The organism is Gaoshiqia sediminis, from assembly GCF_025907915.1.
Lineage (GTDB): Bacteria > Bacteroidota > Bacteroidia > Bacteroidales > Prolixibacteraceae > Gaoshiqia > Gaoshiqia sediminis.
Map to the genome: position 1 here is coordinate 287,962 of NZ_JAPAAF010000001.1, position 57,671 is coordinate 345,632.

The 57,671-nt window shown below is 45.1% G+C and carries 41 protein-coding genes and 1 tRNA gene (2 of these 42 only partly in view); 23 read left to right on the forward strand and 19 right to left on the reverse strand.

The window, feature by feature from the left end:
- The 12 genes from N2K84_RS01205 to N2K84_RS01260 all read left to right on the forward strand — a co-directional run.
- A protein-coding gene (locus N2K84_RS01205) for a TonB-dependent receptor (protein ID WP_282589930.1) crosses the window boundary here: on the forward strand, positions 1-2,054 show its 3' portion. 1,198 nt of this gene lie to the left of the window's left edge; only the last 2,054 of its 3,252 coding nucleotides appear in the window; the start codon falls outside the window, past its left edge; it ends in the stop codon at positions 2,052-2,054.
- 31 nt (positions 2,055-2,085) lie between these two features.
- A complete protein-coding gene (locus N2K84_RS01210) occupies positions 2,086-3,660 on the forward strand; it encodes a RagB/SusD family nutrient uptake outer membrane protein (RefSeq protein WP_282589931.1) in 1,575 nt (524 codons plus the stop codon).
- A gap of 106 nt (positions 3,661-3,766) precedes the next feature.
- Positions 3,767-5,065: a TolB family protein gene (locus N2K84_RS01215; protein WP_282589932.1), complete on the forward strand. Its 1,299-nt coding sequence runs from the start codon at positions 3,767-3,769 to the stop codon at positions 5,063-5,065.
- Positions 5,066-5,109: 44 nt separating this feature from the next.
- Complete coding sequence (locus N2K84_RS01220) at positions 5,110-7,821, forward strand: exo-rhamnogalacturonan lyase family protein (protein ID WP_282589933.1); 2,712 nt, start codon at positions 5,110-5,112, stop codon at positions 7,819-7,821.
- 50 nt (positions 7,822-7,871) lie between these two features.
- Positions 7,872-10,031 carry a glycoside hydrolase family 65 protein gene (locus N2K84_RS01225; RefSeq protein WP_282589934.1) on the forward strand — a complete coding sequence of 720 codons (2,160 nt, stop codon included), beginning with the start codon at positions 7,872-7,874 and terminating at the stop codon, positions 10,029-10,031.
- Positions 10,032-10,066: 35 nt separating this feature from the next.
- Positions 10,067-10,798: a DUF6250 domain-containing protein gene (locus N2K84_RS01230; protein ID WP_282589935.1), complete on the forward strand. Its 732-nt coding sequence runs from the start codon at positions 10,067-10,069 to the stop codon at positions 10,796-10,798.
- Between the two features lie 149 nt (positions 10,799-10,947).
- Positions 10,948-12,252, forward strand: coding sequence for a glycoside hydrolase family 28 protein (locus N2K84_RS01235; protein ID WP_282589936.1), 1,305 nt, complete (start codon positions 10,948-10,950; stop codon positions 12,250-12,252).
- 38 nt (positions 12,253-12,290) lie between these two features.
- Positions 12,291-13,700 (forward strand): glycoside hydrolase family 88/105 protein, encoded by a 1,410-nt coding sequence (locus N2K84_RS01240; RefSeq protein WP_282589937.1) that lies wholly within the window; start codon positions 12,291-12,293, stop codon positions 13,698-13,700.
- A gap of 126 nt (positions 13,701-13,826) precedes the next feature.
- Entirely contained in the window at positions 13,827-14,894 is a 1,068-nt protein-coding gene (locus N2K84_RS01245) for a PKD domain-containing protein (RefSeq protein ID WP_282589938.1), read from the forward strand.
- Between the two features lie 77 nt (positions 14,895-14,971).
- Complete coding sequence (locus N2K84_RS01250) at positions 14,972-16,759, forward strand: alpha-L-rhamnosidase-related protein (RefSeq protein WP_282589939.1); 1,788 nt, start codon at positions 14,972-14,974, stop codon at positions 16,757-16,759.
- Positions 16,760-16,766: 7 nt separating this feature from the next.
- A complete protein-coding gene (locus tag N2K84_RS01255) occupies positions 16,767-18,155 on the forward strand; it encodes an alpha/beta hydrolase family protein (RefSeq protein ID WP_282589940.1) in 1,389 nt (462 codons plus the stop codon).
- 81 nt (positions 18,156-18,236) lie between these two features.
- Positions 18,237-18,671, forward strand: a complete 435-nt coding sequence (locus N2K84_RS01260) for a hypothetical protein (RefSeq protein ID WP_282589944.1) — start codon at positions 18,237-18,239, stop codon at positions 18,669-18,671.
- Between the two features lie 190 nt (positions 18,672-18,861).
- Here the strand turns inward: N2K84_RS01260 and N2K84_RS01265 are convergent, their stop codons facing one another.
- Entirely contained in the window at positions 18,862-21,282 is a 2,421-nt protein-coding gene (locus N2K84_RS01265; RefSeq protein ID WP_282589945.1) for an alpha-ketoacid dehydrogenase subunit alpha/beta, read from the reverse strand.
- A 284-nt stretch (positions 21,283-21,566) separates the two neighbouring features.
- On the opposite strand from N2K84_RS01265, the gene folE reads away from it, so the two are divergent.
- The 4 genes from folE to N2K84_RS01285 all read left to right on the forward strand — a co-directional run bounded on the left by folE (position 21,567) and on the right by N2K84_RS01285 (position 27,006).
- Complete coding sequence (folE, locus tag N2K84_RS01270) at positions 21,567-22,298, forward strand: GTP cyclohydrolase I FolE (RefSeq protein WP_282589946.1); 732 nt, start codon at positions 21,567-21,569, stop codon at positions 22,296-22,298.
- Between the two features lie 362 nt (positions 22,299-22,660).
- On the forward strand, positions 22,661-24,007 hold the full coding sequence (purB, locus tag N2K84_RS01275; RefSeq protein WP_282589947.1) for an adenylosuccinate lyase: 1,347 nt from the start codon (positions 22,661-22,663) through the stop codon (positions 24,005-24,007).
- Positions 24,008-24,029: 22 nt separating this feature from the next.
- Complete coding sequence (locus tag N2K84_RS01280; protein WP_282589948.1) at positions 24,030-25,853, forward strand: ABC transporter ATP-binding protein; 1,824 nt, start codon at positions 24,030-24,032, stop codon at positions 25,851-25,853.
- 325 nt (positions 25,854-26,178) lie between these two features.
- A complete protein-coding gene (locus N2K84_RS01285) occupies positions 26,179-27,006 on the forward strand; it encodes an alpha/beta hydrolase (RefSeq protein WP_282589949.1) in 828 nt (275 codons plus the stop codon).
- Positions 27,007-27,278: 272 nt separating this feature from the next.
- On the opposite strand, the gene htpG is transcribed toward N2K84_RS01285, so the two are convergent.
- The gene (gene htpG / locus N2K84_RS01290; RefSeq protein WP_282589950.1) at positions 27,279-29,336 is read right to left on the reverse strand and encodes a molecular chaperone HtpG; all 2,058 of its coding nucleotides are present in this window, start codon (positions 29,334-29,336) and stop codon (positions 27,279-27,281) included.
- Positions 29,337-29,484: 148 nt separating this feature from the next.
- On the opposite strand from htpG, the gene N2K84_RS01295 reads away from it, so the two are divergent.
- Positions 29,485-31,005 carry an aminotransferase class V-fold PLP-dependent enzyme gene (locus N2K84_RS01295; RefSeq protein WP_282589951.1) on the forward strand — a complete coding sequence of 507 codons (1,521 nt, stop codon included), beginning with the start codon at positions 29,485-29,487 and terminating at the stop codon, positions 31,003-31,005.
- Positions 31,006-31,017: 12 nt separating this feature from the next.
- Here N2K84_RS01295 and N2K84_RS01300 read toward each other — a convergent pair whose 3' ends face one another.
- The gene (locus N2K84_RS01300) at positions 31,018-31,629 is read right to left on the reverse strand and encodes a hypothetical protein (RefSeq protein ID WP_282589953.1); all 612 of its coding nucleotides are present in this window, start codon (positions 31,627-31,629) and stop codon (positions 31,018-31,020) included.
- A gap of 165 nt (positions 31,630-31,794) precedes the next feature.
- Between N2K84_RS01300 and N2K84_RS01305 the strand changes: the two genes are divergently transcribed.
- Both N2K84_RS01305 and N2K84_RS01310 read left to right on the forward strand, forming a co-directional pair.
- Positions 31,795-32,142: a hypothetical protein gene (locus N2K84_RS01305; protein ID WP_282589954.1), complete on the forward strand. Its 348-nt coding sequence runs from the start codon at positions 31,795-31,797 to the stop codon at positions 32,140-32,142.
- A gap of 212 nt (positions 32,143-32,354) precedes the next feature.
- Positions 32,355-34,349 carry an ATP-binding protein gene (locus tag N2K84_RS01310; protein WP_282589955.1) on the forward strand — a complete coding sequence of 665 codons (1,995 nt, stop codon included), beginning with the start codon at positions 32,355-32,357 and terminating at the stop codon, positions 34,347-34,349.
- A 30-nt stretch (positions 34,350-34,379) separates the two neighbouring features.
- Here N2K84_RS01310 and N2K84_RS01315 read toward each other — a convergent pair whose 3' ends face one another.
- From N2K84_RS01315 to N2K84_RS01325, 3 genes are all read right to left on the reverse strand, one after another.
- Positions 34,380-36,311, reverse strand: coding sequence for a dipeptidyl-peptidase 3 family protein (locus tag N2K84_RS01315; RefSeq protein ID WP_282589956.1), 1,932 nt, complete (start codon positions 36,309-36,311; stop codon positions 34,380-34,382).
- Positions 36,308-36,991 carry a TrmH family RNA methyltransferase gene (locus N2K84_RS01320; protein ID WP_282589957.1) on the reverse strand — a complete coding sequence of 228 codons (684 nt, stop codon included), beginning with the start codon at positions 36,989-36,991 and terminating at the stop codon, positions 36,308-36,310. The genes N2K84_RS01315 and N2K84_RS01320 overlap by 4 nt, the downstream gene beginning before the upstream one ends.
- A gap of 86 nt (positions 36,992-37,077) precedes the next feature.
- A complete protein-coding gene (locus N2K84_RS01325; protein ID WP_282589958.1) occupies positions 37,078-37,347 on the reverse strand; it encodes an HU family DNA-binding protein in 270 nt (89 codons plus the stop codon).
- Between the two features lie 274 nt (positions 37,348-37,621).
- On the opposite strand from N2K84_RS01325, the gene N2K84_RS01330 reads away from it, so the two are divergent.
- The 4 genes from N2K84_RS01330 (at position 37,622) to N2K84_RS20510 (ending at position 38,918) form a co-directional block, all read left to right on the forward strand.
- A tRNA-Ser gene (locus N2K84_RS01330) sits at positions 37,622-37,706 on the forward strand.
- Positions 37,707-37,907: 201 nt separating this feature from the next.
- A complete protein-coding gene (locus N2K84_RS20505) occupies positions 37,908-38,276 on the forward strand; it encodes an ISAon1 family transposase N-terminal region protein (RefSeq protein ID WP_428221977.1) in 369 nt (122 codons plus the stop codon).
- Complete coding sequence (locus N2K84_RS01335) at positions 38,219-38,800, forward strand: ISAon1 family transposase (protein WP_282590043.1); 582 nt, start codon at positions 38,219-38,221, stop codon at positions 38,798-38,800. The genes N2K84_RS20505 and N2K84_RS01335 overlap by 58 nt, the downstream gene beginning before the upstream one ends.
- The gene (locus N2K84_RS20510) at positions 38,754-38,918 is read left to right on the forward strand and encodes a transposase (protein ID WP_428221976.1); all 165 of its coding nucleotides are present in this window, start codon (positions 38,754-38,756) and stop codon (positions 38,916-38,918) included. The genes N2K84_RS01335 and N2K84_RS20510 overlap by 47 nt, the downstream gene beginning before the upstream one ends.
- A 491-nt stretch (positions 38,919-39,409) precedes the next feature.
- Here N2K84_RS20510 and drmB read toward each other — a convergent pair whose 3' ends face one another.
- The 13 genes from drmB to N2K84_RS01400 all read right to left on the reverse strand — a co-directional run.
- Complete coding sequence (drmB, locus tag N2K84_RS01340) at positions 39,410-41,623, reverse strand: DUF1998 domain-containing protein (protein WP_282589959.1); 2,214 nt, start codon at positions 41,621-41,623, stop codon at positions 39,410-39,412.
- A 1-nt stretch (position 41,624) separates the two neighbouring features.
- Positions 41,625-45,812, reverse strand: coding sequence for a helicase-related protein (locus N2K84_RS01345; protein WP_282589960.1), 4,188 nt, complete (start codon positions 45,810-45,812; stop codon positions 41,625-41,627).
- Positions 45,809-48,307 (reverse strand): hypothetical protein, encoded by a 2,499-nt coding sequence (locus N2K84_RS01350; RefSeq protein WP_282589961.1) that lies wholly within the window; start codon positions 48,305-48,307, stop codon positions 45,809-45,811. The genes N2K84_RS01345 and N2K84_RS01350 overlap by 4 nt, the downstream gene beginning before the upstream one ends.
- Positions 48,300-50,060 (reverse strand): nuclease-related domain-containing DEAD/DEAH box helicase, encoded by a 1,761-nt coding sequence (locus N2K84_RS01355; RefSeq protein WP_282589962.1) that lies wholly within the window; start codon positions 50,058-50,060, stop codon positions 48,300-48,302. The genes N2K84_RS01350 and N2K84_RS01355 overlap by 8 nt, the downstream gene beginning before the upstream one ends.
- 2 nt (positions 50,061-50,062) lie before the next feature.
- On the reverse strand, positions 50,063-51,772 hold the full coding sequence (locus N2K84_RS01360) for a DNA cytosine methyltransferase (protein ID WP_282589963.1): 1,710 nt from the start codon (positions 51,770-51,772) through the stop codon (positions 50,063-50,065).
- Between the two features lie 56 nt (positions 51,773-51,828).
- Positions 51,829-52,233 carry a very short patch repair endonuclease gene (locus N2K84_RS01365; protein WP_282589964.1) on the reverse strand — a complete coding sequence of 135 codons (405 nt, stop codon included), beginning with the start codon at positions 52,231-52,233 and terminating at the stop codon, positions 51,829-51,831.
- Between the two features lie 13 nt (positions 52,234-52,246).
- On the reverse strand, positions 52,247-53,050 hold the full coding sequence (locus N2K84_RS01370) for a nucleotidyl transferase AbiEii/AbiGii toxin family protein (protein WP_282589965.1): 804 nt from the start codon (positions 53,048-53,050) through the stop codon (positions 52,247-52,249).
- A complete protein-coding gene (locus N2K84_RS01375) occupies positions 53,047-53,844 on the reverse strand; it encodes a type IV toxin-antitoxin system AbiEi family antitoxin domain-containing protein (protein WP_282589966.1) in 798 nt (265 codons plus the stop codon). The genes N2K84_RS01370 and N2K84_RS01375 overlap by 4 nt, the downstream gene beginning before the upstream one ends.
- 150 nt (positions 53,845-53,994) lie before the next feature.
- Positions 53,995-54,912 (reverse strand): relaxase/mobilization nuclease domain-containing protein, encoded by a 918-nt coding sequence (locus N2K84_RS01380; protein ID WP_282589967.1) that lies wholly within the window; start codon positions 54,910-54,912, stop codon positions 53,995-53,997.
- 30 nt (positions 54,913-54,942) lie between these two features.
- Entirely contained in the window at positions 54,943-55,341 is a 399-nt protein-coding gene (locus N2K84_RS01385) for a plasmid mobilization protein (RefSeq protein WP_282589968.1), read from the reverse strand.
- 228 nt (positions 55,342-55,569) lie between these two features.
- The gene (locus N2K84_RS01390) at positions 55,570-56,250 is read right to left on the reverse strand and encodes a DUF3945 domain-containing protein (RefSeq protein WP_282589969.1); all 681 of its coding nucleotides are present in this window, start codon (positions 56,248-56,250) and stop codon (positions 55,570-55,572) included.
- 18 nt (positions 56,251-56,268) lie between these two features.
- Positions 56,269-56,796: a PH domain-containing protein gene (locus N2K84_RS01395; RefSeq protein WP_282589970.1), complete on the reverse strand. Its 528-nt coding sequence runs from the start codon at positions 56,794-56,796 to the stop codon at positions 56,269-56,271.
- Positions 56,793-57,671: the 3' portion of a YWFCY domain-containing protein gene (locus N2K84_RS01400; protein ID WP_282589971.1), read on the reverse strand. 1,194 nt of this gene lie beyond the right edge of the window; 879 of the gene's 2,073 nt are visible here — the last part of the coding sequence; its start codon lies off the right edge, out of view — the gene reads right to left on this strand; it ends in the stop codon at positions 56,793-56,795. The genes N2K84_RS01395 and N2K84_RS01400 overlap by 4 nt, the downstream gene beginning before the upstream one ends.

Below are 57,671 nucleotides of genomic sequence, written 5' to 3' on the forward strand. Positions count from 1 at the left end.
TCAGCCAGAACCACAACCTGGCTTTTGGCGGCGGATCGGCTAACAGCAACTATCGTGCTTCGATGGGGTACAGTAGCCAGGAAGGTATTATTCTTTCGTCGAAACTGGAAAAATACACCACCCGCCTGAATGCCAATCACAAGGCCTTCGATGGAAAACTGAACATAGCCGTTAACCTGACTTATGCGAAGATTGACAATGATGATGTCCCTGTGTCGTCGAACGTAGCCAACGAAGGGGGTAATATTTTGAAAGATGCTTTGCGCTGGGCGCCAACATTGCCGGTATATAATGCCGATGGCAGTTATTACCAGTTGGGCGAACTGCGGGTAAACCCGGTTTCGTGGAAAGAGGTGACCGATGAGAGCCATACAGATAACTTTATTGGTAGCGCTTCCTTCTCCTACAAGATTATCGATCCGCTTAGTGTATCGGTCAATGTTGGGCACACCGATGAAGCGATGGAACGGTACATTCATATCCCATCTACCCATCCGGTAGCTGCCGCCGAAAAAGGACGGGCTTCCATCAGTAAGCTGAAAAACTACAGCTCGACTATGGAAACCAACTTGAATTATTCGAAAGACTTTAACGAAAATACCAGTTTCAGCGCTTTGGTGGGGTACTCGTTCTACCGGTATGTAACCCAAAATACGTTTACACTGGCCAACAAGTTTGTTTCGGATGCGACCACCTGGAACCTGATGCAATCGGGAAATATTCTGTCCAACACATCTTATAAAAGTGCGAATCGGCTAAGTTCGGTTTACGGAAGGATGAACCTGAAACTAAAAGATCGCTACCTGTTTACCTTTACCTTGAGGAATGACGGATCGAGCCGGTTTGGCGATAATTATCGCTGGGGTTTGTTCCCCTCGGGAGCTTTTGCCTGGAATATTGCTGATGAGCCATTCTTCAACAACACGAAAGTGACTAACCTGAAATTGCGTTTGGGATTTGGGGTTACCGGTAACCAGGAAATCCCGAATAACCTGTACCGTGAGCAATTAACCGTTAGCGGTTCGTCGGTTTATGTATTGGGGGGCGTTGCAATTCCGAGTGTTCTGCCCAGTAATTATGCCAACCCCGATTTGAAATGGGAAGAAACAACCCAGCTTAATTTGGGGTTAGATTGGGAGTTGCTTGATGGCCGTTTCTCGGGTACCATCGATCTGTATAAGAAAAATACCAATGATTTGTTGCTGCAGTTCTCCACTGTCGCACCATCGGTGGTGAACAGCCAGTGGGCCAATGTGGGTGAAGTTGAAAATAAAGGCTTTGAGTTTGCGCTGAATGGTACGTTAATCAGCAAGAATGATTTTCAGTGGAAGGCGAGCCTAAACTTTGCACGGAACGTTAACGAAGTCATCTCATTATCCAATTCTCAATTCTCGAGAGAGGTGATCGATACGGCTCCGGCTTCCGGCTTGCTGAACCACGACGGCAGCGCACAAATTATCAAACCCGGACTTCCGCTCGGTACTTTTTACGGTCCCAAGTTCTTAGGGCTGGATGAAAACGGTATGGAGATATTGATGGACGAAGACGGTGTTGCCGGGCCGGACGATGTGGTGATCGGCAATGCTAATCCTGACTTCACTTTCGGCTTTTCAAGTTCGGTATTTTGGAAACGTTTTGATGCTTCTGTGTCATTCCGCGGTGTAGTTGGCAATGACATTTTCAACAATACCGCAGCCGAATTTTCATACACTAAACCCACCCCGGGTGTCAATGTGTTGAAATATGCCGTTGAGAGTGGCGTTTCTCACGAACAAGGTGCACAGTACTCATCCCGTTGGATTGAAGACGGTAGCTACCTGCGCCTCGATAATTTGAGTGTTGGTTATACCTTCAATACCAATAAGATCTCTTTCTTATCCAAAGCCCGTGTATATGTTTCCGGACAGAATCTGTTTGTCATTTCCAATTATTCTGGCTTTGACCCGGAAGTGCGCACCAATACCAACCGTGGCGGAACAGCCCCAATCGGGATTGATTACCTGGTGTATCCACGGCCACAAGTATTCATGCTTGGTGCAAATATTACGTTCTAGATAAGATGTCAACTTTTAACAATAATACGATATGAAGAGAATGATAAAAACATATAAAACATATCTGGCGCTTTTATTGGCTTTGTCGATAAACCTGATGCCCGGTTGTACGCTGGATGAAGATGTTTATTCGGAATATGTGGCCGAAACTTATTACCAGGGCGAGGCCCAGGTACTTTCTTCCCTGTCGGGGATTTACCGGAACTTTGCGACCATTACCGGCATGGGTACTGAATACCGGATTATGGAAATGTCAGCCGACCAGGTGTTGGTGACCGGAAAAATCCAGGGCTGGTGGTCGGGTGATGCCTTTGAGCAAATTACCGAGCATAAATGGGATGCCGACCATTCTTATTTGTCCTCAGCCTGGAACTCGTTTTTTGGGACCGTCGGGCGGACCAATGCGTTGTTGGCTTCGTTGGAGAACTCAGGTATTGAGGGGTTGGAAGGCCCCAAAGCTGAATTACGTGCTCTGCGTGCATATGCCTATTTCTTCTTGATGGACTTGTTTGGCAATGTGCCGGTTTTCACCGGTGCAAAAGTGGATGCCAACGATTTGCCTCAGCAGAGTACGCGGGCTGAAGTCTTCGATTTTATTGTCGCAGAATTGGAAGCAGCTGCACCGGACCTACCGTCGCAGGCAAATGTCGGAAACGAGTATTACGGTCGTATTACTCGCGAAGCTGTCTATGGGTTGCTGGCAACGGTTTACATAAATGCCGAAGTTTACACCGGAACGGCTTATCATGACGAAGTAATCTCGTATTGCGATCAGGTAATTGCTTCCGGAGCTTTTGAATTGCTGGATAATTACTTCGATAACTTCGTTTACAATAATGAAGGAAATGCCGAATTCATTTTTGGCGGAGTTTATACCCCAACCATTGCCGGTGGAGTGGGCCATCCGCTGGTGCAGAAAGTGTTGCCGGGTATCAGTGGTGGCTTGTTCGGCTTGCCCTACACGCCTCAAAACGGTTTCCAAACCCGCGAGTCGGTTATGAATTTGTTTGAGGATCAGGATGTACGTATGAAAATGTTTTTTGGGCATGGGCCACTGATTGATCCGCGTAATGGCCAGGTAGTAATGGTGGAACGCGTTGTGCCGGATGGAAACTCGGCCCTGTACGTTGACGGAAAATCGACTCAAGGCCCGGTGCCGTACGAAATCATTCCGGCAACCGGTATTCGCAGTCAGCCGATGAATGCCGGTATCAAATGGATCAAATGGGGTATTGACCCAAATACCAATGGGGGAAATGCCGGCAACGACATCGCCTTCCTGCGCTATGCCGAAATATTTTTGTTGAAGGCCGAAGCTTATGCTCGCAAAGGACAGTTCGACTTAGCTTTGCCCTTAGTCAACCTCATTCGCGAACGCAGCAATGCCAGTACGCTTAGCGCTGTTACATTGGAGGACATTTTGGACGAACGTGGGCGGGAGCTGACTTTTGAAATGTCGCGCCGCCGCGATCTGATTCGCTTTGGTAAGTTCACCTCGGCCTGGGAGTTTAAAGCCGTTTCGGAAAGCTTCCGTAACCTGTATCCCATTCCGCAAACAGCACTTGATGCCAACCCGAACCTGACTCAAAACATGGGTTATAATTAATCAGCGCATTTTTATCATAGGCATTCCAATCCGGCTTTCTTTTGAACAGCCGGATTGGTTACCTCTTTTTTGTTTGTTATCTTTCCCTAACTTAAACCGATTTCTTATGAATTACAATTTCAAATACCGCCTTGCGTTTCCTCTAAACCTTTCGTTTCTGAAGCGTTTTTTTCTGCTAATTATTGCTTTTTCGGTGGGTAGTTCGATGGGCTTTGCCCAAATCCTCGAAGGAGTGGATTACAGTCATTTACGGCAGGTGTATCACACCTTTGATATGGCTGGTGAAGATGTGTTCGGGCAGCGTTTCCCGGCCGAGAATTACACCTTTGTTGATCCGGTTACCGGGGTGACGGTGAATGCGCTGACAACTTCGCGGCACAGCAGTTCCAAAATGTACCAAACTCATCCGCAATGGACCCCGGATGGAAAATATGTTGTTTTCACCTCCAATCGTACCGCGCGGCAAGAACGCGGTGGCGGACAGGCCTACGCGCTGTCGATGGAAAATTTCGAGATTGTCCAGATTACGACCGGCGATCGCGGGCACAACCTGCATCTGGGATGGCATAAGAATTCGGCTTATTTGCTGCGGGAAAATCAGGTCGTGGAATTGAAGCTCGATGCGCTGCTTCGCGACAGTGAAAAGGGGCAAGTAGGCGAGCCGGATGATTATGAAGTGATTTTGGGTAGCATTCCCGACTCGATACGTCCTTCCGGATTGGGCCTGGATGCCAATGAGAAACGTATTTTCTTCTCCTCCCGGCTGGAAAAAGATTTATCGGCTATTTACAGTTTCGACTTCGAAACCGGTAAAACAACCCAATTACTGGAAGTCCCCATTTGGATTGGCCATTTGCAAGCCAATCCGTATGTGTCGGGCGAGATGATGTATTGCTGGGAAACGGGTGGCGATTCACCGCAACGGATGTGGTACCTTTCGGTTGATGCCGATGGAACGGTCACCAATCGTTCGGTTTATCAGGAGCGTGATAATGACTGGGTAACCCACGAAGTGTTTATGGGGCCCGACCGGATTCTTTTTCATTTGATGGGTCATCTCGATCGCTTGCAGGTCAATCAAACCGGTTTGTACTCGCTGAATGTACGGACCAAAGAATTGACCTTTCACGGGCAAACCGGAGGTGGCGGGTACTGGCACTGCAATGCTTCGCCCGATCAAAAATACATTGTGGCAGATACCTTCGACGGCAAACTCTATCGGATCAGCGCGACCAATCCTGAGGAGGTGGTTTTGCTCACGCAGGGGCACCGGCTGCAAAGTATCAGTCCGTTTACCAAAGAAGCGCATTTGCACCCTTCATTGAGCCCCGATGGAAAGTGGGTGTTGATTAATTCGAGCCTGCTTACCGATAGCGATATCATGCTGATTCCTTTGTTGCCCTAGCCGTATGTTTTTTTTACTGACTCACCGACTAAAAAACCATTAAAATGAACGATTCAACAGAACATTCTTCAGGACCACATTATTCCTGGCGCTGCGTGCCGGTCATTTTGTTGTTTACGCTGCTGGCTATTTCATCAGTCAAGGCTCAAGGCCAATCCATTCAGCTTAATTGGATGGGGAATCATGCTCCTCAAATTTCTACGGGGATAAGCTGGGGGGTACCTTTTGCTGAAGGAGAAGTTCAACCATCACAATTCTTTCTTCTGCGCGATAGTATCGGAGAATCTTTGCCGCTGCAAAGCTGGCCGCTGGCCTACTGGCCTGATGGTTCCTTGAAGTGGGTCGGGCTCAGTACGGTGGTTGATGCCGGTTCGGCCAATGCCTTCACACTGGAAGCTGTGGAAAAAGCTCAGCCACTTGTCGCAGGCAAAACGCTTGTGGTAGAGGAACAGGATGAATTTGTTCGGGTGAATACCGTTGGGTTGCAATGCGTCCTTCCGCGTTCCGGAAATAAACTGATCGGCTCAATGCATGTGGCCGGGAAGGAGGTATCTGCGGGAGGTGAATTGGTGTGCCTGCTGCAACAGGGTCCCGCTGCAGATGATGGGCAACAGCCTTTTATTGAAAGATTTTTGGGAAATATCGACAAGCTTACCGTGGAACAAGCCGGTCCGGTTCGGGCTGTCGTTAAAGTGGAAGGGCACCACCAATCAGTGTCGGGCAACCGGAGCTGGCTTCCGTTTGTGGTGCGCCTGTATTTTTATGCCGGACAGCAAACCGTGAAAATGGTTCACACCATCATGTATGACGGCGATCAGGAGCAGGATTTTATTCGCGGCCTCGGAGTAAGTTTTGAGGTGCCTTTGGATGAACAGCTGTACAACCGGCACGTTCGTTTTGCCGGTGAGGAAGGGCGCTTGTGGGATGAGCCGGTACAGCCGCTCACCGGGCGGGTTCCTTTGTCACGCGCCGAGAATTATTACGAAAAACAACTTCGGGGTGAGCGTATCCCGGAAAAGGAATCCTTTGCCGAAAATCAACAATTCCTGCTGCATCATTGGGCATCGTGGGGCGATTTCAAACTCAACCAGCTGAATTCTGACGGTTTTACCGTGCAAAAGCGTACCAACCAGGTGAGCGCCTGGATTGATGCAGGTGCCGGAAAGCGTTCGCAAGGAATGGCTTTCGCGGGTGATGTGTCTGGTGGGTTGGCTGTTTGCATGCGCGACTTCTGGCAATCGTACCCGTCATCCATCGAAGTGAAAAATGCCCGCAGCGATACAGCCAAGCTGCTGGCCTGGATGTGGTCGCCCGATGCACCAGCCATGGATATGCGGCATTACGATACCATCCCCTGGGGGCATAACCTGGATGCCAGTTACGAAGATGTACAGCCGGGTTTCAGCACGGCTACCGGTGTTGGTCGAACAACGGAGCTCTTGTTGTTTGCAAGCCCCGATATTCCTTCATTCGAAACACTGAACGAAATCGCCCGGCAGGCCAATTATCCGCCTTTGCTGACAGTCAGTCCGGAATATCTGCACCAGGTGCCGGCTTTTGGCGTTTGGAGTTTGCCCGACCGAAGTACTCCGGGGAAACAGTGGCTGGAAGACCAACTAGACAAAGCCGTCAGCTACTACCAGTTGGAAGTGGAACAACGGCGTTGGTATGGCTTCTGGGACTTTGGGGATGTGATGCACGCTTACGACCCCGAACGGCACGTTTGGCGATACGATATTGGCGGCTATGCCTGGGACAATACCGAGCTGATGCCCAACCTCTGGCTGTGGTACAGCTTTTTGCGCAGCGGCCGCGAAGACATTTTCCGCATGGCCGAAGCCATGACCCGTCACACCGGCGAAGTGGATGTGTATCACCTGGGCCGTTTTGAAGGACTGGGCTCCCGCCATAATGTGCGTCATTGGGGCTGCGGCTCCAAAGAAGTGCGTATTGCCCAAGCTACCTTGGGGCGTTTCTTTTATTACCTCACCACCGACGAACGAACCGGCGACCTGATGCGTGCCTCTGCCGAAGTATCCAACCGGGCCATTGGCGAACTTGACCCACTTCGGTTGATTCTCGATAAAAGCGAATATCCCACTCATGCCCGGATGGGGCCCGACTGGCTGGCTTTGGCCGGCAACTGGATGACCGAATGGGAACGAACTGGGGATAACAAATGGCGCGATAAAATCATGACAGGGGTGAAAAGTCTGGCGAACATGCCCTATGGGCTTTTCTCCGGAAAAGGCGCCGCGATGGGCTACGATCCGGAAACGCATCAACTGTACCAGCTAAGCCCGGATGATATTGGCTTCTCGCACCTGTCGGTATTGATGGGCGGCCCAGAGGTGGCTTACGAGCTGACCGAACTGTTGGACGAGCCCGAATGGACGCGCCTGTGGGAACAGTTCACCCGGCTTTACGGCGCCCCGAAAGATAGCGTGGAAAAGGAGTTTGGCCTGGCAGAGCAACTTGGAAATCCGGGCCATTGGTATTCGCGCTTGCCGGCCTATTATGCCAAACGAACCGGGGAAAAGGCTTGGGCAGAACGGGCCTGGAACGAATTCCTGCAAAGTGGGACCCACTTCAATACGAAACTGTTTGACAGCGCCAAAACCCTGGAGCCGGTGTATGAGGTGGAAGGCGTTTCGACAAACAATACCGCCCAATGGGGATTGAATGCCATTCAGCTGCTTGAGCTGGTTGGCGAATATTTCCCGGAAGACCACCCGAAAGTACAGGATGCCCAATAAACGGTTCTGTTTTAACTTAGTCGGGAATTTTACCTGCAAAACTGAAACTGATGAAACACCAAACGAAAATCGTACCTGCCGTTTTGCTTGCCGGCATGTTGCTCTTTGGGGGCTGCCGGCAAAAAACAAGCGGTTCGGGTACCGAAACAACGATTGACCGTTTTGACTGGGTGAACCGGCACAACGTGATACTGACCGAGCTGGATCCGCTTGCACCGGTGACTGTCGGAAACGGAGACTTTGCGTTTACAGCTGATGTGACCGGCATGCAATCATTCGAAAATTACTATTTCCAACATGGCATCCCGTTGGAAACCCGCACCACCTGGGCTTGGCATTCGTTCCCGAATACCGAAGGTTTTGAATTGAAAGATGCCTCGAAATCCAGCGATTTTCATGGACGTCCGGTGTTTTATGCCAGCATTCAAAACAGCCCGGCAGGCGATTATTTCCGCAAAAACCCGCATCCCGTTCCCATGGGGCAAATCAGTTTGGTGAGTGAAAATAGCGAGCCGCTGACCCCGGAAATGATTGAGGACATTCGTCAGACGATGGATTTATGGCAAGGGCTGGTTGTTAGTCAATATCAAATTGAGGGGCAATCGGTAGCTGTTGAAACTGTCAGTCATCCGGAATCGAGCGTGGTGGCCTTCAAAATCAAATCTGAACGATTAAACTCCGGACAACTAAAACCAGCCTTCCGGTTTCCCTATTCGTACGATTTGTCGGTTAAAAATAAACCGCCTCTGGATTGGAGTAAGCCGGGGCAGCACGATACGAAAATACTGGAACAGGACGCCAACAGCATCGTGTTACAGCGAACCATCGACAGCAGCAGCTATGTGGTGGAGATTCAGTGGCAGGGAAAAGCCCAATGGGAGCAGACAAGCAAACACGAATTTTCGCTCGACTGTTCGGGTTCGGATAGTTTGACGTTGGTGTTTAAATTTTCGCCTTCACGGGGGGCCGATGCTCTTCCTTCGTTTGAAGAAACTAAACAGGCGAGCGCCCGGTCGTGGCAGGACTACTGGACAAAGGGTGGTGCCGTTGACCTCAGCGGAAGTACTGATCCGAGGGCACAGGAACTGGAGCGACGCATTGTGTTGTCGCTTTACCTGATGAAGGTCCACTATGCCGGTTCGTTTCCGCCGCAGGAATCGGGCTTGGCCCATCTCAGCTGGTATGGAAAACACAATTCGGAAGTTTACTGGATTCATGCAGCACAGTTTTACCAGTGGAATCACACCGAACTGCTGGAGAAAGGGCTAGCGTGGTATCAGAAAATACTTCCGGTGGCTATGGCTGATGCCAAAAGTAAAGGATTTGAAGGGGCACGCTGGCCGAAAATGGCAGGAATTGATGGGCGTGTCAGTCCGGGGGAAATCAACCCTTTCATTATCTGGAACCATCCCAATCCCATCTATTTGTCCGAGCTTGTTTACCGGGCCCATCCCGATTCGGTTTCCTTACATCAATACAAGGACATCGTGTTCGAATCGGCCAGGTTTTTGGCTTCTTATGCCCATTTCGACCCCAACACCGACCGCTATATTTTGGGCCCACCGATTAAAAGTGTAAACGAAAGCACCGAAGAAAACACCACGATGAACCCCACTTTTGAGCTGGCCCAATGGTATTATGGATTGAAAGTTGCGCAGGACTGGCGCGAACGGCTGGGAATGGAACGAGACCCGCACTGGGACGACATCCTGAACAAGCTGGCCCGGCCGACCATTCAGGACGGGAAATACGTCGAACTGGAATCGGATCCCGACATGTATGACCGCGAAGGGGGATTCTCGTCGGCTATGCTGATGGCACTTGGGTATCTGCCAAAGACACCGATGATTGATGAAACCGTCATGCGTCAAACCTTTCAGACTATTTTTGACAGAAACGGCATGGAGAGTTTTGTTAGCTGGAGCTTGGGAAAAGGGGCGCTAACCGCAGCCCGTTTAGGTGAAGTGCGAACGGCTGTTGATATTGTTTGCAACGACGTGCCGAAAGCGAAATTTCAAAAAACAGGCTTTGTGTGTCGCCCAAAAGAAGGCATCAAAAATCCGGCTTACCTGCCGGTAAATGGTTCTTTTCTGGCTGCCGTGGGTTTAATGGCTGGCGGATGGGATGATGCACCGAATCGAAATGCTCCCGGATTTCCCGATGACGGAAGCTGGAACGTACGGGTTGAGAACCTTCAGAAATTGCCTTAAGAACTGCAAAAATAAGAACCGACAAACAAATACTCATGCAACAAAACCGTCACTACCGTATTTCAATTTTTTTGCTTGGTTTGATAATCGTCGTCTTTGGAATTTCAGGCTGTCAACCGAAAAAGAAGAATTCGGTAATCGATGAGAAATTCAGGATTGACGAGCTGCTTTTCGAAGATAAATTTGACTCGGGGATGAACAACTGGCTCGTAGAAGTAGCTCCGGATTCCACCGTCCACATTGGTATTCAGAATGAAAAACTGGTGATCGATACCGACCGCGGGGCCACTGTTTGGCTGAATCGGGAGCTGTCGGGCAATGTGCTGATTCGCTACAAACGTAGGGTGGTAATGGAAGACGGCCCCAATGACCGGCTCTCGGACATGAACCAGTTTTGGATGGCCAGCGACCCTCGTAACCCGGATTTGTTCACCCGTAGCGGCGCCTTTGCCGAGTACGATTCGCTGCTGATGTACTATGCAGGCATTGGCGGTAACTATAATGAAACCACCCGTTTCCGGAAATACACCGGCGATGGCAACCGGGTGTTGGTTCACGACCTGACCGATGAAGCCCACCTGCTGAAACCAAACCACACGTATCTGATTGAGATTGTGGTGAAAGATGGGCAGACCAACGTATTTGTAGATGAGGAAGAATTTTTCAGTTTCATGGATGACAACCCGCTTACCCGCGGCTATTTCGGTATCCGCACCACCTGGTCGCGCCACGAAATTGATGATGTGGAAGTTTATCGACTGAAATAAACCAATCCCAAAAACCTAACACAATGAAACAAAACAACAGAACTGCCTACTACTTTTTCCCTTTTTTGCAAAGAAGCAGTACAACATGGTTTCCCATATTGATCTTTTTCCTTCTGATTGTCGCGGGATGTAAGTCAAATCCGGGACGAATGGTTTTTAATGTGATGGATTTTGGGGCGAAGGGCGACAGCCTGACCCTGGATACTGAAGCCATTCAAAAGGCTATCGATGCAGCAGCTGCGGTCGGTAAACAGGCACAAGTATTGGTGCCGGCCGGACAAAAATACCTGATTGGAACGCTCGTACTGAAAAGCGATATTGACTTTCACCTGGAAGGGGATGCTCAACTGCTGGTAAGCACGCGTCAGGAAGATTATTCGGGCGAAGCAGCTATTGTGGCCTACGGGGCCAACAAGCTCACCATATCCGGAACAGGCAGTATTAACGGGCGGGCCCTGGAATTCATGGACCACTATGAAGCAGAAAATGAATGGTGGATACCCAAAAGCTGGCGCCCGAAATTGTTCATCCTGACCGATTGTACCCAACTAATTGTTCGGGAAATCACCATTGAAAAGGCACCAAGCTGGAGCCTGCACATGTTGGGATGCGAAAATGTGTTGGTTGAAAATATCAATATTCACAATAATCTGGATGTCCCTAACTGCGACGGAATTGATCCTGACCACTGCCGAAATGTGGAAATCCGGCACTGCCACATTGTTTGCGGCGATGATGCCATTGTAGTGAAAGCCACCCGGCAGGAAATAGACTATGGGCTCTCAGCCAATATTTGGGTGCACGACTGTGTGCTCGAAACGCAGGACTCGGGTGTAAAAATCGGAACTGAAACCACTCAGAATATTTTCAATGTGTTGTTTGAGCGCTGCGAAATCAAAACAAGTTGTCGCGGTCTCACGATCCAGCTACGCGACGAAGGAAACGTGGAAAACATTACTTTTCGCGATATCACGTTTTCATCGAGTTACCACTCCGATCCGTGGTGGGGACGGGGAGAAGCCATCTCGTTCACAGCCATTCCGCGGCTTCCCGAAAGCAAGATTGGGCAGATCCGCAATGTTCGGGTTGAAAATGTAACCGGCGTGGCCGAAAACAGTATCCGGGTAAACGGAACCAAAGAAAGCCGCATTCATAATGTGCAGTTCGAAAACGTTCATGTTACCTTCAACCGTTGGACGGAGTATCGGGGAAACTTGCTGGATAACCGCCCCACAAAAGCGTATCCGGATATCGAAATGCGCACCAATCCTGGTTTTTACGTTCGTTTTGCCGATCAGGTAAAAATCAGCAACAGCTCAGTTTCCTGGGGAGAAAACCGACCTGATTATTTTACACATGCCCTGGAGGCACATGATGTTACAAACCTGGTACTTGACGGGATTAAAGGTGAAGCTGCCCATCCCGGCCGGTTTAAAGCCATTGTAGTGAATTGATGCAGTAAATTTGAAATATTAACCTTGAAAAATAAAAAATGAATATGAGATTTATCCCGTTTAAAAGTTGGCTGAAAATGCTGGGATTGGCCATTTTTAGCTTTTACTGCATGGATGCCCGGTCGCAGGAAAAACCAGCAACCGACGTAACCACTCCTTTGCACCTGATGAAGCCTGACTATCCGATTCCTTATGGTATCCCTCAGGAAACCGAAGTGAAGGCCGTGCTTGACCGGGTTTACGATTACCTGAACGAAGTGACCCCGGCCAAAGTAGTTGACCGCAGAACCGGCAAAGAAGTCACGAACTTTAGCCAAATTACCCGCGATGCCATGCTGCAGCAGGGCGACTTTCGCCTGACCAGCTACGAGTGGGGCGTCACCTATGCCGGCATGACCCTGGTTGGCGAGATTACCGGCAATAAACGTTACACCGACTACACCGATACGCGCCTGAAGTTGCTGGCCGACCTTACCGCCTTCTACCGGCAAAACCCTGAGCTGGATGTGGACCGCAGCTCGCCCGTGCACTCAGTGCTGCACCCGCATGCCCTCGACGATGCCGGAGCCATGTGTGCTGCCATGATCAAGGCCGAGCGTGCCAAACAAGATGGCAGTCTGCTTCCGATGATTGAGAACTTTATCGATTACATTCATACCAAAGAATTTCGGCTGGAAGACGGGACGCTGGCCCGAAACCGCCCTCACCTGAATACTTTGTGGCTCGACGACCTGTTTATGAGCGTTCCGGCGCTGGCCCAAATGGGGAAACTGACCGGCGAACAAAAATACTACGACGATGCCGTGAAACAGGTGCTCCAGTTTTCACGCCGGATGTTTAATTCCGAAAAAGGCCTGTATATGCACGGCTGGGTACAGGGAATGGCCCACCACCCGCAGTTTCACTGGGCGCGGGCCAACGGCTGGGCCGTCATGACGATGGTGGAATTGCTGGAATTGCTTCCCCAATCGCACCCTGGTTATGCCGATGTGCTGGCTCAATTGCAGGTACATATTGCCGGCCTGGCTGCTTATCAGGATGGAACCGGCTTCTGGCACCAGCTGATCGACCGGAACGACACCTACCTCGAAACTTCGGCAACTGCCATTTATGCCTATTCCATTGCGCGTGCCATCAATCGCGGCTACATCGACAAGCAAGCTTATGCGGGCATGGTGCTGCTGGCCTGGAATGCTGTTTCGACCCAGGTAAGCGAAAAAGGACAGGTGCTGGGTACCTGCGTGGGAACCGGCATGGCCTTCGACCCGGCATTTTATTACTACCGCCCGGTTAACCCGTATGCGGCTCATGGCTACGGGCCTGTGTTACTGGCCGGTGCCGAAATCATCAGCCTGCTGAAAAATTCATTCCCAAAAATGAACGACAGCGCTGTGATGTTCTATCCCGAAGAAATCAAAACGGATAAGCCAATTTTCAGTGTGGAATAAGCGTGAAAGTTCATGGGTACAACGTTCATAAGTACCTAAGTTGGCCTAAAGTGGCAGCATCGCTTCGATGAAACTTATGTACTTATGTACTTAGGCACTGATGTACCTCAACCAAACCTTATGCATATGAGAAATTTTTGCCTTCTGACTTTCGTCCTGCTTTTGTCTCTGCTCGTTCAGGCGCAGGAAAACCGCGGATACAAGGTCTTTCAGTTTCCAGCCGACCAAATTCCGCGTATCGACGGAAATACAGACGATTGGGAAATAGTGCCGGATGATTATAACGTGGGCATGGACCAGCTCTGGGACGACAGCCGCAAGCATGAAACTGCCAATCCCGAAAACCTGGAAGTAAGTGTGAAAGTAGGTTGGGTGAAGGGGATGAATCGCCTTTACTTTTTGTACGAAGCTTACGATGATTACTGGGACTTTTCGCGGCCCGACTTGCACAACGACACTTTCGAGCTGACTGTTGACGGCGACCTCTCGGGCGGCCCCTTCATTGACCGCTTTCATCCCAATAAGGAAATGGGCCCGATGGATGCCTGGTTTTCATTTCACGGGGTACATGCGCAAAACTACCACATTTTCACCCCGGCCGAAGGCAAAGACTGGACACTGGTGTGGGGCAGCCAGCCCTGGATTAAAGAACTTCCTTATGCCAATGCAGCTTTCAGCTACGATTTTAAACCAGGCGAAGCAGGTAAACTCACGCTCGAATGTTGGGTGACCCCGTTTGATTATGCCGGGAATGATCCGGCGAGGGCAGTGGAATCGATTTTATACGTGCACAAAAAAATTGGATTGTGCTGGGCCGTCATCGACTACGACGATGTGGACAAGGAAAGCAACAATGGCTTCTGGAACCTCTCGAAAGAGCACACCATGTACGGCAATGCCTCGTACAGTTTGGTGTTTGAGCTGATGCCGCTTGAAAAACAGTTTTGCCGGCCGGTTGAGGCGCAGTGGTCGTTTCAGGTAATCGATATGGGCAGGCGTTTGGTGGCTTTCACCGACGAGTCGTATGGGAACATCGCTTCCTGGAAATGGGACTTTGGCGATGGGAAGACCTCTGCCGGGCAACATCCGGTACATCGATACGAACAGCCCGGAAAATACGTGGTGGTGCTTTGGGTAGAAGGACCCGAAGGAAAATCGCGCATGGCCAAAGTTTGGGATGTGGCCGTGAAATAAAATTTCAGCAGAATTCAATCTAACCTGAAATGAAAAAAACATCTTTTGATGCTTGAAAACTTAAAACCTAACGAGAAATGTCGAAACTGATATGTTTACTGTCCATGTTTTTGTATGTCTTTCTAGGTTTAACTGCCCAAGTTCCGCCCGTTCTGGCTGAGTTGCCGGCCAACTCGGTTCAAAAAGATGAGCTGACCCGTTATTATTTGAGCCCGCAGCGGGTAGTCTGGCAATCTGCCGAATCTGAAGAAAAAATACGAAACCTTGGCGTTTTGCTGAATCCTGGAACAGGACAGGCCGCATTTGGTTTGAAAAAGGAAGCTTTTGCTACCTTGACGAATGCAGCCGGCGATACTACAGGCTTTATTCTCGACTTTGGCAAAGAAATCCAGGGCGGCATTCAAATTACCACCTGCACCAGCAACCGGGTTACCCACCGTGTTCGGGTGCGTTTGGGCGAGTCGGTGGCCGAAACATGCAGCAAGGTAGTGGGCGATGGCACTACCGGACTGGCCGGCGGGGCAACCAACCACCATGCCATGCGCGATTTTGTGACCGAGCTGCCGGGTTATGGAACCAAAGAGTTTGGCGAATCAGGTTTTCGTTTTGTTCGTATTGATTTGCTCGATCACGAGACGAGTCTCAATTTATTGGAAGTTCGGGCCTATGCCGCTTTTCGCGATGTACCCTACCTGGGCTCCTTTGAGTGCAGCGACCCGCGCCTGAACGAGATCTGGAAAACCGGAGCTTATACAGTGCATGTGAATATGCAGGAATACTTGTGGGATGGCATTAAGCGAGACCGCATGGTATGGCTGGGCGACATGCACCCCGAAGTGATGACCATCAGCGCCGTGTTTGGCGCTAATCCCGTGGTGACGAAAAGCCTCGATTTTGTGCGCGACCAAACCCCGCTCCCGCGATGGATGAACGGCATCAGCGCTTACTCGATGTGGTGGGTGAATAATCAATACGACTGGTACCTGTATCATGGTAACCTCGATTATTTGCGCGAACAGCAAACGTATTTGAGCGGACTGCTCGATTTGTTTCTGACGAAGGTGGATTCACTGGGGCGCGAGAACTTGCACGGAGAAGGAATGCGGTTCCTGGATTGGCCGTCGAGTACCAACGAGCAGGGCGTTCATGCCGGTTTGCAGGCCCTCATGGTAATGGCTTTTACGCGGGGAGCCGAACTGTACCGTGTGTTGGGAGACCTGTCACGGGCTGATGCCTGCGAAAAAATGGTTGACAAAATGAAAAGTTATCTTCCCGACGCGAACCACAGCAAGCAGGCAGCAGCATTGCTGGCCCTGGCCAACCTGATGCCTGCCGAAAAAGCCAATGCTGAAGTGATTGCAGTGGACGGTCCTAAAAACTTCTCTACTTTCTATGGCTACTACATGTTGCAGGCACAGGCCAAAGCCGGCGATCATCAAACAGCGATGGATAACATCCGAACGTTTTGGGGCGCTATGCTCGATTTGGGGGCCACGACGTTTTGGGAAGATTTTAACCTCGACTGGATAGAAAATGCTGCCCGAATCGACGAAATGGTACCCGAGGGGAAAGTGGATATTCACGCCGCTTACGGCGATTACTGCTACATTGGCTATCGCCACAGCTTGTGCCACGGTTGGGCATCGGGGCCAACCGCTTGGTTGTCGGAGCATGTGTTGGGCATCCATGTGCTGGAACCGGGCTGCCGAACCGTTCGTATCGAATCCCATCTGGCCGATTTGCAATGGGCGAAAGGAACTTTCCCGACCCCCTTTGGCCTAATTACGGTAAGGCATACCAAGCTGCCTGATGGTTCCATCAAAACCGAATGGGATGCCCCGAAAGAAATCAACATCATTCAATAGCATCATTATGAAACGAATCAACCTGTTTTTTGTACTGGTACTGCTGGTCGAATTCTGCTTCGCACAGCGTATCGACAACAACTTTACCAAACCTTTGGCCGACGTGCTGAAAGAAGTGGAGCATCGTTTTCGGATAAAGTTGAGTTATGATGAAAAAGTCATTCAGCCACTGCAGGTTGAATTTGCGCAGTGGCGGTTTCGCGACGATGCGGAAGAAACGCTTCATCAGGTGCTGGGGCCTATCGGTTTGGTCTTTGAAAAGCTGCAAGAAGGCAGCTACAAAATTGACCGTTTTCGGTATCATATCCGGCCGGTTGACGAAGGCCGCAAACATTTGGAACGTCTGGCAAAACTTTATCCGGATCTGCCTTCGTGGGAAAACAGAAAAACTGAATTGAAAAACTGTATTCTGGGTAAATTGGGGCTGGATCCTATGCCGGAGAAAGCGCCGCTGAACCCGGTTTCAACACCGGTTACCAGGATGGACGGATACACCGTTCAGGATGTGGCCCTGGAAAGTTTGCCCGGCGTGTATGTTGCCGGAACTTTGTACCGCCCCTTGCGGATGAAGGGAAAACATCCGGCGGTTTTGCTGGCCCAGGGACATGGCGAAATTCAGCATTACGGCGAGAGTTCGCAGAAACTGGCTGGCACCCTGGCCCGGATGGGGGCGGTAGTGTTTAGTTACGATATGTTTGCCAAGGGTGAGTCGGCCCTGCAATTTGCCTTTGAAGACCATCGTACCGGAATGGCTCAAACCATGCAAACCTGGAACAGCATGCGGGTGCTCGACTTTTTGTCATCGCTGCCCGAGGTGGATGCTGCCAAAATTGGCATGACCGGCGCATCGGGCGGAGGTACACAAACGTTTTTGCTGACCGCTCTGGATGAACGCATTGCAGCGACCGCTCCCGTGGTGATGGTCTCTTCGTGGTTTTTTGGTGGTTGCCCCTGCGAAAGCGGCATGCCGATCCACACGTGTGGCCCCCGGGGAACAAACAACGTGGAAATTGCGGCTATGGCCTCGCCGCGTCCGCTGCTGATTGTGTCTGACGGTGGCGATTGGACAGCTAACGTTCCCGAGATCGAATATCCGTATTTGCAGGCACGGTACGCTTTATATAACCAAACTGATCGGGTGCAAAATGTCCATTTGCCCGATGAGGGGCATGACTACGGGCCTTCCAAGCGGGAAGCTGTTTACCGTTTCTTTGCCCGGCAACTGGGGCTCAATCTGGCCAAAGCTCAAGATAAAGAAGGGCAGATTGACGAATCACCCGTCAAAGTGCAGTCACGAGAAGATATGTTGGTTTTTGGATCGGAAGGTGAACAGCTACCGGTTCATGCTATTCATGGAATGGAGGAACTGAAACCCCTTTTCCCTGGGTGGGAATGAATTCTTTTGTATTGAGGGGTACTGCAACGTTCATCCAATTCACATCGTAAGGTTGTGTAGAATTTCAACCTGAAAAAAAGGATGATAACCAGGTATCTGTTATTGGCCATTTTCGGAATCGCTATGGCGCATGTGGAAGGCGTTGTGGTGGTTTATCTACGGAAAGCACTCGGACTGATCGATGCAGAAACGGACAGCGCTGGCTTGTTGGAAGAAGTTCCGAAACGATACGTTAAAATCGAGATGACCAGGGAGGTGGCAACCATCGTAATGTTGGTTGCGCTCGCCTTGTTGGTTGGTGAAAACCGGCTGGATGTACTCATGGTTTTTTTGTGGACTTTCGCCTTTTGGGACCTGTTTTATTATCTGTCGCTTTACCTGGTGATCAAATGGCCCCCAAAACTCACAACCATGGATGTGCTCTTTCTGATTCCCCGGCCGTGGATTGCCCCGGTTTGGCTGCCTATTGGGATCTCCACGCTGATGATTATAATAATTGCCGTGTTTTATCTGTGATAGCAGATTTGCGTACTAATCTATTTTGGGTGCGAGTTTGAGCCAAATCGCGCGAAGAAATTGTCAGAAAGTTGTCATTCATGGTCATTCCGTGCGAAACACAATGAATGACAACCCAATGACTAGTAATGACAGTGAAAATCCAGCGCGCGCTTGGAGAACAAACGGAACTTCAATTTTACTTTTTTCATTACACGAGTTCAGGGAACCGTTTGACATCGGTTTCGTGCATCATTTGATAAACGGTTTCGAAAATGCGTTCCACGTTGGGTTTCGAAAAATATTCGCCGTCGATACCGTAGGCCGGGCGGTGCTCCATAGCCGGTAGGGTGCGGGGCGCGGTGTCCAGGTAGTCGAAGGCTTGCTGTTCTTCCAACACTTTTTGCATCATGTAGGCTGTACCGCCACCCGGAACATCTTCGTCCATAAAAATTACCTTGTTGGTTTTTTTGATGGATTTCAGGATTGAGTGGTTGACATCGAAGGGCATCAGCGTTTGCACGTCGATCACCTCCACCGAAATATTCTTCACTTCCTGTAACAGATGGGCGGCTTTGACGGCATGGTGGGCATTCCAGCCGTATGTCACCAGCGTTACATCGGTCCCTTCGTGCAAAATTTCGGGCACGCCCAGCGGCACCCTGAATTCGCCGAGGTTTGAAGGTAACGGTTCTTTCACGTTGTAGCCTTTCAGCGGTTCGATTACCAGGGCCGGGTCGTTGGCCTGGAGCAGGGTGTTGTAAAAACCGGCAGCCTGGGTCATGTTGCGGGGTACGCACAGGTAAACGCCACGCATGGAGCCCAGAATCAACTGCATGGGCGATCCGGCATGCCAGATGCCCTGCAACTGGTGGCCGCGTGTGCGGATAATCAGCGGAGCTGCCTGCTTGCCCATGGTGCGGTATTGCATACAAGCCAAATCGTCGCTCAGGGTCGATTGCGCATAGATCAGGTAGTCGAGGTACTGGATTTCGGCAATGGGCCGGAAACCGCGCAGGGCAAGGCCAATACCCTGTCCGATGATGGTTGTTTCGCGGATGCCGGTGTCCGATACCCGTTCGATGCCGTATTTTTCCTGCATGCCTTTCATGCCTTGGTTTACCCCGCCCAGCTTGCCGGTATCTTCGCCAAAAGTCACCAGGTTGGGGTGCTTGCTGAATAACACATCGAAGTTTTTGTTCAGGATGTCGGAGCCGTTCAGTTCGGCCGGATGTTCCTGGTATTGCGCCGGAATGGCTCTCACCCTCAAGGCCGAGTCGTTGCCTTCGCGGTGAAGCTGACCGTTGTAAAAGCGCTTAGTGCGTTTCTGAAAGTTTTCAACCCATACCCGCAGTTCTTCTTTTTCGGGCTGAAATTCCGAAAAGCCATGCAGCTCAAATGTTACGCGTTTGGCCAGGCTGAACAGGGCCCGGCGCGTTGGGAACACCTTGTGGCGGATACTTTCCAGTTCTTCGGTGTGATCAAGCCGGTTGGCCGAATGGTTTTTAAGGTGATACAGGATTCGCGAGAGGCTTTCGGTTTCCTCCGCAAAGCTGTCGGCGTAATGGTTCCAGGCATTGTCGCGAGCTTCGCGGGCAGCTTTTGCCGCTTGCTTTTCAATTTTAGTGAGGGTTTCGTCGTCGGTTTCACCGGTACTTAGCAACCAGTTTTTAAACTGTACCAGACAATCAAATTCGTTTTCCCACTCCAGTCGCTCTTTCGATTTGTAGCGCTCGTGCGAACCCGAAGTGGAATGCCCCAATGGTTGGGTCACTTCCTGAATATGGAACAATACCGGCGTTTGTGTGTCGCGGCAATAGGTAATTCCTTCGGTAAAAGTCTTCAACAGGTTGGGATAGTCCCATCCCTTGCAAGTGTAAATAGTTATGCCATTGGTTCCTTCTTCTCGCTGAAAACCTTTTAACGTTTCCGAGATGCTGGCTTTGGTCGTTTGCAGCTCAATAGGGACGCTGATGCCATAGCCATCGTCATAAACGGCTACGGCCAAAGGGACTTGCATGACACCGGCTGCGTTGATGGTTTCGAAAAACATGCCTTCTGATGTGCTGGCGTCGCCAATGGAGCCAAAGGCTACTTCGTTGCCGGTGACATTGTTGCGGAGGTGTTTTTTCAGTTCGGGTTTTTGGCGCACCAGTTTTGAGGCTTGCGCCAGCCCGAGCAAGCGGGGCATTTGTCCGGCAGTTGACGAAATATCTGACGCCGAATTGTACCGGTCGGCCAGATTTTTGATTTCGCCGTTTTCGTCGATATTTTGCGTGCTGAAATGGTTATTGAAGTTGCGTCCGCCGGTGGAGGGATTGTAATGAAAGTCGGTGTCGCCGTAAATCATGGCAAAAAATTCTTCGGGTTGAAGCAATCCCAGGGCCAGCATGAAGGTCTGGTCGCGGTAGTAGCCCGAACGCCAGTCTCCTTTTTGGAAGGCTTTGGCATAGGCTATCTGTGCCAGTTCTTTCCCGTCGCCAAAAATGCCAAAATGGGCCCGGCCGTTATGCACTTCGCGGCGGCCCAGCAGGCTCAACTGACGACTCAGGTGGGCCAGGTAATAATCATCTAAAGCTGTAGTTGTTAAATTATCTGTTGTTTCCAAAAGTTCGGCTTTTTCCTGGTACATGCTTCTTTTTTTGAGATTTTCGGTCAATCGTTTCAATTTCAAATCTGTTTTTATTGCTTCCCAAAATAACGTTTCAATCTCCGATTTGTTTGAGTAACGATATTCGTGGCAAAGGTGCGGGAATAAAATCACCGGAACAAAACCGAAGGCTTATTTAGAAAAGGTGGTTGCCTGGTCGTAATGGTAATCAGACGATTTGTTTAAACTTTTAATTAGCGTCTTTAAACAAACTCACCGCTTTCTTGTTTATTGATTCTGAATCACTAAAACAAGGAGGAACGATTATGAAAGTGAACGGTTTTGTAAAGACAGATCACCCCGCCACAAAAGTGAACGGAAACTGTGCCCTTCCCCGGGTGAATAATTCGGCGAATTATGACCTGATCGGGGACAATCATATAGCCACTTCGATTGATACCCCCCTGCGCGCTGATGCTTTCGTGCTATCGGACGAGGAAAAAATGGCCATCATCGAAGACAAATTTCGCGACATCATGGAAACGCTGGGACTTGATCTTACCGACGACAGCTTGAGTGGAACGCCTCACCGCGTGGCCAAAATGTTTGTCCAGGAAATATTTAACGGGCTGAATCCGGCCAACAAACCCAAAATTTCGGTGTTCGATAACAAGTTTAAATACGGCGAAATGCTGGTGGAACGCAACATCAGCCTGAATTCAACCTGCGAGCACCATTTCCTGCCAATCGTCGGGAAGGCTCATGTGGCCTATGTTTCGAGCGGACAGGTGATCGGCCTTTCGAAAATTAACCGGATTGTGGATTACTACGCGCGCCGTCCGCAGGTGCAGGAACGGTTGACCGTTCAGATTGCCAACGAGCTGAAGCAGATTTTGAAAACCGACGACGTAGCGGTGGTGATCGATGCCAGGCACATGTGCGTTTCGTCGCGCGGCATCGAAGATGAAAGCAGCTCCACAGTAACTGCTGAGTATGGCGGCATCTTCAAAGAAAAAGAACGACGCGAAGAATTTCTGAGATATGTGACACTGGATTGATTTCAGTCTATTTAATGGGGGAATACTCAGGTTTTTCTGAAAACTGGCAACCTTTCGACCGGGCAAATGTATTTGTCCGGTTTTTTTCTGACATGCCGCATCGCTGGGATATGGCATGTTGGTCACTACGCGTCGTGACCGTACCTGGCTTTCCCGGTTGCGGCGTTTCGGGTTTTGCAAGGCACGCAGGGCCAAGGTATGTCGTGGCCGGGCGGAAGTTAATGATACTGAAAGGGCAGTGTAACATCCTTAATCAGAAAGAATAGCTTTTAAATTCCTAAAAGCGATTTCCCTGTCGCACATGCCCGGCTTTAACCGAAAGGCAAAAAATGTTACCTTTACGCCGCCAAAAATAAAAAATCATGGAACTGAATTTACTCACTGCAATCACCCCCATAGATGGTCGTTACCGATCGAAAGTTGAAAACCTGCAACTGTACTTCTCGGAGTATGCGCTGATCAAATACCGCGTGCTGGTTGAGGTTGAATATTTTATCGCCCTGTGCGAACTGCCCTTGCCGCAGTTGGCTGGTTTCGATCACAGCCTGTTTGCCAAACTCCGGCAGGTAGTGGCCGACTTTTCGGTGGACGATGCCCAACGGGTGAAAGACATCGAAAAAGTGACCAACCACGATGTGAAAGCAGTGGAGTACTTCCTGAAAGAAGAATTTGACAAGCTCGGTATTCAATCATACAAAGAATTCATCCACTTTGGGCTGACTTCGCAGGACATCAATAATACCGCCGTGCCCAAATCCATTCACGATGCGCTGGATACGGAATATTTTCCGGCGGTGAACGACCTGGTGGACAAGCTGGATGAGCTGGCCGAAGAGTGGAAAAACATTTCCATGCTGGCAAAAACCCACGGGCAGCCGGCTTCGCCCACCAATCTGGGAAAAGAAATCCGGGTCTTTTCCGAACGCATCAAAAAGCAGCTGGAACAATTACGCTCCATTAATTGTGATGCCAAGTTTGGCGGGGCAACAGGGAACTTCAACGCTCATCACATTGCCTATCCCGAGATTAGCTGGAAAGCTTTTGGTAATCATTTCCTGAAAAAATACCTGGGGCTGGAACGGGCGCAATACACCACACAAATTGCCAACTACGACAACCACGCGGCCATTTTTGATGCCCTGAAACGGGTGAACACCATCATCCTCGATCTCGACCGCGATATGTGGACCTATATTTCGATGGAATACTTCAAGCAAAAAATTAAAGCCGGGGAAGTTGGTTCGTCGGCCATGCCACACAAAGTGAACCCGATCGATTTTGAAAATTCGGAAGGCAACCTGGGCATTGCCAATGCTTTGTTTGAGCACCTGGCCGCCAAGCTGCCGGTTTCGCGCCTGCAACGCGACCTGACCGATTCGACGGTGTTGCGCACAATCGGCATGCCGCTGGCACACACGCTCATCGCGGTAAGCTCGACCATGCGCGGATTGGATAAATTGTTGCTGAACAAGGATGCCATTGACGCTGACCTGGACAATAACTGGCCGGTAGTGGCCGAGGCTATCCAAACGATCCTGCGCCGCGAAGGTTATCCGAACCCGTACGAGGCTTTGCGCAACCTGACCCGTGTGAACCGCAAGATCGACCAGCAGGCCATCCACGAGTTTATTGATTCGCTCGAAATTAGCGGTGAATTGAAAGCTGAATTGAAAAAGATTACCCCGCAGAATTATACCGGGATTTTTTAGTCCCCGCTCCGAACGCATGTAAATGAAAGATTTAATCCACCTCCTGAGGCGGTTTTTGCCGCCCTACAAAAGCAAAGTAGTGTTGAACTTCGTGTTTAACCTGTTTGCTGCCATCTTTGGCGCCTTTTCGTTTGGCTTGTTATCACCCGTGTTGGGGATCTTGTTCCAAACCAAGGAATACGTTCGCGAGTTGATGCCTTTCGAGTTTAACCTGAATGTCATCGAAAACAACCTGTCGTATTTCATCACCTGGATTATTGATACGTACGGTGAGTCGTCCGCGCTCATTTACATCGGCCTGTTCATCATTCTTATGGTGATGCTGAAAGTGGGCTTCACCTACCTGGCCAGCTACATGATGATTGCCATCCGCAATGGCGTGGTGCGCGACATCCGCAGCAAAATATACCGCAAAATGCTGTCGTTGCCGCTGGGCTTTTTTAGCGACGAGCGTAAAGGCGACATCATGGCCCGCATGACCGGCGATGTGCAGGAAATCGAAAACTCGGTGATGAACTCGCTCGACATGCTGTTCAAAAACCCGATGCTGATTTTGATTTCGCTGTCCTACATGGTCTATACCAGCTGGTCGCTTACCATCTTCGTGTTTATCATGCTGCCGGTTGCCGGTTTGCTGATCGGAAGGGTGGGGAAGAGCCTGAAAAAGCAGTCGCGCCGCGGACAAAACAAGCAGGGCGAAATCCTGTCGATTATTGATGAAGACATTTCCGGCTTGCGGGTTATTAAGGCGTTTACGGCCGAGAAAAAAGCGACCGAACGCTTTGAGCGGGAAAACGAAAACTACCGCTTGATTATGAACCGCCTGATGAGCCGCTACTTTTTAGCCCATCCGATGAGTGAATTCCTGGGTACGGCGGTCATCGTTATTGTGCTTTGGTACGGCGGCAATCTGATCCTCTCCAACGAGGCCGGATCGCTCACCCCGCAGCAGTTTATCGTTTACCTGGTTTTCTTCTACAACATCATCAACCCGGCCAAGGCCTTTTCCACGGCCCTGTACAGTGTGGAAAAAGGATTGGCTTCGATGGAGCGGATCGACCGCATCCTGAGCCAGGAGAATACCATCAAGGACAAGCCAAACGCCATAGCAAAAGCTGCCTTCGCCGATTCGATTGAATACCGGCATGTCGGGTTCAGCTATGTTTCGGAGAAGGTGTTGGACGATATCAACCTGACGATTAAGAAAGGACAGACGATTGCGTTTGTCGGAAAATCGGGCTCGGGAAAAACCACGCTGGTTGACCTGATGCCGCGTTTCTGGGATGTGACCGAGGGCGGTATTTTCATTGACGGGACCGACATTCGCGACCTGAAACTGCACGACCTGCGCAACCTGATGGGCAATGTAAACCAGGAACCGATCCTGTTCAACGAAACCTTTTTCAACAACATTGCTTTTGGCGTGGAAGGTGCTACCGAGGAAGATGTGATCAACGCCGCCAAAATTGCCAATGCGCACGAATTTATCATGGCCACCGAAAATGGCTACCAAACCAATATCGGCGACCGTGGCGACAAATTGTCGGGCGGGCAAAAACAGCGCATTTCCATTGCGCGGGCCATCCTGAAAAACCCGCCCATCCTGATTCTCGACGAAGCCACCTCGGCGCTCGATACCGAATCGGAAAAACTGGTGCAGCAGGCGTTGGAAAACCTGATGAAAAACCGCACTTCGCTGGTGATTGCCCACCGCCTGTCAACCATCAAAAATGCCGACGTGATTTGTGTGTTGCTCGATGGAAAAATCGTTGAGACAGGCACCCACGACGAGCTGATTGCCCGGGAAGGCCACTATTTCAAGCTGCATAAGATGCAGGTTTTTTAGAAAAGGTATCGAATGGTATCCGGTTAATATTTTTTGATATTTCTGTATCTCTTGTTTTTATTACGTCTCCAAAGGGACTTCAAGAATTGGGGCGAACTATCTTTTACTACCCATATTAAGTCCCTTCCGGGACTGTACAGATCATTCTGTGCTACTTTTTACCTCGAACAATACTTTGTCCGGCATGTCCGACATCCCGTCAGGGATCAGATATTGGTAGAGAAAGAAGTTGCAAAAGGCATCCCAGTCCCGTAGGGACGAAATATACTTCAGTTTATTTTTCCTTTTCTGCTATCTTTATGCGTCCAAACCAATACTTCAAACCATGAATTCTATTCGATTATTCCCCTCGATTTTTGCACTGTTTTTCCTGCTGTCCTTCTCCGTGCAAGCACAGGAAACGATTTCTTATAAAACCGAAACCAATCTGTTGTACCGTGAGAATGACGGTTTGACCGATTACATGAACGAGCGTTGCCGCCTGGATGTTTACTATCCGGTTGGGAAGAAGGATTTTGCCACCATTGTTTGGTTTCATGGCGGGGGAATTACCGGGGGCGAAAAATTCATTCCCGACCGCTGGAAAGAGCAGGGCTTTGCGGTGGTGGCGGTAAACTACCGGTTAAGTCCTCAGGTGAAAAGCCCGGCGTATATCGAAGATGCCGCGGCTGCTGTGGCCTGGGTGTTCCGGCACATCGAAGAATTTGGCGGTTCGGCTGAAAAGATTGTGGTCTCCGGACATTCGGCCGGAGGCTATCTGGCCAGCATGGTTGGCCTGGATAAGCAGTATCTGGCTGCTTTTGGCGTTGATGCCGACCGGATTGCCGCACTTGTTCCTTTCAGTGGGCATACCATTACGCACTTTACCATCCGCGACGAGCGCGGTATCCCGGGAACACAGCCGGTTGTTGATGCCCTGGCGCCGCTGTTTCACGTTCGTCCCGACGCTCCGCCCCTGTACCTGATTACCGGCGGCCGCGAACTGGAAATGCTGGGGCGCTACGAAGAGAATGCGTATATGTACCGTATGATGAAAGTGGCCGGGCACCAGCAGACCTATTTGTACGAGCTGGACGGTTTCGATCACGGTGGAATGGCCGCCCCCGCTTTCGACTTGACCCTGCGCATTTTGAAAGAACGGGGATTGAACTAGAATTTCAAGGGAATTGGGTTGTTATCGGTCACGAGCTGTTCCTTAACATGTTTTGCGCGTTCCTTAACGCATTTCTTCCATTCCTTAACGTTCTTCTCCTGTTCCTTAACCTATTTTTTCGGTTCCTTAGCGTGCATCGTCTGTTCCTTAACGCTGTTGGCGGATTCCTTGAGGCACATCTTGCATTCCTGATGACTTTGGATTAGGTCTTCAAGCAAAAAAGCCACCAGTGTTTTTGCTGATGGCTTTTCGGTTTTATGGTGATGACTGATTTACTTGATCAGTTCTACGCTGCGGCGTACAAATTTGTCGAGGTCTTCGCCCTTCAGCAGTCCGTTGGCCAGCAGGGCCAGGTCAACCAACTGTTTGGCCAGTTTGTTGTCCTTACCGAAAGCTTTCAGCTTGTCGCGTTTTTCATCTTCCAGACCGGAAATTTTAGTGCGCACATCTTCCAGCTTTTCTTTGTCGGCTTGAGGCACTTCTTCGTCTTTTTTACCCTCTTTGGCTTTTTCCAGCCCTTCCTGTTCGCCTTTTAAAGCGGCCAGTTGATCGTTCAGTTGGGTCAGGTCAGCGCTCAGCACTTCGTCTTTCTCGGCCAGCACTTTTTTCACCAGCGGATGATCGGTATTGACTACCAGGTTGAGGCTTTCGGGCAGGTCGCCGTAGAAGTTCATGCCGCCGTTGCCTTGCAGCTTGCTCATGTCTTTCATGCGGCGCATAAACTCGTTGCGGGTAATGACCATCGGTTGGGCCTGCTCGCCCATGTTTTTGAAGTCGATGACGTAATTCACGCCGTTCGTTTCGGGGCAAACCGACTGGAACACGGGGCTCAGCTCCTGGCGTTCTTCAAAGCTCAGGTGGTCGGCCGGGTCTTCCTTGCGGATGAGGTGGTCCACCACATCGGAGTCGATGCGCACAAAACGTTTATCGGTATGTTTCTGCTCAAATTGGTTGATCAGGTGCGTTGACAGCACATCGTCCATCACCAGCACATCGTAGCCTTTGTTCTTGGCGTCCTGGATAAAGCTGTACTGGTCTTCCAGGTGGCTGGTGTACAAATAAATCAGGTTGTTGTCCTTGTCGGTCTGGCTGTCCTTGATCAGTTTTTCGTACTCTTCGAAGGTGAAATACTTGCCGTCGGTATTTTTGAACAGGAAGAAGCTCATCGCTTTTTCGGCAAATTTTTCGTCGGTGAGCATGCCGTATTCGATGAAAATCTTCAGGTCGTCCCATTTTTTTTCAAACTCTTCGCGGTTGTCTTTAAAGAGCTGGCTGAGGCGGTCGGCCACTTTTTTGGTGATGTGTGTGCTGATTTTTTTCACGTTCGAATCGCTTTGCAGGTACGAGCGCGACACGTTCAGCGGAATGTCGGGCGAGTCGATCACCCCGTGCAGCAGGGTCAGGAATTCGGGCACAATGCCTTCAACCGAGTCGGTCACAAAAACCTGGTTGCTGTACAGCTGTATTTTGTTCTTCTGGACCTCGATCGTATTTTTCAGTTTCGGGAAATACAAAATACCGGTCAGGTTGAAGGGATAATCCACGTTCAGGTGGATGTTGAACAGCGGTTCTTCGCTGTACGGGTACAACTGCTGGTAGAACGAAGCGTAATCTTCATCTTTCAGGTCAACCGGTTTTTTGGTCCAGGCCGGTGCAATATCGTTGATTTGGTTATCCTCTTCGGTATCCACCTCCTTGCCGTCTTTCCAGGTGGTTTTCTTTCCGAAAACGACGGGCACAGGCAGAAACTTGCAGTATTTGTTCAGGATTTCGGAAACACGCGCTTTGTTTACAAACTCTTCCGACTCTTCGTTGATGTACATGATGATGTCGGTGCCCACTTCCGTGCGGTCGGCATCTTCCAGGATATATTCGGGGCTGCCGTCGCACTCCCAGCGGATGGCCTGTGCACCTTCTTTGTACGATTTACTGATGATTTCAACCTTGTGCGAAACCATAAACGACGAGTAAAAACCCAACCCAAAGTGGCCGATGATGGCATTCGCGTCGTTCTTGTATTTGTCGAGGAATTCGTTGGCGCCCGAGAAGGCAATCTGGTTGATGTACTTTTCCACTTCTTCGGCAGTCATCCCGATGCCATTGTCCGATACGGTGATGGTCTTTTTATCTTCGTCCAGCGAAATGCGCACGGCGGCATTTTCAACCGAAACGCTGGTTTCGCCGCGGGCGGCCAATGTTTTCAGTTTTTGGGTCGCATCCACCGCGTTCGATACAATCTCGCGCAGAAAAATATCATGATCGGAATACAGGAATTTTTTAATGATCGGGAATAAGTTGTCGCTTGATACGCCAATTTTACCTTTTTGCATGGTTATCTTATTTTTTGAGTTTAACATCTGATTTAACGAAGGTCTTTTTTTCAAAGCGTGTGCCAGTAGTTAAAAATGACGAATTGTCACCCTGATTGGCAACTTCATCGGAAAGTTGTGCCGTGAAATGTGATTTATTTCTGTTTTTATGTCAGGCGAATGGCTTTATTTTGTGCTCAATTCGCCAGCACTGTTGACCATGGGAACACTCGAAAATTATTTCAGCTTCTTCCGGGAGCAGATCATCGGAATTGACCAAACCTTTGAAAGCCCGTTTGGGCAAAAGAAAATTTTGTATGCCGATTGGATTGCCAGCGGCCGCTTGTACCGACCGATCGAGGAGAAGCTCGCGCATGATTTCGGGCCGTTTGTGGCCAACACACACACCGAAACCAGTGAGACGGGCGCGCTGATGACCAGCGCTTATCATTTGGCGCATCAAATCATCAAGCAGCATGTGAATGCCGGCCCCAACGATGTGATCATCACTGCCGGTTTTGGCATGACGACGGTCATCAACAAGTTTCAGCGGATTTTAGGGTTGAAGCTGTGCGGAAAGATTTCGGGGAAAGCCTGCATCAAAGAACGTGAGAAACCGGTGGTTTTCATTTCGCACATGGAGCACCACTCCAACCACACCAGCTGGTACGAAACCATTGCCGATGTGGTCATTGTTGAACCGGGGGCCGATTTACAGATTGACCCCGAAAATCTGCGCAAAAAGCTGGAAGAATACAAAGATCGTCCGTTTAAAATAGGGTCGTTCACGGCCTGTTCCAATGTAACCGGCATCCGTACGCCGTATTACGAGCTGGCCAGCATGATGCACGAATACGGGGGAGTGGCGTTTATCGATTTTGCTGCGTCGGCGCCTTACGACGAGATTAACATGCACCCCGACGACCCGATGATGAAGCTGGATGCCGTGATGTTTTCGCCGCACAAGTTTTTGGGCGGGCCGGGCTCATCGGGTGTGTTGGTGTTCGACAAGTCGATGTACCACAACACGGTGCCCGACCATCCGGGCGGCGGCACGGTGGACTGGACCAACCCCTGGGGCAAATACAAGTATGTTGACGACATTGAAGCGCGGGAAGATGGCGGAACCCCCGGATTTTTACAATCGATCCGCACGGCCCTCTGTTTTCAGTTGAAAGACCAAATGGGCATTGAAAGGATTCGTTCCCGCGAAGAAGAGTTGCTTCAGTTGGCTTTTGCCGGGCTCGACAGTATTCCCGAAGTCGTCATCCTGGCCAACAACCAGCGCAACCGGCTGGGGGTGATTTCTTTTTATGTGCCGGGCATTCATTACAACCTGCTGGTACGTTTGCTGAACGATTTGTATGGCATTCAGGTGCGCGGGGGCTGTGCCTGTGCCGGAACCTACGGCCACTTTTTGCTGGAAGTGAGCTACGAGCAATCTTCCGAAATCACCGATAAAATTAATCATGGCGACTTGTCGGACAAGCCGGGCTGGGTGCGCTGGTCGTTGCACCCTACCATGACGAATGCTGAGGTCACCCTGTTTATCGAAGCACTGCGCGATATTGTTGTCAATCTGGAAATTTACCGGGAGCAGTATGTTCCTGTGCCGCGCACGAATACTTTTCGTCACAGGCAGGAAAAGGATTACCGGCAGGAGGTGTCAGCTTGGTTTGCGTTGGGATGAAAGATGGCCAGCTCATCGGGTGATTCGCCGAAGTTCCATCACTACGCCTCCGGAAAAGGCCTTCGGGTTATTCGCATGTTTGGCCACAAATTTTTGCAGTTCCTCGGTTTTTGCAGTCAGTAAAAAACTGTCTCCATTGTCCTGAAAAGAGATCTGTTCCCGCTTCTTTTTGAACAGGTCCTCCAGCCAGGCAGGGTCGAACCAGCGAATGACTGCTGACGAATCCTGCAAATCGAGCCGGGCAAAACTATGCACGGGCATCAGGTGCAGGTCAAACAGGTCAACATCATCGCAAAAATATTCTTCCAGGAAGAAATCGAGGAAATAATGGCCGGCCAACCGGATGATATGCACCCTGAAACTTGCCTGCCGGGCTTCCTTGCGGTCCGGGTCTTTGATATGAAGCAGGAAGGAGGTGCTGTCGCGATTTTCCGGTAAATGTTCTTCTCCCCGGTAGTAAAAGTCGAACTGCCAGCTGGCCGAATCTTCTTCCAGCCATTCGCCCACCAGTAGATCGTTGGCAAATAAATCTTCCTGCCTGTAAAGCGGATAAAAGGAAAAAACCATGCAGCCGGATAATAGCAGAAAAACAGTCAATATAAATATGATGTGGCCCAACTTCATGGCAAATGGTTTTTATCACCGTTTTCAAATCGTACAATTCGGATACGCCTGTGACCGCTTATTTGTTTGCCGATGCGGGCATTTTTTACAATTCAGACGGTTTGTCTGGATGGAGACTAAATAATTAATTAAATTAGGCACGATAAACCATTAACCCATACATCGATGGAATTACACAAGCCGTATTTAAGTTTAACTAAAACAAATCAAAGTTATTTACTTGGAGTTGTCCTCCAAACGACAAAAAATAATTGTATCACCGGTATTGTTCAGCAAGAAATTGAACAAGGTGGTAAAAAGTATTGGGGAGTTATCATCACGGTATCCGATCAAATCCAATTGGTAAACGGACCGGACGAACCGATTATTTCAACGTCAGTTGTTATCGATCTTGACAAATCTGTCGCTTACAAAACGGTAAAATGCGTTGTTGAACAAAAATCGACAACAGGAACTTATGCTCCTGCGGAACCAAAAGATACCCATGTTGACTTTACCGATGGGGCAGAATAAGGAAAGCTTCTCATGCCAACTACCAGTGACGATGTCGTTAAAGTCAAGGTTTTTATCGATTACTTTTGCTTAAAATTATTCAAGTCTATTTCGCGATGAGAGAATTAATCAAGGTTTTCTTAACTTTTTCAATCGTCCTGTCAATTTCTCTCTGTTGCTCAGCATCAAGCCCGGAAGCTGATTCCATAAGAATAAGCAGCCAATTAAAAGAATTGAAGCAACTAATAGAAATAAATACAGACAGCGCATTAGTTTTAAGCAGACATATTTATAGCCAAGCGATTGAGGCCAACAATCAGGCGATTGCCTGGGAAGTAATGACTGACCAGGGCAGAATCTACTACAAACTTGGATATCCCGATTCTTCAAAGCTTATCTTGGAAAAGGTATTGGATTATTCCCAATCGACGGGAGATCGTATCTTATCTATAAAAGCACATACCGAATTGGCTAAGACGCAGCAAAAGAGTTATGATTTTACCTCGGCTGTTGCGAATTTGGTGCAGGCTGAAAAACTTTTAACTGATTCAGATTCGTTTGATCTCCGATTTTTCATCTTAAATAATCTGGGAATTGTTCACCGGAAAATGAAAGATTACGATAATGCGCTGAGATATTTTGGGATACTGGAACGTAATTACTTCTTTCAACTTACCCCGGAGCAACGTTTTTTTCTGGCGATGAATATCGGGAATGTTTATGGAAGTCTTCAGGAATACACAAAAGCCGAAGAGTTTTATCAAAAGGCATATCACGAATTACAAGGTACCGATCAATTAGATAATCTGGTAACAATAACCTATAACCTGGGAACACTCTACTACCTGCAGAACCGGTTGGCAAAAGCCGAAGAGTATATTCTAAAATCGTTGACTGATGGTGAAAAGATGGGGGACCCGATTAAAATTGAACGTTGTTACCGGGTTTTGGGAGCGATTAACTATGACCGGGGTGATTATCTGAATGCTGAAAAATATTATTTTAAATCACTTTCAATTGCCAAAGAAGCCAATAACCCCAACTCGATCCTGGGAAATTACCGGAACCTATTTTTTAACAATCTTATGATTGCTGAAGAAACCGGTAGCCGGGAGCGGGTATCGAAGGGCCTGGACTATTTTCGAAAGTGGGATGCGCTGAACGACAGCCTGTATCAGGTTGCCACGACGGAGAAAGTATTGGAGCTGGAAAAGCAATACGAAACCGAGAAAAAGAACAACCAGATCAGTTTACTTGAAAAAGAAAACCTGATTAAGGAAGATGAACTTAAAATCCAACGGGCTCAGCGTAATTCGTTAATTTTTATTGCCTCATTCATTCTGGTCATTCTGGGTATTTTTGTCTATTTCTATTATTACTACCGCCGGATTAACCGGTTGTTGCAGGCCCAAAGCAAGCATATTTTCCAGCAACAGATCCAAATAAAGCAGCAAAATGAGCAGTTGCAGAAATCCATCAATACCCAGAACAAACTGTTCAGTATAATTGCCCACGATCTGAGAAGCCCGCTGGTCTCTATTTCGAACTTTTCGAAGCTGATTAATTTTTATTTGCGTGATGGCGATTTTAAAGCGGTAAACGATATGGCGAGACAAATGGATCGAAAAAACGACTATGTGCTGGAGTTGACGGATAATCTGCTAAGCTGGGCAAAAAGCCAGTCCAATAGCTTGAACCCCTTCTGGGAAAAGGTTAGCCTGAACGAGATCATGGATGAATGTTTTCATCTGTATGAACCGGTGGCTGCCGACAAGGAAATTACGCTGATTTGTAATGAGCAGGAAGATAGTGTCGTGTGGGCCGACCGGAACATGGTAAAAACGATTTGCCGAAACCTGATAAACAATGCCATCAAGTTTACACCGCGTTTTGGCCGGGTGGATGTTTGGTTTGAGGTACGCGGACCGGTAGTATGGGTGTTTGTGCGCGATACCGGTACGGGTATGTCGGAGGAGCAGGTTAACACACTGTTCGATCCGGATGCCCGCCATATTCAATATGGTACCGAAGGCGAAAAAAGTACCGGCTTGGGCTTGTCGGTTTGCAAAGAGTTTGTCGAAAAGGTGGGTGGGCAAATCCGGGTTGAAAGTGAACCTGAGGTGGGCAGCACCTTCTGTTTTACAGTGCAGTTGTTCAATTCGTCGCTTCATATCCTCAGCAAGAAAAAAAGAGAAGAAGCTGAGGCCCCTTCTCCTTCACTGAATTAGTCAGACTATTGTAGTGTCAACTATTGCTGTTTAAGCCAGAAAGCCATATTTGTCGGAATAGGCCAGCATTTGTTTGGTATATCCCGATGAATAATCGACATCCACATCTACCACCTCGCCTGCATCGTTCTTCACCAGTACAAGTTCGGGGTTGACAAATCCGGCATAGGGGGCAATGTTCAGCTTTTTAAACCTTTCGAGCACTTCGTCATGCAACTTCCGGTCAACCTTTACGCCGTAGCTTTCTACCAGGGCTTTGGCTGCTTCGATATCGCCTTCCGATTTGATCCGCTGCACTTCTTTTAACAATTGGCCAAAAAGATCGCGCAATTTCAGATAATCATTAATCCGGACGTACGTTTTTTCGTCCCGATAAATAAATTCAACCATGTTTTCGTCCTGACCATGCTCGTAAGCCCAGCGGGCAATCAGCTGGCGGTTGCGCATGTGCGATTCCTCCAGGTCTTTCCCGGGCTCAATGCGCGTGAGTTGAGTGATTAAGCCATTACGCAGGTAGGCATCGTATTCGGCCATGCCGGTTTCGGGTGAGGGGACCAGTCCCAATTCGAGAAGTTTGTTGTCGGCGATGTAATACAGAGCAAACAAATCGGCGCGTGTTTCTTCCAGGGTGGAATAGTAATTTTTCAGATCTTCGGTTCTTACGCCGGGCTGCATCCGGCCGGACCCGTGGCCCAGACATTCATGCAGATCGGTGTGCAGGTTGCCTGCCAGTTGGCCGTAATTACGGGCGCGTTCAATTTCAGCAGGTGAAGCGGCAAATTCTTCCAACATGCCGTTGTTCAGCGAGTCGATGAAGTAGGCGTGCGTAATGTTTTCGATGGTAACCGACTTTGATCCGTAGATTTCTCGGATCCAATCGGCATTGGGCAGGTTGATCCCAATCGGCGTGTGAGGGTAACAGTCGCCGCCCAACATGGCCACATGGATTACCTTGGCGCTTACACCTTTAACTTCTTTCTTTTTGTAGTCGTCGTCAACCGGTGAGTTAGCTTCGAACCAGGCCGCGTTTTCCGATAAAATCCGGGCGCGTTCGCTGCCTATCATATCTTTATAATTGACGATGGATTCCCAGCTGCCTTTTATTCCCAGCGGGTCGCCGTAAACTTCAATGAACCCGTTCACAAAGTCCACCTGGCCCTGATTTTCTTTCACCCACAAGATGCTGTATTCGTCAAATAGTCTCAAATCGCCTGTTTCGTAATAAGCGATTAATTTCCGGATCGACTCCTGCTGCAATTCGTTTTCAGCAAATGGAATGGCCTTTTCAAGCCAAAAAATGATTTTCCGGATGGCCGAGCCATATTTCCCGTCCGCCTTCCAAATCACTTCCTGCAATTGGCCGTCCTTTTTCACCAGTTGGCTGTTCAGCCCGAACGATGGAGCCTGCTGCCCGGCTGCCTTGCGTTTTTCGTCATAAAACAGCTCGGCATCCTGTTGTGAAACAGCCTGGTAATAATTCATGGCCGACGCTTCAAGCAGGTCCTTGTTGCTGTCCAGACTCACCCGCTTGCTTTCCCGTGCCGGGTTGAAGATGACGTCCAACAGGTCTTCCAGATCACGATCATGCTTCAAATCATCTAATTCCGATTGTTGTATCCATGTTTCGAAGGTTAATCGGTTGAAGCCCGGGATAAACTTATCGGTTGAATAATGATGATGGATACCATTGGCAAACCAAACCTTTTTCAGGTATGTGTGAAACGCTTCAAAATCAGCTGTGTCACGCCTTCCGGAATAAGACCGGTAAATAGTTTCGAGTAGTCTCCTGATCTTTAAATTGTAGCGGTTGTTTTGATCCCATAAAATATCGCGTCCGCAGCGGGCTGCTTCACTCAGATAATAGATATACTGTTTTTGGTTGAGGCTCAACTGATCGAACCCGGTTAGCCAAAACCGTAAAATTTTTATGTCGTCAAATTTCTCAACAAATACTTCATTCATAATCCTTCTTTTAGCTTTAGCTTATATTGTTCTTCAATTAGGGCTGACGTTTTGATAGAGCGGCGCAACCAGCTTAATTTTATTTCGGCTTGCTCCTGCGGTGTCAAGTGCCAGTCCAGGTCGGTGTGATACCGTAATTGGTGAGTGAGGTGATGTAAAATGATGGCGGCTGACACCGATATGTTAAAACTTTCGGTAAAGCCGTACATGGGGATTTTCAGAAATTCATCGGCTTCGTTTTTTACAATATCTGAAATTCCGGTTAGTTCTGTTCCAAAGAACAGGGCTGTTTTCCCTTTGCTCAGGTCAAAATCTTCCAGGTTGATGTCGCCTTCGTGTGGCGTGGTGGCAACAATACGGTAGCCCTTTTTGCGCAAGTACTTGATTGCTTCCTGGGTATTGTTCTCTTTTTTGTTGAATTTTTTAAGGTTTAGCCATTTGGTTGCACCCATGGCAACTTCGCGGTCAACTTCAAATTTATTATTGTTTTCAATGATGTAGGCATCTTGTAGTCCGAAACAATCTACCGTGCGCAGAACGGCGCTGGCATTTTGCGGTTGGTAAATATCTTCAAGGGCAATAGTCAGGTAACGGGTGCGCTGCGCCAATGTCCGTTCAAACAGGTCGAGCCGTTCGGAAGTGACGAATTCGGAAAGATAGTTGATTAAATGTTGATTCATATTGAATTGCAGCTTGATGAAAGGACAAAAATAAGAAAGGGTGGCTTTTAAACGGCCACCCTTTCAGAATTTCTTTCAGGACAATACTAGATTGTATCAGTAAGTTCTGCACCTGGTTTGAATTTTACTACTTTCTTTTCAGGAATTTCAATAGGAGCTCCTGACTGAGGATTTCTACCAGTTCTGGCACTGCGAGTAGAAACTGCAAAAGAACCGAATCCGATCAATGCAACACGGTCGCCGTTTTTCAATGCATCGGTTGTAGATTCAACAAATGCGTCAAGCGCCTTTTTGGCATCAGCTTTAGTAAGACCTGCTTTTTCAGCAATGGCATCAATTAATTGAGCTTTGTTCATAGGAAAACATGTTTAGGGTTAAAAATAAACTGATTATTATTACTTGTTTATTGACATAGTTACCGTTATTAAATATCAAAGATGCGACAAATTTTCTTAAAACATCAGTAAAATCAACACTTTCCGTCGCTCTAATTTTAAGTTTTATAAAATTCTAAAATAAGATTTAAAAAAGCAACTCTTAGCTTGCTTTTTTTTTTTTGAAATCAGAAGTTTTTTTCTTGCAATTGTTTTTGAGTTTTGAAAAATTCATCTACTTTTGCCGCCACATCACGGAGAGATGGCAGAGTGGTCGAATGCGGCGGTCTTGAAAACCGTTGATCTTCACGGGTCCGGGGGTTCGAATCCCTCTCTCTCCGCTGGAAAACAAAGTAAAAAGAAGCAAGAGCCTGTAAGTCAACACTTACAGGCTCTTTTTGATGCAAAGCGGCATAAGAAAACGCAAATAGGGATCACTTTAAAAAGTAGGTGGAGTAAAAAATAAGTAGATCTTTGCTTGGTTATTTTTAGACCACAGCAATGGGATCGAAACAAAGCCAATAAAACTGCATATCAAAGCCATTCTACCGGAAGAACTGTTTGATTATTTTGAGATCACCGATGTAAAAACCAAGGATAAGTTCATTGATGTTTACCTGGATGAGTTGAACGTTTCTCCTCCGGCGTACAAACATGTTAAGCTTAGCTCAAATGGGTTCCATGCCCCGGTAGCCGTACAAGACTTTTCAACACGAGGCAGGGCGGTGTTTCTTCACATAAGGAGGCGGAAATGGAAAGTTGAAGAAACGGGGCAAATCATCAGCAACAGCTGGGATACAACAGCCGAAGGAACGCGTTACACCAAAAGTTTCGCGTCTTTTTTAAAAGGAATATTTGGACAACTACCCGATCAGCAGCAAAAGGGCAAAAAGGTGCATTGGTTGCCATGATTAAAGGGACAAAGTCGGAATCAGTTATTGAAATCTTGATGAACATCCCCCAAAAATTACGCGACAAGGTTGATGAAGTCACCTTTGATATGGCCGGATCAATGAACCTGATTGTAAAACGTTGTTTTACCAAGGCAACAAAGGTTATCGATCGTTTCCATAGGCAGAAACTGGCCTATGAAGCACTACAGGAAATGCGTGTCAAACACAGATGGGATGCGATCAATGAAGAAACCAATGCCATAGACAATGCCCGCTGGGAAAAAACAGAATATGTGCCTTTTCGCTTTGACAACGGGGACACAAAAAGACAACTCCTCGCCCGGAGCAGATACCTGCTTTTCAAATCAGCCGACAAATGGTCCAATACACAAAAGCAAAGAGCAAAGATCCTGTTTGCCCAATATCCCGACATCAAACAAGCTTATGGCCTGACCCATTCTCTGCGAATGATCTTTTCACTTACAAAAGACAAAGGTGCCAGCTTACACCAAACTGGCAAAATGGTACAACCAGGTAACTGATTCAGGCTTCGAATCTTTCAACACCATCTCTGCAACAATCTACACCCATTACCTGGAAATATTGAACTTCTTTGATAACCGTAGTACTCAATGCCTCAGCAGAATCCTACAACGCTAAACTGAAAGCTTTCAGAGCAGTTTTGAGAGGAGTGAGCGATGTAAAATATTTCCTTTTCAGAGTCGCTAAAATTTATGCTTGAAAATTTAATCCACCGGAAATATCATCTGATCCCAAAAACGACTTGCAGATTACTTGCAAATAAAAAAGAGCTACAAATTTTTGATTTGTAACTCTTTGATTTTCAAGTCGGGATACCAGGATTCGTCTTGTGTCCTGTAAATATTTTATTATCAGAAAGATATCGAAATGTTTCCAGAAAGAACTCACCGTTTAACTCACCTGAAATTTGATCAGTGTTCAATCAATTTGAAATGAGTTTGTTACGTACAAATATACAAAATAATCCAATTTGATCCAAAAAAATGATTTTGAACTGGGAAAAACTATAATTGGTAGTGGATGTTTCCCAAAAATTGGGTTCATTGCCACAGTATATGCAATGTCTATCAAGCCTTCTATCGCTGAACGTTTTTACCTTTCCCATATAACTACTTAGTCAATAGATCTTTAAAGAACCCAAACACTGGATCTACAAGTATTCTACGATCTAGGCCTAAGTTCCATTCTTCGCAAGCTGTTTCAGAAACTAAAGAACAAGAAAAGCATGCAGCCAAATTAAGATTGAATAAACCCTGACCATCAGATTCCCAACATAGGGGGTCAGATGAACAATCAAAAGAACGGTTTAGTCCCTTTATTATTAGGTCTTCGATCTTGCCCGGTTGCCCCTGCCAAACAAGGCCTCCCATACTACCTTCTGCTCCTTCAGTTGTATATATAAGTACACCTGACATCCTTGGGGATATAAATAGTCGTTCTTTTAGACTAGCTGTCGGGTACCCACAGGAGAATTCTAATTCTCTCATTAGTATATGAGAAAACGAATGTATTAATAAAGATTTAGCCCCTCTATAAATGCCATCACTGATGATCCTTTGCCTCGAACCAGAGCCACGACTATTTTCATCTAAAGTGCGTAATATACTTTCTAAGCGAGAGGATATTGTTGCTCTGTTTAATTCATACCATTGTTGTATCAACACTTCATTAAATCCGAAGAATATTCCTTCTCCATAAGTTTCATTTGCTGGTAGAACGTACACTTCATTCCTTTCAATTGAAAATATTTGCTGGCCGTTTCCAGTATTTTGTATTTCCCCGTCAAGCATTATCCTTTCACTAGGTCTGACACGTGTAAAATCAAGTTGTACTTGCGAAATTTTTAATTCATTTACCTGTTGTATCTTGCTAAAATACTCACAAACTAGTTCTGGAATTTGAATATCCTTGAATGAAATGCCTTCGTTTCTTATCGGTGAAATGGTATTATTCATAAAGCACTGATATTCTTCCCATCGATAGTGTTCATGAGTATCTTGCACCACTTGATCTATTTCATCTAAAAAGACACCTTGTAACTTGTGATGGAAATCTTCAATATTATCAAGGTAATCCTGGTATCCATCACTAATTAGCTTTTCTGGAGTCATTACCTTATTAAAGAAATCTCTTTTACTTTCTCCCGGAAAAACATCAAGATAAGATTTATATTTTTTTTCATATCTCTCAGATGTTTCAATCAATCTTTCGTCAGTTCCACTAATTAGATGTTTGGGAATATATAAACTTGAAAAACCATTAGAAAAGTAGACATTGTTACTCGTTACAAGAGTTAATTGCATAGATTGTCTTTGATTATTAATACCCTGGCAAGAATCGTCTCTCGGTATGGCAATGTTTGATCCCTCTATATCTATTCCCCAAGGCTTTTCGCCCAAACAATATGGGGATAGGTTATTTATTCCTTCTAGATTCTCTTTTTTATTACAGTTCAAACATTCAATATAAATACTTGAGTAACCTTCCGATTTTGTGGTACTTTCTGACCATTTTAGTTTTGGATTGGTGCAACAATCATCATATGTTAAAAGGTCATGACCTCTATTAGTAGGGCCATTTCTATCTGACTTCCATTTCAAGTATTTGCTCCATGGGACATCAGATAAATGTCCATTCGCGCAGATAAGTATTAGATTCGTCTGAGTTAGTTGATGCCTTAATGGAATATCCTCTTCAATTCCATCAATGTCTTTTGCCTTTAACGGAGGAAGAGGAGTTTTATTAGCACCTAGCACCGGATCGTTTGCATCTCTTGGGGGAGCGAAAAATTTCATTTTCAAATTTTTGTTCCGCCACAACTCTTTCCAGTCCTTATATTGTTTCAATTCTCCTTTTCGATTCTTGAACCACTTTGGAAAATGAGTGCCGAAAATCATAAAATCCTCAGTCTTAACGGAACCGCCATTTTGGTTGATGGCACTGATCACCGGGTTGTTGCTAACATTTACAGTATTATAATGCTCATTTAAAGCCAGATGAGGTATAGATATTAGACACAACAGATTTGGTATTTCTTTTTCAATACGTAAAAACTCTATAAATCTTTGATCATCTAGTACAGAAAGTCCAATTTCTTGAGCTCTTTTTTTTGCTTTACTATACCATTCTGACGTCGTGAATTCTTCTCGAACCTTGGAAATATCTCGTTGAGCAGATGCTATAAACCGCCATTGATTAACATCCGAGATAAGTACATAATATCCTGATTTAGTTGTAATAATTGCCCCCACCCCAGAAGAGGAAGACAATATCTTGCTTCGGCCAACCCCTTGATTATACTGATTTGTAGTTAGTATATTCATATTACTTAGATTTAATCTTAATTACCGCTTCCGGTTCAATCACTCTGAGCGATTGAGGTATCTGCCAGTCTTTATTCTCCACATTTTCTTCATATTCATCAATTTCGATATAAAGTTGTTCTTGTGCCGGCGTTGCCTTTTTTGCTTTCTTATTAAAGACTAGTTGTTTCCCTTCGGTCATAGTATCCGACGCTACTGATTTCCATTGATCAATGGCTCCACGAAGTTTGGCTTCAATGAAGTCCACATTCTCTTCCTGCAACAGATTCTTAACGACATCAGGTACATTCATGTTTCTTATGCAGACCTCTCTTTCTTGAAAATGCAAAGCAAGTGAGCCAATAAGTTCCTCAATCTGGTTAGAAGAAAGTGTTGCTATTGCTGATGCTGAATTTCGGTTTACAAACCTTGTTCTGTGGCGCAACATAGTTGCCATATAAAGTCCAAGATATCTTGTTACAGCTTTTTGAGTAAAAGGAGTTATTGATATAGGTTCAACATAACTATACATCTTCTCATGAAACTCTATGAACTTTTCATAGTGAGAAATATCCCTCGCCCGGAACGGGTGATGAACAGTCAGAACAATACCATAGGTGCTTCTTGCCACTCGACTACTTGCTTGTATGTATTCAGCCAAGTTTCTGGGCATAGAATTCATGATGATCGTATTGAACCGAGATACGTCTATCCCTACCGAGATCATATTTGTAGCGACCACGACATCTGGTGGAATATAGCCTATCTCTTTCGTTCCGAGTTCAGTTACGTGTGCAAACCTTTTTTCGGGAATCCATTTTGAGCTAACTCTTTCTAATTCTCGATTGACTTCTTCGCCAGATAATCTTCCAGTCAGTTCCCCCTTTTCCAAAAAATAGGTATATAGACTGTGCATCATTTTACCTGGACGTAATACCCTGTTAAAGACCCTCCTTATTTCTTTGATAATGTATGTGTTGATCTGAGATTCTGTCTTACCAACTTCTCTAAGGCTATTAAAATAAGTAAGCATCGTATGGTAATTATCCATAGCTTTAGCAAGATCACCTTCATAGGTAGTTATAATAGGAAACCCATTCCCCCCCAGCTCCTTTGACTCAAAAATTGCTCGATGAACCATTAGTATTGCAGTTAATCGCATCTGCATCCACATTTGGGTTCTACCTGTTGGAAGAATCCCAAGGTATTTGCGTTTTGAATTATAATCTGGGTTCCTTCCTTCCGCATTGTCAAATGTTCTCTCATAGAATGAGTAAAATGAGTCGTCACACTCAATCCCCGGCTTTGGGAACAAGCTTAATTTCCTGTTGAACAATGCCATGATCTGAAGCTCAGTATTCCTTGTTGTCGCAGTCGAAGAGATGACTTTAGGTCGCAAAGTAGAACCATTTAAAGTTCTCGTGCAAAGTTGATCAATTGCTGACTCAAATAGTCCCACTGAAGATCCTAACGGTCCCAAAAGAAGATGTAGTTCATCCTGAATAATAAGGTCAGGCGTCAAATAACCATCTTTTGGTTTTCCGTTTTCCCAATTACCGTTCCCAAATATCCTTCGCGAGTCTTTATGTCTATTATTCGCTTCATCAGAAACTTTGTGGGCAAGTTGTGCAAATTTATCTACGGTGCCAAACAACAATGCTGGAGGATGCTGATAAATCTCTTCATCACAAAGGCTTACAGGAATTGGACCATGATCTGATCTCTTCAGCCTCTTTCTTGCTGGTACACTAAATGAACATTTATTGTTTGAACAACGAAGCAATACTCTATTGTATTCATATACATTACTGGAATCTGTTATTCTCTCAAATGAAATTGGATTAAAATGATGGCCACACCAAGGACATTTTGTGAAAGGAATCTTATTAGAGGGTATTGATTCGTTTTTGCTCTGAGCAGCTTGAATCTTTTTATATTCGTCTTCAAGGTCATCTAGAGAATTAGGGAGACTACCTTTCCCTACCCACAATCCTATATAAATAGGTTCAGTTCCAAGATCATATTTGTTCCATCTTCTGAGTAACTCAAGAGCCATTATTACAAGTGACGCACGCTCAAATTGTTGTTTGGTTAACAGGCGTAGCGTATATCTCATCAACACAGCAGTTCCTCCACCTATAAATTTATGTTTCTTTCTGCGGTTAATAATAGTCAACGCTATTATCCCGAGGTAAGCTTCAGTCTTCCCTCCCCCGGTGGGAAACCAAACCAAATCTACCAAGCCATTCCTCTTCTCCCATATTGGGTCATCCTTCCGCTGAAAGATTCCATCAAGATTGAGCAATATGAAAGCTAATTGAAAAGGCCTCCAGGCAGCAGGTACACCTGATGCAAATAGCTCGTCATTGGCATTTTTATAGAATTCGTCATCAAAAGAAGCAAAATCTTTTCCCATGAATTCTTGAACTGTGTTATTCCTTACATTTACGGAATGCCATAACTGCATGAACATGGAAGTGTTCATTAATCTAAAGGCAAATAAGTTATCGGTATTCTCAGTTCCGGCGAGGATTGTATCAATATTAATTGCCATCCTCTGATAATCGCCATAACATTTATCCAGTTCTTGTTTTGCCACTGAGGCAAAAGCTGTATCCTGAAAAGTCCTTCTCTTTTTGTTTACCCAGTTCTCGTAAGCAATTACAAAATTCTTTAAACCTTCCAGTACTTCACTATTATTAAGCCCTGACAATGTTGACAAAGCTTTGAATTGTAAAAATCGAGTATCTTTAAAGATATTATCTGGTTCAAAAGCCCCATGATTAGATACAAGTTGATATTTATTTTTGGGTATTGGGTCAACATTTGGTGTATCAAATGATGGAATGTATTCCGATTCTATCTTCATTCCATTGTTTATTTTAGACCATTTTACAGAAGTGCCATGACCTATTGCATAATCCTGGAAATCGTGATAAAGGATTTGTGTAACATCATCTTCCGAAAACTCTTCCTTATCAAGCTTGGATAGGTCATTCCTGTATGGAACTAGATCAGTGGTTTCAATACTTAATCCAACCCCAAAAAAAGATCTTTGGTTAACTACTTCATTAAAAGTTGAGAAATACCTTGAATCCCCCTCAAGCATTGTGAACTCTGTAGAGGTATTGATTAACTGTACTTTGATGAAAATATTATCATTCTGTCTTCTGGAGTCTTTGCTAAGTTGAACATTGATCGATAATGAAGCTTGATTATGATCTGGCAGTTCTTTCTCTATGATATGCCTAAATTCTGGATACTTTCTGTAATTAAGAACTGTTTTACGACCTATTTCTCCAAAGCTTGATGGCATTTGAATTTCCTTAACAAAATCTTGCGATTTCCAGAGTCCATATCCTCTACTATCAAAAATGCTAAGAAGATCATTCAGATGCGAGATAAAACACTCTGTTTCTTCAATTTCCTTAATCTTATTGGCAATTGAAATCTGTTCATCTCGATCTGTACTATTATATCGAAGCTTTCGAAACAAGAATTCCTTGAAACCACTTAAATATTGTCCTTCTCTATCGCTGCCAAGTTGGCTAGTTTTTATTCTGTCAAAATCTCTCAGCTTAGCTTTCAACTCTCCAATCTCGTCTGGCTCTATCCTTGATATTGTCAATATTGTATTCTTGCCAATATCATTTAATTTTACTCTGTCTCTTAAAAGATTATCGTCTCCTAATGAGTCAAAGTACTTTCTAAAATCTTCCTTAGCCTGCTCTAATAAGAGTCCAAATCTTCCACCGATAGTATTCCTTTGTATTTTTTTATAATACCTTCCTCTGATCCTAATCTTTAACCCAGAAAAGGCATTCTCATTTCTGACGCAACAGGTGAACCCCATTGTGTTAGGGTACATCTGGTTAATGCTCAAAGCCTCTGGATCAACTATATCCGAATCAGATACATTTTCTTGTGTTCCTTCCACATCTTGATCTGCATCATCAGATGAAATATCAGGATCAGCTTCAAGCCTAGCGCTTTGGCTTCTATCGATAGGGAATAATATACCTGTACTGTAAATCGCACCTGGCACATTGTTGATTATTTCATTAAGATAGTCACAAGATGCCTCTTCCTTAAGATCTTGGTCAAGAAGTTCTTTGTCTTGAACATCAATGAATCGAAATCCAATGGCTCCAGGGCCTATTGTTTGTTCCTTAAGAAATCGTATAAGGGATTCTCGTTTTTTATTGATCATATGGCTTTGAATTTAGCATTTACAACCTTAACCAATTCTATGTTTGGTTTCAATAGATCAACCAATGATCGAAGTTCAGTCGATAGGTTTTCAATATTGAACCACAATTCATCAAGGTCGTGTTTATTGATAAATGTCTCATCAAACGCTAGCTCACAAGTGGCGTCATCAAACATACCCTTTTCCATTAATCCCGCAAGCAAATCATTCATCTTAATAGTACTAACCCTAGTAGCTAACTTTTCACTTGCTCTTTTTTTCAGCATGATCCTAAAGTAAACATCAGGAAGGTCTAAAAAATCACATAAAATCTTAAATGTCCGCTTTGATCTAGGAATGAGTGAATCACTTCTAATGTTTACCCAAAAGTTTTCAAAGTAACTCCGTTTAATCATAGTGATCCCAATGTCTGATAAGAGCTTTTCTATCTGGATATACACGCTATCCGATCCAATTGCATCGCATTTCCTCTTCAGTAGTATCTTCCATAGTCTATGTCCCTGTTCTTCACCTGTCAAATCATAGTGCTTCTTTAACTGATAGACTTCTCTTTCTTCTTCGTCCGAAGCTTCAAATAGATTTATATCTTTATATAATTCATCAAGAGGCTGTACACTTATGGCGTTTTCAACAATATAGTCAGTAATTTCATCTGCTCTTACTGGAAAATAATGTTCATCTCCCTCCACTTTTGCAATGAACAACTGAGAAGGATAGAAGCTTCTTGGGTTTCCCGATGAAAATTTTATCCTTACCAACTCTCTCTCTCCACTGCTATTATAAGAATTATCTAAATCCCACAAATACGAGTCAATTTTGTTTTCTGGTTTATTCAATCGAAGTTGTTGGATTAAAGCCTGCCAGTTAAATTTTTCTTGTCTTATCCTATGTTGCCCAACCTTTTCAAATAAAGTCTGATTATATTCGAAAAATGCATGATCATAATTTCGCTTAAAAAACATTGCTAGGAACATTCCCTTTGGATCTTGGGTAGAAGAAAATTTAGATTCGAACAGATTTGGATAAATTGAATAGGGAAATCTGCCGGAATCCCGATAATCCAATACTATAATATCTCCTTTGGTCACATAAGTTACTTCCTTCCACGTTATAAAAATACTATTTGGAAACTGTTTCTTTAGAAGGTCAATAACGTCTCTTGAATTAAGTGCATGGAAAGGCACAACAATATTTGTCTCTGTTTTAGACATAAGATTTTCTATGCGTGAAGATATGTTAAGTTGTATCACGATATCTAAAACATCTTCTAATGCAAGCTTGATTCTCAGAATATCTTCATCGTTCAGTCTGAATAATTCTGCTTTTGTCTCTTCTGATAAAAAAATAGGTGTCTTGTCTACCAAAAAGATATCTTCAATTATTAATTCTTTAAGTTGGTCACTAAAAGATAAAGAATATATATTCCTCATCTTTATCGATATTAACTCGTATAAATTTTCATGATCATGGATCAAATCTTGAAAGTTCGCCCAGATCAAATCGTCACTTGTAACAAAATTTACTTCGACCTGCTTATCGGGAACATTTTCAAGTAAAGCTCCTAGTTCAGCAGGAAAGGTTACATATGATTGGAAGTTTAGTCCAGAAGGACGTTCGTAATAGCGAGTAGAGACATCACTGAGCCCTGATATCAATCTATTAAGGCGAAAGGGCTTTTCATCAAAAGTTATGATCATTAAATTCCTGAAGCTCAGTCCTTCACGGTTAAACCTACTAAGGTTAAAATAATTGAATTGTTGATTTGCTCTTCTGCTAGTACAGTCAAAAAGCAAAATATTTTCGATATATTCTAGGATACTTTTTTCTTCGAGATCAAAAGAATCCAGATCATTAAGGGACTTATGTGAATTTATCAAGAGATATGACATAAATGTCAATTTCCCTTTACCAATTATGTTGCTTAATTCGATGAAAAATGCAGACGGGGAATAACGGTCAACAAGAAAATTATAGTCCTTGACAAGAAGATGAAATAACCATTTAGGCCGATAGTTCTCTCTCCTTGTATCAAAACCCAACTCTTGCAACAATTTAAAATCCCAATTTAACCTTTTTAGTTTTTTTCTTTCTGCCCTCTTTTTAGCAAGATCGCGTTTACCTTCATTTGTATTAAGCCGAATAGAGCTTCCTAGTTCCTTTGATATTACAGAAGAGACATGGTTGATATATAAATCTGAAGTATCAGCATTAATTTGACTTGAAGCTGTTTTAACATAGAGCTTAATGATCATAAACTCAAGAACTATATTACGCCATTGAGAGAGCCCTGGAAGATGGATATGCGAAAATTTTAAGCCGTTTTTACTATTTAAATCCAAAAGATCATCCACAAGGTTATTAAGATACAATAAGAATTTTCTGAAAGATGATTTCTGTTCATCTTCTATCTTTTCAAATATTAAATCAAAGTCTTCCGACTCACGAGATAGAAATAAATCTAAATAATGAATAATATGCGAGTTAGGGTCATTCATTAACCGAAATTGTATTGACAACTAAGACTTCGAGGTTTGCAATAGCCCTCGTTACACCTATGTAAAGTTCATAACGATTTAACAGACTTGGATTCCTGACAATCAGTATGACATTCTCCTTTTCTAGTCCTTTATACTTAAGAATAGATGTATATCTAAGTACATTGCTTGTATCTCCAATGTTATCCTGATCTAGTTCTTCAACATCTTTTATTTGAAGATAATAATGCATACCTGGCTCTATACCATAAGATGGCTTTAATAGGACAGATTCTATTAGCACAATACATTCGCTCCCTTTTAAAGAATTTTTATTTTCCCTAATGGATCGAAGGATATTCTTCACTATGTAGTTTTTTATATCTTCAAGGGAACTAAAGTACTTTATCTTAATTCTATCAAGTGGATGTGAGCTAAAAAGCTCAAAACTTAAGGAATCAGGATCATTTATTGCTCGAACTGCCATTTTCCTGATATCAGGGCATTGAGCGCTCCGCCTTACCTCATTAAGTTTAAAGTGGGCAAAATACACGGATAACAATGCTGCTATTTCTGCAACATCTCTTCCCTCTATAAAATAACTTTGATCAATGTCATATAGTAAGAGAGCTTTTCCATTTTCTAGCCCTTTCCCATTGGCTAATAATTCATTGATCAGCAGATCAGCTCCACGATCAAGGATATCCTGCCCTTCGTCAATAACCATATAATCATATTGGGGAAGTGCTCCATCATTTTTTAACTTAGCCAGAAGTTCCTTTAGCAATCGATAATATTCCTCTTCATCTAGGATCATTAATTGGTTGGGAACAAGTTGCTGGTCGAGTTTCAATATAAATTTTGATAAAGTATTGACCTCACATGTTTTGAGTATATCTCGGGACTTTAATTCAAACTTTATTTTATGCATTAGTAAGTTATTCCAACATAAGTAAAGCCCTTTTTTAGTTAATTGTTTGTCGATAAATGCCTTTGCAAGAGTAGTCTTTCCTGTGCCTGGACATCCTTCGATCATAATGCGATCATTTTTGCTTAGGCTGTCAAGAATGTCTAGATTACTTACATTTAACCATTCGCTTGTATCAGCATTATAGAATCGATTAAGATCATATACTACAGGACTTAATATTCTTTTTACTTCATCAATTTCTCGCAGTCCAAGTTTTGGAAAATTACGATGATACTTTTTATGTTTTTCTCTGTTGTATTTAAATACCGATAAAATAAAATTCTCCATAGAATTTCCATATCTATCAGTAAACGCTGCAGACCAAAGTATACTATTCTCGATTATCCTAAAATCAAAACTAACGTGGCAATGAGGCATAGCTACTGCATGGCATATTAAGTATTTGCTACCTGAATTCAGTACATTGTCCCGGACTGTATATTTATATCCTTCAGCCTGGCTAAATGGATTCTGACTTATTTTATTTTCATAGTTGTTTCCATAGTAAAAAGTATTGTTTCTGTATGAAATGGGGCCTCCTTTGACCTCAAGGATCAAAATGCCTTCCTCCGATAATATTAAAAAATCAATTTGAGCACTCGTCTTTCTGTATGGATTGGAACGGTCAGAATGAAACGGTAATTTGAGGTCATGCCATACCCACCAGTTTGATCTACTTCTATTGAGATCGTCATACAACTTTCTGTAGATTTCAATCTCGCCATTCAAGGGGGTTCCATTCTCCTTGGTAATGTATTTTTCAAGTAGTTCAATAGGTTTTTCTGGATAAAATGTGATAGGCATTACTAGTTACTTGAATTAGCTATTGACGAAATTTTATTAATTGCATAAAGAGCAAGAACTTGTTTCTTGGGAACTGTTCTTTTATATCTGAAATGTAGGGACTCATCTTCCTGAATAAATTCTTCCTCGTCAAAATGGAACTCATCAATGATCTTGGCTACTGTTTCGACCAATTGGGTAGGCTCCAGAAAATTTGCTTCTCCTTTTCTCCTTTCATACATTTCCTGAAGTGTCATTGCATCTGCCACCCTCTCTGAAAACCCGTTATTGATTCTATTAATGAATTCTCTCCCATTATTGAAGATGGCTATTGTCTTTTCCATAAGAGCAAAATAATTGTCAGGATAATTTTCAGATGGGAAACCATCACCATTTCCGTATTGTACAGAAGTTAACCACTTCTTTGATTTAGACTGCCCAGAAATATCATAATTAGACAATGTAACCGTAATATTTCCATATTTAAATGGATGTCTCCTAAAGCGAGCACCTGTTCTTTTTATAGGTAGTTTCTCAAAAATCTTTCTTTCTGAAGAGTTCAAATTCAAGATGCCTTTCAGATTAACATCTTCCTGTACTATAGCTTTTTCAACTATATCTAGATCTAATGAATTCCTAATGACCCGAGCAAAAGATCTGCTTACCGCTGGACATACTGCATTTCCAACAAGTCTAAGCTTTGAAGTGCTTGCACCACTGAATTGATAAGTAATTGGAAATCCCATAAGGCATGCTGCTTCTCTTACTGTATGTGTTCTAAACTCGCCATCGCCAATTCTTCTATATTCCGATCTGTATATAATTGACTCTCTTGAAGTCCCTATGTTCGTAGCACAAATAGTTCTACTAGGATTACCCTCGTTTTCGGGAAAAGACATTCTTCCCATATAGGGATGATTTAACTTCAAAAATTCCGAGTTCTTCCATTCGCACTCATACAATCCTGTATCGTAAAAATGATCAGATAAGTGATGTGAGGGAATACTTATATCATAAGAAGGATCAAATATGAGCTCATTATCTGGAAAATCGAATGGGGATGGAAGGTAAGCTCTAATTTCCTGCAAGGTCCTATGGGATGGTAAGGTTCCTTTCTTTTTTTTTCCTCTATGGGTAGCGACAGGAATTATCAAACTATTCTCATTAATTACTTCTCCGGTGATCGCTCTTTTTCTAATTTGAGGAGAGCCATAATCAGCTGAATTTATAATAGCTGAGTTCCCTTTAATGGTTATAGCTATGCTTTGGGGATCTTGTCCAATTGATCTTGCCCAATCAGAAAGATTAAGATCTTTAAAAGAGTAATATTCTTTTATATATTTCAGAGAATTCGGAACATTTTCCATCAACCAAGCCTTTAGGTGAGAACCGGGCTGAAACTTCTTTACAGCAATAACTCTTAGAAATGATTCTGTGAGCCTTAGTCCCATAGATTTGTCGGCTTTACCTGATTTATTTGAATTGGAAAAGCTAACACAAGGAGGACTTCCTAGGATAACGGTGGAATCTGGGACTTGAAGAATCTCTTCTATCGAAATTTCGAAGTCTAAAATATTTTTTGGGGACAGGTTCAGTCCAAAATTATGATTAAATGTATCAATTGCAGGCCTGTAATAATCATAACCACCCTTTATAATAAAACCGTGTTGTCTAAAGCCTTCTGAAAATCCTCCAGCTCCACAAAAGAAATCTATAACTGTAGGTTGTGGCATGTTTCAAACTAATTTAGTATCATTTATGACTTGTTTTATTTTGTCAACCTCCTTGTCTATTCGATTTTGATTTTACATTCCCAGAGAACAATAGTTTTCCGGCCCATATTCTTTAATTCTTCAATTTTTTTTCTATCTCTCATTTGATGGGCATTGAACTTATGAAACCAAAGTTCTATATTTGATTTTGGGAAGTTAGGGTTACAATGAGGACATCTGTGCCAAAAACACCCATGTACAAAGACTGCCAACTTCATTCCTGAGAAAGCGAGATCAGGCTTTCCGGGAACATCTTTCCAGTGGAGGCTATATCCCTTTATACCTGATGACCAAAGTGCCTTTCTTAAAATTAACTGAGGCTTGGTGTTACGATCCTTATTTGCCCTCATTACTTCAGAAGTCGCTTCTTTCGTTGGTACGGGAGCTCGACCATCTCTTATATATTCCTTTTTATTTTTCAATATCCCAATGCAATTAAATCTTCATAAAGCCGTCAACAATCAAATCATCTTTTATCCAGTGATAGGCCGTAACTTGTTCATAATCCACTCCGGGACGAAGCAAACCAATAATATCCTGCCCAAATTCAAATTCAGTTATTTTTTTATCTAGGTTTTGAAGGAATTGTTTAGATGTTGGCGGTTTTGGCACTACAAATCCCATGTATTCATTATAACATCTCAATAGTTTCATGCGATCTACATTCTGATTGTTTGCCGCCCACCAAAGATCAAATAAATCGCGACCTTTTCTGCGTTGATATAATGCCCGAAGCTTGGTTCCCAATAACTCTTCAAGTTCATACGAAATTAAAGAGCAACTACCTTTAAACCATGTACTCTCCGTTTCAAATTTTACCTCTTTCAACCCTAGCACTGAAAAGTGTTCCCGGCAATTAATTTCGATTTTCAAACGGAGGTTGACTACCGGCGGAATTTCCGATTCAAAACGATAAACTATTGTATTATTATTGACATTTTGTTTTACAGAACGTTTAGTTCCTAAAAATTTCATTCTTTCCCGTAGCCGTTCCAATAGTGGCTTTATCGATCCTTCTTTAATCTGGACAAGATCAATATCTTCGGAATAACGAACCTGAGGTTTAAGAAAAATTTTATGCAATGCTGTACCTCCCCTGAAAGCCAAGTTTTCACGTAATATATCGTCTGAAAATATTTCTATTAATGCCCGTTCAATTACCAAATCTTGCTCAACTTGGGCATTGTCAGGCCATGGGGCATTTTGTCTCCATTCTTCAATATATCTACGTGGTATCATAAATCGCTTTCCAATTCAGTGTTTATATTGATTTTCCAATCGGGGTCAGTTATTCCTTTATTCCTGACATTTTTTAATAATTGAACCGTTTGTATTTTTTTTTCTTTTAATGCTCTCTTTACAGCAACAGCAAGCTTCTCATCGCCTATTTCCTTATCTATAAGATAACCCAATCGCTGAATAGAGCTTGTTACAAAATAATTTCGCGCCACTCTTGTTAAATCTGACGGTTTCATTTCTTCTGTCAGTTCCTCCAAAATTGTCAAAACCCGGTTTATACCAAAATTTCCGTAGGTCAGCAAATCAAGCGCAGTCAATTCAGGTGATGAAACATTTATATATCCTGCATCTGTCTTCTTTTGGATAATATCGTTTTCTGACCAGTCTTGCTTGACGTAGAAATTTACAATCAATTTCTGACCTTTTATATCCCTTAGTGCCGGCTTTTCAGTAATTACATAGTATTCCATTGGCTGTTGGTGACCAGCGCCAAATAATGCAGCAGCAGAGAATAGTCCCACATAGTATTTTTTCTCAAGTGAAAGCATCAGATCGTCAATAAACAAATTTGGTGGTATCATGCCCTGTCTGGAATACTCTGGGGTTATAATTGCAAAGAAACCGCGACGAATCTGGGCAATCTTATTTTTATTTTTTAACCGGAACAGTGCCTGATTCAAAGCATTACCAGAAAGGCCCAACTCATGCTTAACTTCATCCAACCCAAAAGAATATCGCCCTTTTGCCCGAATGTCATTAACAAGGCCTTCTAATGTTACGAACCGAGTCTCCATTCAATAATACATTTGCGTTGAATTACTATTTTCGTAATACATCGCAAATTAAATCATTATATTGAAAATTCAAAAGATTTACCCTGTTATTTTATTATATTATGACATTACTGGATAAGGTATTCAAAATAGATCAATTGAACGAGGCTTTTATATTTTTCTTCGATACTTGCGTTTTTTAGATTCCAGCCGATGCTTTCTTTTCTTTTCATTCAAAACGTCTTTTCCATCCCCATGCCATATCAATTCTTTCAAAATCATTGATTTTAAAATCCCAACACCAACCTCCATTTTTTCTGAGTGAACAACCCTCTTGGATATTTGGCTTTGCTCAGACATATAAAACTTCGGTCTTTCCCCAAAATCACTCATCCGTACCGGATGCCGTACCGGATTACCCTGCTCATCGGTCACAAAAACCAAATGTCCCCTGCCTGCTTTTTTAATCTCCACCTGAAATAATAGCAATGCCTGATCATACATTTCTTTGGAAGTTATAAACTCCATCCGGTTGAGCTGAGAAAACAAGCTTTCCAGGTTTTGTTTCAGGTCTTTGCTGGAACCGGAAAACCGGTAATTTAATTTTTCTAGAGGATTATCTTTGGTAAGCTGGTATTTCTGCTCCAGGCTTTTGATAAACCGCTGCGTCTTTTCCTTTTCATAACTGTCTTTGATTTTTTTGCCTGTTTCACAATCAATCCTGGTTGAAACTAAATGAAAATGCACCCGCTCCAGGTCAGCATGTTTATAGACCAGGTAAGGTTGATTTCCATAGCCCAGATGGTTCATCAGGTTATCGATCTCAGTCCGGATTCCGGCATCCCCAAAACGAACTAAATCACTAATAGTCGGATTAACGGATATATGCAACCCAGGTTTTCGAACCCGGGTATTCCGGTCTTCAATCTCCCTAAAAATCCAGTAGCGATCGTTCTTGTTTCCCAGGAACGGGTTGACAACCGGCATGTTTTGACTGTGGTAAAAAGATGCCCATTTCTTATCCACTTTACGCTCGTTGTAAAACAATGCATTTTTTGTGCTGCACGCCTGATGGATTTTAATGACCATGATCTTCCGATTTTTAGGGTGGGCAACGAATCAACGCAGGTATTTTTGAAGCAAAATCAAACACTGACGCATCATCTCAAAAGCCTGTTTCAAAAGCTGCCGGTCATTGTCATCAACCCGGTAACCGGAAAAGGAATTCATACGCTTCGAGAGCTGGTTCAGATTGACCCCGATCTTATTTAGCTCATAATCCAAACTTTTGAATAAGATATTGGCTTCTTCATCCAGGGAAATCACTTTCCGATCTGACTGCTTAAAAACCCGTGACCGGATGTAATCACTCATGCAGGCGAACTTTCCCCGTTTAGTCAGACTTTTTAAACGGATCTTTTCTTCCCTCGTGATCCGGATGATCAGCATTTCGTTTCGCTTTTCCTTATCTGGTAAATGTGGCCGCATAGACTCTTTCCTGCTTCTGTTATTTTTCAAAGAGGGGAATATTTTGCCAACCTGCTATCAGGTGGGAAGGCCTCCCGACGTGGTCGGGACAAGGTGAAAAGGTTTTTGTGCATACAAAAACACAACTTGCACTCCCCTCTTTGAGCTAAGATTTCACCCTTGATTTTCCTGCTTTTTCTCTCTGATTTTTCTGTCAAAAAGAAAGGGAAACTTTATTTCATATTTCCCCTTCTTTTCATTTCAAGTAACCGGTGGTTTTTAACCAACTTTCGGTATGGCTCCTTTACTTTTTTCTTGCTTCAGGTCTTCTGACTTTTGCGTCTTCTCCTGTTTGAAATTAGAGAAGCTGATGTTCCGTTCGGCAGCGTTGACCTGTAAGGTGGCGCCAAACTTTTTGTTGTTCTTTCCCAGCATCCCGTCCACGGTCACCTTTTGCCCGGCTCCCAGCTTTTCTTTTTGCTCCGAACTCAAGGTGACTCCTTTGATCTTATCCGGGACCTGGATATGTTTGGCCCGAAGCGGGATCAGCTCGTTGGTCTTGGGATCAATGCTCAGGTAATAAGTATCTTTCTTACCGTCCCGACCGGTCAGCTCCACGGTCTTCCCAAGGTTCTTGTCATTTAATAATGCCCCTTTTTCTTCCTTGGTAAACTTGTGCCCCAGGTATTCATCGGGGACAAACAGGCGCTGGATGGGATGAACCTTCACATCCACTTTGCCATCTTCTCCCTGGTGCAGACGAAGCTTGGCCGGGATTTTATAATCCTCACCATTAATTTTTGCATTAATGGTGTAAAGCTTGTCCGAACGGAAACCGTTTAAAAAATCGGTCAGTTCCCGTTGGTCCATGTTTTTGACAAAATCCCTGTTCACACCCGCTTTTTCCAGCTTGTCAAAAGGGATGTCTTCTACTTTAATACGTGTGTTTTGTTGTTCCATAACTTTTAATTTTAAGTGTTAATCAACTTCGAAAACATGTTTTGCCCTGCGGTTCTGTTCAACCAGGCCGCGAAGGGTCTTGTAAATATCTTGTGGATTGGAAATGGCCTCCATTTTAAAAACCGGGGTGGTTTTATCCGAGGTATAAATGGTCAGGTTTCCAAGGCCAAATAACCTGTAAATCAGCGGTCTGTTAATGCTGAAATCCTTGACTCTATAATTTTCTATAAACTCATGTTTCCGAGAAAGTATTCCGGAGTAATACCGGAATTCTTCCGGGCTTATCTCATAGCGGATACAGGATATCTTCAGAATTTGATATCCCAGGTAAATTGCATATAAAAGCGCCAGATAAACCGGCAGATTCCGGATATAAAGCTCAATTTCTTCCGGTATAAAGCCGGACGGCAGGTACAGTTTGATCAGATCATCCAACAGGCAAAGCCCGGGAATTAGTATCATGCCCAATAGGAAAACCGGCAGGTTAACCAGTTGCGACGGGTTAAATTTGATGATGGTTTCTCTATTTATGTTCTTGTTATTCATGACATTTGTGTTTGAGATTGGTCGGATTGACTTCCCTGATCTGTTTGACTGGATGGATTGGACTCATCTGATTCCGTGGGTTGCGACATTTCAGCTTTTGGAGTTTGCCTGGTTCTTTCTTCTTCTTTTTCCTGTTCTTTCTCCTTGTCAATAACCTTTTGATTGGTGATCCTTCGGATATCATTTTGAATCCGCAGGCGGTTGCGTTCCAACACTTCATTGATATCATCAAACTCATAGAAATCGGGGATCGGCTGGTAGCTTTTTTCTTCCTTTTCAATCTTTTCGGTATCCACATAAACCAAGCAGTTAAAATTTTTCTGGAGGATCAGCTCCCCATAATTATCGGTCACCTGTCCAACCATATAGCCTTGAGGCAAAGTGGCAATCTTTCCTTCGGGTACCAGGTAATCCATCTGGGTGGAAATGGTGGTGCTTTGGGTGTTCCGGTTGATGTTGATGGCCTGGCGTTCCTGCAGGATCTTGCCCATCCGGTTTTGCATGAACTTGGCCGTTTCCCCGGCTGCCTGTCCGGAAAAGACATTCCCGATATTGGTCAGGATGGCGTTGGCCTGCTCTTTTCCGTAATCGCGGATCAGCTGGTCAATAGTCTGCATCCCCAGCAAGGTGGAGATCCGGTTGGCCCGGGCGGTCGCAATCAGGGTATCCAAGCCACGGAAGTAAATGGTCGGCAGCTCATCAAAGATCAGCGATGAAGGGTGTTGGCCTTTCCGGTTGATGATCTTCAGCATCCGAGTGATAAACAGCGACAATACGGCTCCGTACATCTCAATGCGGAGCGGGTTGTTTGCCAGGCAAACGACTTTAGGCGCTTTCGGGTTATTGATGTCCAGGGAAAAATCATCGCCCGAACA

Excerpts from the sequence above, each read along its gene's own strand:
- N2K84_RS01300 (WP_282589953.1), bottom strand. The coding sequence starts at position 31,629 with ATGAAGTTGGGCCACATCATATTTATATTGACTGTTTTTCTGCTATTA.
- N2K84_RS01295 (WP_282589951.1), top strand. The coding sequence starts at position 29,485 with ATGTCAGGCGAATGGCTTTATTTTGTGCTCAATTCGCCAGCACTGTTG.
- purB (WP_282589947.1), top strand. The coding sequence starts at position 22,661 with ATGGAACTGAATTTACTCACTGCAATCACCCCCATAGATGGTCGTTAC.
- N2K84_RS01225 (WP_282589934.1), top strand. The coding sequence starts at position 7,872 with ATGAAACACCAAACGAAAATCGTACCTGCCGTTTTGCTTGCCGGCATG.
- drmB (WP_282589959.1), bottom strand. The coding sequence starts at position 41,623 with ATGAATATACTAACTACAAATCAGTATAATCAAGGGGTTGGCCGAAGC.
- N2K84_RS01370 (WP_282589965.1), bottom strand. The coding sequence starts at position 53,050 with ATGATACCACGTAGATATATTGAAGAATGGAGACAAAATGCCCCATGG.
- N2K84_RS01380 (WP_282589967.1), bottom strand. The coding sequence starts at position 54,912 with ATGGTCATTAAAATCCATCAGGCGTGCAGCACAAAAAATGCATTGTTT.
- N2K84_RS01220 (WP_282589933.1), top strand. The coding sequence starts at position 5,110 with ATGAACGATTCAACAGAACATTCTTCAGGACCACATTATTCCTGGCGC.
- N2K84_RS01235 (WP_282589936.1), top strand. The coding sequence starts at position 10,948 with ATGGTTTTTAATGTGATGGATTTTGGGGCGAAGGGCGACAGCCTGACC.
- N2K84_RS01345 (WP_282589960.1), bottom strand. The coding sequence starts at position 45,812 with ATGATCAATAAAAAACGAGAATCCCTTATACGATTTCTTAAGGAACAA.
- N2K84_RS01375 (WP_282589966.1), bottom strand. The coding sequence starts at position 53,844 with ATGGAGACTCGGTTCGTAACATTAGAAGGCCTTGTTAATGACATTCGG.
- N2K84_RS01250 (WP_282589939.1), top strand. The coding sequence starts at position 14,972 with ATGTCGAAACTGATATGTTTACTGTCCATGTTTTTGTATGTCTTTCTA.
- N2K84_RS01215 (WP_282589932.1), top strand. The coding sequence starts at position 3,767 with ATGAATTACAATTTCAAATACCGCCTTGCGTTTCCTCTAAACCTTTCG.
- N2K84_RS01320 (WP_282589957.1), bottom strand. The coding sequence starts at position 36,991 with ATGAATCAACATTTAATCAACTATCTTTCCGAATTCGTCACTTCCGAA.
- N2K84_RS01315 (WP_282589956.1), bottom strand. The coding sequence starts at position 36,311 with ATGAATGAAGTATTTGTTGAGAAATTTGACGACATAAAAATTTTACGG.
- N2K84_RS01355 (WP_282589962.1), bottom strand. The coding sequence starts at position 50,060 with ATGCCTATCACATTTTATCCAGAAAAACCTATTGAACTACTTGAAAAA.
- N2K84_RS01230 (WP_282589935.1), top strand. The coding sequence starts at position 10,067 with ATGCAACAAAACCGTCACTACCGTATTTCAATTTTTTTGCTTGGTTTG.
- N2K84_RS01265 (WP_282589945.1), bottom strand. The coding sequence starts at position 21,282 with ATGTACCAGGAAAAAGCCGAACTTTTGGAAACAACAGATAATTTAACA.
- N2K84_RS01285 (WP_282589949.1), top strand. The coding sequence starts at position 26,179 with ATGAATTCTATTCGATTATTCCCCTCGATTTTTGCACTGTTTTTCCTG.
- folE (WP_282589946.1), top strand. The coding sequence starts at position 21,567 with ATGAAAGTGAACGGTTTTGTAAAGACAGATCACCCCGCCACAAAAGTG.
- N2K84_RS01260 (WP_282589944.1), top strand. The coding sequence starts at position 18,237 with ATGATAACCAGGTATCTGTTATTGGCCATTTTCGGAATCGCTATGGCG.
- N2K84_RS01305 (WP_282589954.1), top strand. The coding sequence starts at position 31,795 with ATGGAATTACACAAGCCGTATTTAAGTTTAACTAAAACAAATCAAAGT.
- N2K84_RS01390 (WP_282589969.1), bottom strand. The coding sequence starts at position 56,250 with ATGGAACAACAAAACACACGTATTAAAGTAGAAGACATCCCTTTTGAC.
- N2K84_RS01280 (WP_282589948.1), top strand. The coding sequence starts at position 24,030 with ATGAAAGATTTAATCCACCTCCTGAGGCGGTTTTTGCCGCCCTACAAA.
- N2K84_RS01245 (WP_282589938.1), top strand. The coding sequence starts at position 13,827 with ATGAGAAATTTTTGCCTTCTGACTTTCGTCCTGCTTTTGTCTCTGCTC.
- N2K84_RS01210 (WP_282589931.1), top strand. The coding sequence starts at position 2,086 with ATGAAGAGAATGATAAAAACATATAAAACATATCTGGCGCTTTTATTG.
- N2K84_RS01395 (WP_282589970.1), bottom strand. The coding sequence starts at position 56,796 with ATGAATAACAAGAACATAAATAGAGAAACCATCATCAAATTTAACCCG.
- N2K84_RS01240 (WP_282589937.1), top strand. The coding sequence starts at position 12,291 with ATGAATATGAGATTTATCCCGTTTAAAAGTTGGCTGAAAATGCTGGGA.
- N2K84_RS01350 (WP_282589961.1), bottom strand. The coding sequence starts at position 48,307 with ATGAATGACCCTAACTCGCATATTATTCATTATTTAGATTTATTTCTA.
- N2K84_RS01255 (WP_282589940.1), top strand. The coding sequence starts at position 16,767 with ATGAAACGAATCAACCTGTTTTTTGTACTGGTACTGCTGGTCGAATTC.
- N2K84_RS01325 (WP_282589958.1), bottom strand. The coding sequence starts at position 37,347 with ATGAACAAAGCTCAATTAATTGATGCCATTGCTGAAAAAGCAGGTCTT.
- htpG (WP_282589950.1), bottom strand. The coding sequence starts at position 29,336 with ATGCAAAAAGGTAAAATTGGCGTATCAAGCGACAACTTATTCCCGATC.
- N2K84_RS01360 (WP_282589963.1), bottom strand. The coding sequence starts at position 51,772 with ATGCCACAACCTACAGTTATAGATTTCTTTTGTGGAGCTGGAGGATTT.